Below are 55084 nucleotides of genomic sequence, written 5' to 3' on the forward strand. Positions count from 1 at the left end.
CACCTGGACGCTCGCCAACCGGCCGCTGGACCGCCCGCCGGGCCAGCGCTACGCCTACTCCAATTTCGGCTATTGCGTGGTGGGCCGGATCATCGAGAAGCTGACCGGCCAGCCCTACGCCGACTACGTCCGCGCCGAGGTGCTCGGCCTCTGCGGCGTCGCCGACATGTCGATCGCGGGCAATACCCGTGACCAGCGCCAGGCCGGCGAAGTCGCCTATTATGGCCAGGGCGAGAGCCCCTACGACATGAACGTCAGGCGGATGGATTCTCACGGCGGCTGGATCGCGACGCCCGCCGACCTCGTGCGGTTCCTGATGCATATCGACGGCTACGCGAGGCCAGCGGACATCCTGCGGCCGCGGACGATCCAGACCATGACCACCGCCCCCGCCGTCAGCCCGGATTATGCCAAGGGCTTTTGCGTCAACAAATTCGGCAATTGGTGGCACAATGGCAGCCTGCCGGGCACGAGCACGATTGCCGTGCGCACCCACGGCGGCTTCTGTTGGGCCGCCTTCACCAACACAAGACGCAGGAATTCCGACATGGATGGCGATCTCGACAATCTCAACTGGAACATGGCGCGCCAGGTCGCCGAATGGCGGGTGGCCTGAGCCATGTTCCGGGAAGGCGGATGCCTGTGCGGCGCGGTGCGGTTCAAGGCGGAGGGCGAGCCGCTCAATGTCCGCATCTGCCACTGCCGCCTTTGCCAGAAGGCGATGGGCTCGCCCTTCTTCGCCCGCGCTCAGTTCGATCAGAAGGACCTGACGGTCGAGGGCGACACCGGGCGCTATGCGTCCTCGGAGAACATCGATCGCGTCTTCTGCAAGCGCTGCGGCACGCGGCTGTTTTCCTGGCGGCGTAACGGCACGCTGGCCGGCGTCGCGCTGGCGACCTTCGACGACCGCAACGCCTTCGCGCCGACCGAGCACATCTGGGTGTCGGAAAAGATCGCCTGGCTGAACCTCGACGACGGCCTGCCGCAATATCCGACGATCCCGGCGTGACGTCAGGATCGGCTTGAGGCGGACGCGCTGGCGGCCTGAATACGCTGGGCCGTGGTCGTGGCGATCCAGATCCCGGCAAAGACCGCGACAATGCCCGCCACGAGATTCCAGCGTAGCGGCTCGTGCAGCAGGTAAGCACCGACCAGCGACGCCGTGATCGGATTGACCGTCACCGAGATTGCCACGCGCGTCGGCGTCGTTCGCTCGAGCGCGAACGCCCAGAGATAGAACGTCAGCGCGGCGCCGAAGGCGCCGAGATAGGAAGCCGCCAGCCATTGCGGCGTGCCGAAGCCTGCGACCGGAGCGAAGCTGCCGCGCAGGCAAGAGAGCAGAATGAGGCAGGCCGCGCCTGCAGCCATGCTCATCGTCGTGAAGCCGATCGGACTGGAGCGCCGGATCAGCGGCTTTGACCAGATGCCGTACAGCGCCATGCACAGTGCAGCGGCGACCATCAGCAGATCGCCGCGCCAGGCGCCCGATGGCGCCGAGGTGAGATCAGTGAGCAGCGCGACGGCAACACCTGACGTCGCGACCACAACACCAACCGATTTGCGCCAGGTCAGGGCTTCGCTGCCGAGCGCCGCGCCGATCAGCAGCGTCAGCAGGGGAAGCGTCGACAAGGCGAGCGCCCCGCGCGCCGCGGTCGTGAAGATGAGGGACGCATTGAACAGGATTGGAAACAGCGCAAAGAACAGAAAGCCGAGCCCGGCCGCGGCAGCCCAGTCCCCTCGCCGCGGCCAGCGATCGCCGCGAACGATGGTCAGAGGCAACAGCAGCAGAAAGCCGATGCCGAACCGGAACGAGCCGATCGCAAGCGGATCGATCGCATTGACGAGATAGCGCGTGGCGCCGATCGAGGTGCCGCCCAGCGCACTCGACAGCACCGCGGCCAAAACGCCGGAGATCTCGCCCATGTCCCTTCCCATTCACGACTTTGCAAACAGCATACGAGGCGCGCCGAAACAGGGAATGGAATTTCCGTCATGCTGGGATAACGTTTCGTCATGACCGCCCCCGATCTCGATCCCGACCTCCTGAAAGCATTTCTCGCCGTCGCCGAGCATCGCTCGTTCACGCGTGCCGCGGCGATGCTCAACCGGACCCAATCGGCCGTGAGCGTGCAGATCAGGCGTCTGGAGGAGCGGCTCGGCACAAAACTGTTTCACCGCACGAGGGCCGGCGTCGCGCCGACCTCGGCCGGTGAAGAGCTGCGCGGATATGCGGCGCGCATTCTCGCGCTCAGCGACGAAGCGGTCGGCGCGCTCCGCGAGCGCAGCATCGAGGGCGTGGTCCGGCTTGGCGTGATGGACGACTATGGCACCATCGTCATTCCGCCGTTGCTGGCGAGCTTTGCCAAGAGCCATCCACAGATCCGCGTCGAGATCGAGACCGGACTGACCGCGACGATGCCGGCCCGGCTCGGCGAGACTTACGACCTTGTCATCGCCATGCATCCGCAAGGCCGCGGCGGCGGCGAGCTGCTACGACGCGAGCAGGCGGTCTGGGCGGCCGCCGCGTCATATCCGACCAAGGCGCAGGATCCGCTGCCGGTCGCGCTCTACCCGCCGGGATGCCTGTTCCGGCAATGGGCCGCGGAGGCCCTCGACGCCGCCGGCCGGCCCTGGCGCCTCGCCTTCGTCAGCCGGACCCTGGCGGCGGTCGAAGCGATCGCGGCGGAGGGGCTGGCGGTGACCGTGGTGAAGGCCGGCACCCTGCCTGCCCTCCTTCATCCCCTCTGCGAGCGCGACGGCCTGCCGCCGCTGCCCGCGGCCGACATCCGTCTTCACCGTGCGCGCAACCTGTCGCGCGGCGGGACGCTGCTGGCGGATCATTTGCAGTGGAAGATTTCAGAATCGACCACCATATGTTGACGTGACGCGTCGCTGCACCGCCGGGTTGGCCGGATCGGCTGCAAGCCGCAAGGCACAACCGGGACAGACGAGCCGTGAACATTTCTCTCTATGATCTTTCGGTCTGGGTGCTGCCGCTGGTGATTGCCATCACCTTCCACGAGGCCGCACATGGCTTCGTGGCGCACCGTCTCGGCGACGATACTGCCTGGCAGCTCGGTCGCGTCAGCTTCAACCCGCTCCGGCATATCGATCCGTTCGGCACCCTGATCCTGCCGGCGATGCTGCTGTTTGCACATTCGCCGTTCCTGTTCGGCTATGCCAAGCCGGTGCCGGTGAATTTCCGCAAGCTCAACAATCCCAAACTGGACATGGTCTGGGTGGCGCTGGCGGGCCCCGCCACCAACATCCTGCTTGCGCTCGTTGCGGCCCTCGCCTTCCATGCCCTGCCCTGGGTGCCTGCCAGTTCAGCGAAATGGGTGGTCGATAATCTGCAGAACGCGCTCGTGATCAACGTGGTGCTAGCCGTCTTCAACATGATGCCGATCCCGCCGCTCGATGGCGGACGGGTCGCGGTCGGGCTGTTGCCGCGGCCGCTCGCCTTGCCCCTTGCGCGGCTCGAGCCGTTCGGCATGCTGATCCTGATCGGATTGCTGATCCTGCTACCGCTGGCGGGTTCCCAGTTCGGTCTAAATCTTGATGTTATTTCAGCAATACTGCGAACGTTGACCGGTTATGTGATTCAGACTGTTCTCTTGCTGACCGGCAACGCGTAGTTGAATTAAGACATCTGAAGACGAGCCGAAGGGCCAGAGGCCAACTTGGTCAAAGCTGCCGATATGCTGATCGCGCGACGAGCCGATACCCGCGCCCGCGCCGATTTCGCGACCTGGAAAATGATGGCCAAGCTGAACGGGTTGTCGGCCCTGCCTCCGGACGCGCAAGGCTTCCTCGCGACCTACAAGAACCTTCTGGACCAAATGAGCGAGGCGGAGGCGACCGAAGCCACGATCGCCGCGGTCTACAAGGCCTATTATGCCGAAATGGGAGGCGCCGGAACCGCACCCGACGTCCGCCCGCGCACGGCCGAGCCGGTCACGGATAACGTCACCGCTTTCCGCCGTCCGTCCCCGAAGCCGAAGAAGGCCGGCCGCTTCGGGGCGACGGCGTTCAGTGGAACCCAGAAGCGGCCGCTCCCGGTCGCCCTGATCTTCGCCTGCCTGGTCGTGGTTTATGTCGCGATCCGGTATTACTGGCGCTGACAGTCCCCGAGCTATTTCGGCTTCCTGAAGTTCACAGGCAGGCTGAAGGCGAACTGATCGTCCGTGAGTTCGGCCGGCGGAACCGGCACGGGATCCGAGCGGCGCACCATGGATACGGCCTCGTTATCGAAAACGGAGTCGCCCGAGGACTGGGTCACATCGACCGAGACGACGTTGCCGCGGCGGTTCAAGACGAGGCTGAGTACGACGGACGCCGTCTTGCTCTTCTCCTTGGGATAGCGCTTGTGAAGCTCGAAATAGGCGCTGATCCTCTTGCCCCACTCAGCCGTCAGCTTGCGAATGTCTTTGCCGATGCCCCGGTTGGGCGCAGCAGCCTTCTCGTCCTCGCGCGCGTTCTCGTCTAACGCCTGCTTCGCAGACTCCATGGCATTCGGCGTTTCCTCGACGGCCTGGGTTTCGACCTTGGCCACCTTCGTGGTTTCCTCAACCGGCTTCTTGGAGTCGTTCTCGGTGACGATCCGGTCCGGGTCTTCGGCTTCCTGAGGCCGATCCTTCGGTAGATCGGTCTCCTTCACCTCGGCCTGCTGCTCCATTTGCTGCGGCTGGAACTGCGAGGCCTCACTATCCGGGCCTGGCGGCAGATCCGTTTCCGGAAGCTTCGGTGAGGTCATTTCGACGGCGTATTCCGCACCGTTGGCGCCAAGGCCATCGTCTCCTTCGTCGGCCCGCAGGTTCGCCAGCGCCAGCGCGGCGCCGCCAAGGTGCAGGGCGAGCGCTGCCACCGCAGCCAGAATCCACAGCCGCCGGGATGGTTTTGCCTCGATTACAGGATCAGACATCGCGCTGCCATCAGGGCTGGGACGCCCCTTGCGACGGCGCAGCCGCCGCAGGAGCCGCTTCGAGCGCCACCAGCTTGACCCGAGAATAGCCGCCGGCACGCAGGATTTCCATCACGCCCATTAACTCGCCATAAGGCACCGCACGGTCGGCGCGCAGGAACACATATTTGTCCTTGCTCATGTCGGCCATCCCATCGAGAGAGCCAATCAGCTCCGTTCGCTTGACCGGATTCTCCCCGATCGCCAGCGTCAGATCTGGCTTGATGCTCACATAGGTCGGCTTGTCCGGTTTCTTCTGCGGCGTCGCGCTCGACGTCGGCAGGTCGACCGGCAGGTCGACGGTCGAGAGCGGTGCGGCGACCATGAAGATGATCAGCAGCACCAGCATGACGTCGATGAACGGCGTGACGTTGATGTCATGCGTCTCGGAGAAATCGTCGTCATCGACGTCGTTGTCTGCGATCGAAGCGCCCATCGTTCACTCCGCCGCGCGAGAATGCATGGCGCCGTGCGTGCGATCGAGATCGCGCGAGAGCAGCCGGGCCGAGGCGCCGGAGGCGCGGCTGACGAGCTCGAGATAGCTCTTCGTCACGCGCGAGAAGTGGTTGTAGATGATCACCGCCGGGATCGCTGCGACGAGGCCGATCGCGGTGGCCAGCAGTGCTTCGGCGATGCCGGGCGCAACGACGGCAAGGTTCGTCGTCTGCGACTTCGAGATGCCGATGAAGCTGTTCATGATGCCCCAGACCGTGCCGAACAGGCCGACGAAGGGCGACGTGGAGCCGATGGTCGCGAGCACGCCCATGCCGATGCGGATGCGCCGTTGTTCCGCGCGTACGATCTCGGCGAAGCTCGAGGCGGCACGCTCCTTGATGCCGGTGTCGCTGGAAAGACCGGCCGACATCCGCGCCTCGCGCAAGGCCGCCGCCAGGAAGGACGGCAGGATCCCCTGCTTGGTGCCGAGCGCCATCTGCGCTTCAGCCAGCGACCGCGCTTCCGCGACCTTTTTCAGCGCCGAACGAAGCTTGGCTGATGCGACCGACAGTTCTATCGACTTGGCGATGAAGACTGTCCAGGTCACGAGCGAGGCAAAGGCAAGCCCGATCATCACCGCCTTCACGATGATGTCCGCCGACATGAACATCACCCAGGGCGACAGTTCCTTCATGGCGGGCGCAATGGCCGACTTCAACGAACGGCCGCCCGCGTCGGCCTGTGCCGCATCAGGTGCCGGGGTCGTCGATGCGCCGCCTGCCGGGGCCGCAGCGGCATCGGTGGAGGACGCGCCAGGCGCGACTGCGGCAGGCGTCGAGTTGGCAGGCGTCGGAGCAGCAGGCGTCGAAGCCGCCGGTGCAACCGCCGATGGCACTGCCGGCGTAACCGCGCTCGGCTGCGGTGCCGCGGGAGCCGGGCTAGCCGCGGGCCGCTGAGCCGCCGCCGTCGGCGGGGTTTGTTGCTGGGCAGAAACAGGGAGTGCGAGCGAGGTGGCCGCCAGCATCACGGCTGCGGCAAGGCTTGCTCTGAGAATCTTCGTGTTCATACTTCTGCCCAGTAGCGAATGAGGTTGTGATAGATACCCGTCAATTTGACCGTTTCGGGATCGTCGCTCCCGAGCCGTTCCACCAGCGCCTGGATGGCGGTGTCGAGGTCAAAGATCATGCTGCGGGCGTGATCATCCCGTATCATGCTCTGCAGCCAGAAGAAAGACGCCACCCGTGCCCCCCGGGTCACCGGCGTGACGAGATGGAGGCTGGTCGAGGGATACAGCACGCAGTCGCCGGCCGGCAACTTGACTTCATGCGAGCCGTAGGTGTCCTCGATCACAAGTTCGCCACCGTCGTACTCCTCCGGCTCGGCCAGGAACAGCGTAACCGACAGATCGGTGCGGATGCGAAGGCCGGTCAGACGATCGCCGCGGATCGCGTTGTCGACGTGCAGTCCGAAATGGTGGCCGCTGCTCGCCGCATAGCGGTTGAACAGCGGCGGGAATATATGCAGCGGGATCGCGGCGGCGAGGAACCGCGGGTGCGACGTCAGCGCCGAAATGATGCGGTTGCCGAGCTTGCGCGCGACCTCGCTGTCCGGCGGCAACTGCTCGTTGCGCTTGACCATTGCTGACTGCGCGCCCGCGGTGGAACGGCCGTCTTCCCATTCGCTGGCGTCCATGATGCGGCGGAAATCCGCCACATCGTCCTTGCTCAGGACGCCTTCTATGCATGTCAGCATGGCACCTCGTTGTTACTCCATCAGTAGCGCGCCGAGATCACCAGGTAGGCGGCGCGTCCCGGTGCCTCCAGCACGAATGGCGCAGCGCTCTGGTACAGCGCATCGTAGTAGCGCGTGTCGAAGATGTTGTTGACGAACAGCTTGACCTGCCAGTTCTTGTTGATCTTGGCTTCCGCGAACATGTCGAACCGCCAGTAGCTCGGGATCGACGTGCCCTGGTTGGCCGCGAGGAACGTGCCACCGTAGATCTTCGAGCGGTAGACCGCCTGACCACCCAGTTCCCACGTGTCGTTCAGCTGATATTTGCTGAGCAAGCTGAAGGATTGGTGAGCAATGTTCGCAAGCGGCAAGCCGACGTTCGACTTGTACAGGGTTGTGTTCGCCGGCGGGATCAGCGACTGGGTGACCTCGGACTGCATCAACACAAGGCCGCCGAAGACGCTCCATTGCGGCGTGATTTTGCCGCCAACGCCGAGGTCGATGCCTCTGATGCGATAAGCCGCACCCGCGCTGATGCAGGAGACGTTCCCCGTTGTAGCAGTGTAAGGACATGCCGCAGTCGCAGTTGCGGCCGAGGTGATGTTGCGTGACTCGCGAGCATTCTCTTTCTCGGTCTGGAAGAGCGCGGCCGTCAGCAGCAGGTGCCTGTCAAAGAGCTCCCACTTCGTACCGAGCTCAATCGCCTTGTTCTTTTCCGGACCGAAGATTTGCGGAACGTTGCCATTGAGCACGGGCGCAAGGCCGCCGTATTGAACGCTCGTACCGTCAAATTCGGCTCCGACCGGGTTCGACGAGGTCGCGTAGGCCGCATAAACGCTTCCATTCGGCAATGGCTTCAGCGTGACGCCGAGATTGAAATTCGGCATCCCGTAGTCCTGCTGTTGCTGGCCAAAGACGCCCGAGACTCCGTTCACGGTGCCGAAACCGTTCACTTTGATGTTGTAATCGTCGTAACGGACGCCGCCGTTAAGGATCAGCAGGTCGTTATAATTGGCCGTATCCAGCGCGTAGACACTCTTGGTGTCGATCCGGATGTTTGTTGGCTTACCGGTAAGACCGCCGGGGATTCCGAACGGAAGGTTCGTGTATTGCGGATTGAACACGCTCACGCCCGACAGTGAGCTACCGGTGAAGCCGCCGGGCAGCGCTTCCGACGCAAGACCAGTATAACTGTCGATAGACGACGTTTCGTGGTCGTACTCAAAGCCGGCAAGCGCCGTATGCTTGAACCCTACGCCGTCATTGAACTTGTATGTCGCCTCCGTCTGGTTGGCGATTACGTCGGTGGCCTGATAGCGGCTCTGTGGATTTGCGGTAAGCGTCGAGGCCGAAAGCGGGTTGGCGATAACCGGCGATTCCGGCAGCGTCCCGATGTAGTTTTGCGTGGAGTGAGAATCCCGGAACCTGTTGGCGATCAACAGATCAGGCGTGACCTGCACTTCGGCATTGAGCGAGCCGATGTCCTGGCCGATCCGATAGAAGTCGCGGTTGACGAAGCCATACCAGTTGTTGCGGTTCGAGCCGAAATCCGGGAAAGGCCCGCCGGCGGTGCTGGCAGTGCTCGGCCGGTAGTAAGGCACGCCGAAATCGGGAAGGCCGGTCAGCTCGGTATGGATGTAGCCTGCGGTGATTTTGACCGCATCCACTGGCTTCCAGGTGGTGGCGACGAATGCACCGTCGCGATTGTCCTTCACATAGCTGCGTCCGGCGACATCGGCATCCTGGAACAAGCCGCCCGCACGCACCGCCCAGGTCGGATTGATCACCTGGTTGACGTCGCGCACCACACGCTTGGTCTGGTCGCTGCCAAACGTGGTGTCCATGTTGTAGAAGCTGCCGGCGGTCGTCGCCTGCTTGGTCACGATGTTGATCGCACCGCCGGCGGTGCCGCGGCCGGCGAAGGACGACGCCGGACCGCGCAGGATCTCGACCTGCTCGGTGAAGAAGTTCTCGCGCACGCTGACGCCGGAATCGCGAACGCCGTCGATGAAGACGTCGTTGCGGGCGTCGAAGCCGCGGATGAAGAAGCGGTCACCGAAGGCGTTGCCGCCCTCGCCCGTACCGAGCGTCACGCCGGCCGTGCTGAGAATGGCCTGCTTCAACGTCGTGGCGTTCTTGTCCTCCAGGACGTCCTTTGTGAGCACCGTGATCGATTTTGGTGTGTTGAGGATCGGTTCAGGAAATTTACCCGACGCCTGCACGCGGTTGGCCATGTAGGGCGCTGCCGGATTTGCGTATGGATCAGCATCTGGCGCAACAGCATTTGCGGATGGCACCTGAGCCGTCTGAGCCGCCTGCTGGCGCTGCGCCGCGCGCCGCAGCGCGGTGCGCGCGCGAACCTGCTCGGGCGACGGCTTGGAGGCTGCCGGACGCGGACGCTCCTTGGGCGCATCGACCGTCACGGGTGGCAGGTTCGACTGCTGCGCCTGCGCCCCGCTCGAGACGGACGCGACTGCAATCAAGCTTGCAACGGCGGACACCGTCTTGCCGGCTGCAGCGTCGAAATTGCCATTCAGTGATTGCCGTGCCGCGATCGAACGCAACGACCGCGGGGCCTTTGCCGTGCCCATCCTACGCCCCACTTTGTTTCTGCAATGTGTCGCGTTGCGACAACGCGACGCACCGTAGGTATCGAGCAGGGCAAACTGGGTCAACGCGATCACGGCCGTGACATCTTTGAATCGGTCCAGATCAAAACGATTCTAAACTCCAGTTTGAAGCGGTTCTAAACTGAAGTTTGTAAGCGTTCTAAACTGGCCCTCGAATTCTCCGTCGAGGCGCGAATTTCGCGCCCCGATCGATTGCTGGGACAGTGGGACGGCTGCCGCCGGCAGACATCCCGATTTGAATTGGCGCAATCAGAACTTCGCCGTCGTCACGAGGTAGAATGCGCGTCCCGGCGCGACCGCCACGAACGGCACGGCGCTACGATAGAGCGTGTCGTAGTAGAGCTTGTTGGTCAGGTTCTGCGCATAGAACTTCATGGTCCAGTTCGCATCGATCTTCTTCTCGACGAACGCGTCGAAGCGCCAATAGCTCGGCAGCTCGTTGCCGGTATTGGCCGCGAACGTGCCACCATAGACCTTCGAGCGGTACACCGCCTGCCCGCCGAGCTCCCAGCCGCCATCGAACTTGTACTTGGTCAGCATGCTGAACGACTGGTGCGCAACGTTCGCAAGCTGCAGGCCAATGTTGGAGGCGATGTTGCTCTGCGTGACCTTCGACTGCATCAACACCAGGCCGCCGAAGATGCTCCAGCGGTCGGTGATCTTGCCTTCCGCCTCGATGTCGATGCCCTGGATGCGGTAGGCAGCGTTCGAGGTGAGGAGCCCCGCGGCATTCGTCTCGCGCGCATTGTCCTTCGTCGTCTGGAACAGCGCGGCGCTGACCAGCAGGTGGCGATCCGCCAGCTCCCACTTGGTGCCGAGTTCGGCCGCCTTGTTGCGCTCGGGCCCAAGCAGAATAGCCGTGTTGGCCGGAACGCCACCGTAATCGGTGCCGGTCGCGTCAAGCTCCGACCCGAACGGATTGGCCGAGGTCGCATAGGCCGCATAGATGCTGCCGATCGACATCGGCTTGTAGACCACGCCGACGTTATAATTGACGAGATCAGCGTTGAGCTTCAGATAATTCGAGTTGGTCGACGAGCTCATGTTATAGCCGTCATAGCGAACGCCGCCGTTCACGATGATCGTGTCCTGCCAGTTCGCGGTGTCCATGACGTAAACGCTGTTGGTGTTGACACCATAGCGCGTCGGGTTTCCAACCAGCGACGGCGTGCCGAAGGGAAGGTAGGTGTACTGCGGGGAGTAGAGATTGACCCCTGACACGGCGCCGTTGCTCGTGAAGGCGCTGCCGGCCAGCTCCGATGCGAGTCCGGCGTAACGGTCGATCGAGATGTTCTCGTTCGAATATTCGACTCCGAACACCGCAGTGTGCTTGACCCCACCAGTGTCGAGCTTGAACGTGGCCTCGTTCTGGTTGGCCCACACGTCCACGTTCTGGTAGCGGCTCTGCGCGCTCGCCGTCGTTGTCCAGAGCAACGGATTGAGGCTGGTCGTAATCGGGTTCTGCGGCAGCGTGCCAATATAGTTCAGCAGCGAATGCCCGCCGCGCACCTTGCTGCTCAGCGTGATGGCCTCGTTGACCCTGTACTCGATCGTGCCGGTGCCGAAATCCTGCCGCGCGGTCTGGAAGTCGCGGTTGAGAAAGCCGTACCAGTTTCCACGCGGGATTCCCGCCGACGTCACCGGCACGTTGCCCTGCTTGTAGTAGGGCACACCGAAATCCGGGTAGCCGCTGAGGTCGGTATGGACGTAGTTCGTCGTGATCTTGAGGTCGGTGGTCGGGGTGTACTTGGTCGAGACGAAAGTACCCCAGCGATTGTCGGTCACGTAGTTGCGGCCGGCGACGTTGGCGTCCTGGAAAAGGCCGCCGGTGCGCACCGAGAAGGTCGGATCGATGACCTGGTTGACGTCGAGCGTGACGCGCTTGGTCATGTCGGTGCCGAACTCGGTATCCATCCGCTTGAAGTTGACGTCGCCGGCCTGCTTCGTGACGATGTTGATGGCGCCGCCAGCGGTGCCGCGGCCGGCGTAGGAGGATGCCGGCCCGCGCAAAATCTCGATCTGCTCGGTGAAGAAATTCTCGCGGATCGAAACGGCGGGATCGCGGATGCCGTCGATGAAGACGTCGTTGCGCGCGTCGAAGCCGCGGATGAAGAAGCGGTCGCCGAAGGCGTTGCCGCCCTCGCCCGATCCCAGCGTCACGCCGGCAGTCGAGCGCCCGATCTCCTTCAGCGTCGTGGCGTTCTTGTCCTCGAGCACCTCCTTGCTGAGCACGGTGATGGTCTTCGGCGTGTTCAGCAAAGGCTCGGGAAACTTGCCGGAGGCCTGAACGTGGTCGACCTTGTAGGGCGCGGCCGGATCGGCGTAGGGATCGCGGTCTGCAGCGCCGGCGGCATCCTGAGAAACCGGTGCGGCTTGCTGAGCCTGCTGACGCTGCGCGGCACGGCGAAGCGCGTTGCGCGCACGGACCTGCTCCGGTGTCGGCTTCGAGGCCGCAGGCCGTGGACGCTCGACCGGCGCGTCGACCGTCACGGGCGGCAGATTCGACTGCTGTGCCTGCGCATTCCCCGAGAACGATGCCACCGCAATCAAGCCGGCAACGGCCGAAACTGCCTTACCGGAATTCCCATCGAGCTTCTCATCAATCGAATTTCTTCCCGCGACCGAACGCAACGATCGCGGCGCCACCGCCAGCCCCATTCCCACGCACCCCATCTCGCATTCGTCGATGCGCGACATGCGCGACGAACGATGGGGCGGTGCTATCGACCGAGGAAAATCAGGTCAACGCGACGTGGCCGCGAGAGCACTTGAATCCGTCCAGTTCAAAGCAATTCTAAAATCCGACTCTGAAATCGCTCTAAACTCGCGCGACATATTGATGCAGCAAGCCCGTGCAGCACTTGCTTTCATGCGCGATGTTTTGCAGCGATCAATCGCTGCTCGGCGGCTTCATCAGCGAGAACAATTCATCGACCGTCCGCTGCGCGGCCGCGCGCACGCGATCGGTGTTGTCCATGCCGGCGATGTTGACGCCGTTGACGACCGCTTTGATCTCGTCACGGAAGTCGGTGAGGAATCGCAAGGGATCGCGCTGCTCGTTGGCGACGCGCGCGATCAGGCCCGTGATCAGAATCTGACACGCGATCATCTTGCCGTTCAGCTCGTCCATCCTGCGCTCCCGTTGTGGCGCCGCTGATATGAACGAGACCGATTTTCCTGACAACCAAATCGCCGCAGGAGCGATTTAGAACCGTTCTCGCGACGGCGATGCCGACGACCTGACCTGGGCGGCTTTCATTCACTCGCGCGCCGCGCGATGGCATGCGCGGGCATTTCAGAATGTCTGCACGCAGACCGTTTGCGAAGGGAAAAAGCAGCACTTGCACGCTGTCGCGCCAGCCCGCCCCAACCTGGTGCAAAGCTTTCCAATTGTTTAGGATTCTCAACCCATAGTGCTGTTTACACTGGAACTTGGCGTGTATTATACAAGCGCGCTGGAACCCTTCGATTGCCCCAAACTTCGTTGGTTGGGGGACGTAAGCCGATACGCACTAATATGAAAAAGTCACGGCCGATCCTGTGGATTCTGATCATCGCGGCCGTGGGCTCCGCGGGCTTTTACGGGTGGCAGCGATACTCAGCCGCTGAGGCCGGCAAAGCCCAGACCGCGCAGAAAGGCGCGCCGCGGGTGGCCGCAGTTCCCGTGAGCATTGCGCCAGTCCAGAAGACTGATTTCCCGGTCTATCTGACCGGCCTCGGCACGGTTCAGGGCTTCAACACCGTACAGGTCCGGACTCGCGTGGATGGGCAGATCGACAAGATCGCCTTCACCGAAGGCCAGATCGTCCATCAGGGTGATCTCCTGGTCGAAATCGATCCCCGCCCATTCCAGGCCGCACTCGACCAGGCCAAAGCCAAAAAGCAGCAGGACGAGGCCAATCTCGCCAACGCCAATCTCGACCTTCAGCGCTTCACCAGGCTCGGCGAATTCGCGACGCGGCAGCAGACCGACACCCAGCGCTCCACAGTCGCCCAGCTCACCGCCCAGATCGCCGCCGACGAAGCCGCGATCTCCAACGCCCAGACCCAGCTCGACTACACCCAGGTCAAGGCGCCGATCACCGGCGTCGCCGGCCTGCGCCTGGTCGACATCGGCAACATCGTCAACGCCGTCACGCAGACAGGAATCGTCACGGTCACGCAGATCGAACCGATCACGGTGATCTTCACGGCGCCGGAGGATCAGCTCCCCTACATCAGCGAGGGCCAGAAGGCCGGCGCACTCAAGGTGATCGCGTTCACCACCGACGGCAAGAAGACGCTCGCGGAAGGCAAGCTCGCCGTCATCAACAACCAGGTCGACACGACCAGCGGAACTATTCGCCTCAAGGCGGTGTTCGATAACAAGGACCACGCACTATGGCCGGGCCAGTCGGTTTCGACGCGGCTCCTGGTGCGGACCCTCAAGGACGCGACGGTGGTTCCCGATGACGCGGTCCAGCATTCGACGAACGGCCTGTACGCCTATACCGTCAATCAGGACAACAAGGCCGAAGTGCACAAGATCAAGGTCAGCTATTCCATCGACGGGCGTTCGGTCGTCGATGAAGGGCTCACGCCGGGTCAGCAGGTGATCACCGGCGGTCAGTTCAAGGTCCAGCCCGGAAGCCTCGTCACCACCAGCGTGGCGAGCTCGGATCCGGGCCAGAACCAGAGTAATAAGGTACGGCAGGAATGAACGCGGGCGGGATTTCGGCACCTTTCATCCGTTATCCCATCGGCACCTCGCTGCTGATGGCCGGCATTCTCTTTGTCGGCCTCGTCGCGTACCCCCTGCTGCCGGTCGCGCCGCTGCCGCAGGTGGACTTCCCGACCATTCAGATCACCGCGAACCTGCCGGGCGGCAGCCCGGAGACCATGGCCTCGTCGGTGGCGCAGCCGCTGGAACGGCAATTCGCCCAGATTCCTGGCATCGCCCAGATGACCTCGACGAGCTATCTGGGCACGGCGTCGGTCACCATCCAGTTCGATCTCAACCGCAACATCGACGGCGCGGCGAACGACGTGCAGGGCGCGATCAACGCGGCCAGCGGCCAGTTGCCGAAGAATCTGCCCTCGCCGCCGACCTATCGTAAGGTCAACCCGGCGGACGCGCCGATCCTGCTTCTGTCGGCGACATCAGATACGCTGCCGCTCACCTCCGTCAGCGATGCGGTCGACGCCCAGCTCGCCCAGCAGATCAGCCAGCTTTCCGGCGTGGCGCAGGTCTTCATCGGCGGCCAGCAGAAACCGTCCGTCCGCGTTCAGATCGACCCGGCGAAACTCGTCGCCAAGGGCCTGTCGCTGGAAGACGTGCGCAGCCAGATCGCGATCAGCACGGTCGACAGCCCCAAGGGCAACATCGACGGCGAAAGGCGCGCCTACACGATCTACGCCAACGATCAGCTCACCCAGTCCAAGGACTGGAACGACATCATCATCGCCTACCGCAATGGCGGCCCCTTGCGGATCCGCGACATCGGCCAGGCCGTGACCGGCCCCGAGGACGCCAAGCAGGCGGCCTGGGCCAACGGCAAGCGCGGCGTGTTCCTGGTGGTGTTCAAGCAGCCGGGCGCCAACGTCATCGAAACCGTCGACCGGATCAAGGCGACCCTGCCCCGGCTCGTTGCGGCGATTCCGCCTGCGATCAAGATCGAGGTCATCAGCGATCGCACCACGACCATCCGCGCCGCGGTCGAGGACGTCCAGTTCACGCTGCTTCTGACCATTGCACTCGTGGTCATGGTCATCTTCATCTTCCTGCGCAGCTTCTGGGCAACCGTGATTCCCACCGTCACGGTTCCGCTCGCGCTTCTGGGCGCCTGCGCCCTGATGTGGGTGTTCGGCTATTCGCTCGACAATCTGTCGCTGATGGCGCTGACGATCGCGGTCGGCTTCGTCGTCGACGACGCCATCGTGATGCTCGAGAACATCACCCGCTACATCGAGGAAGGCGAATCGCCGCTCGCCGCCGCCTACAAGGGTTCCAAGGAAATCGGCTTCACCATCGTGTCGATCAGCATCTCGCTGGTCGCGGTGCTGATCCCGCTGCTGCTGATGGGCGGCATCATCGGACGCCTGTTCCGCGAGTTCGCGGTCGTGCTGGCGATGACGATCTTCGTCTCGATGTTCGTGTCGCTGACGCTGACGCCGATGATGGCCTCGCGCTTCCTGCGCGCGCATGGCGAGGTGACCCACGGCAAGTTCTACCAGTGGAGCGAGCGCGCCTTCGACGCGATGCTGCGCGGCTACGAATACATCCTCGATCATGCCCTGAGCTGGCGGCGCACCACGCTCGCGATCTTCTTCGCCACCCTCGCTTTGTCGGTCTACCTGTTCATCCAGATCCCGAAGGGCTTCTTCCCGCAGCAGGACGTCGGCCTCATCACCGCGACCTCGGAAGCGTCCCAGGACATTTCGTTCGCCGAGATGCAGCGGCGGCAAGTCGAACTCGGCAAGCTCGTGATGAACGATCCGGCCGTCGCGTCGGTGGCGATGAACATCGGCGGCAGTGGCCGCGCGGGCAACAACGGCAACATGTTCATCACGCTGAAGCCGCGAAACGACCGCGATGCATCGGCGCAGGAGATCATCGCGCGGCTGCGTCCCAAGCTCGAGAAGGTATCCGGCGCCCGCCTCTACATGCAGGCGGCCCAGGACGTCCGGCTCGGCGGCCGGCCGACGCGCACGCAGTTTGAATTCACGTTGCAGGATGCCGATCTCGGCGAGCTCAACGAATGGGCACCGAAGATCCTCGCCAAGATGCAGACGCTGCCGGAGCTGCGCGATGTCGCGACCGACCAGCAGACGCAGGGCACCACCGTCCAGCTCAAGATCAACCGCGACACCGCCTCGCGCTACGGCATACAGCCGCAGCTGATCGACGACACGCTCTATGACGCGTTCGGCCAGCGCCAGGTCGCCCAGTACTTCACCCAGCTCAACAGCTATCACGTGATCCTGGAAATCCTGCCGGAGATGCAGGGCAATCTGGACTCGCTGAACAAGCTCTATCTGAAATCGCCGCTGACCGGCGAGCAGGTGCCGCTGTCGACGTTTGCGACCTGGACCACCGATCCGGTCCGCCCGCTCTCGATCAGCCATCAGGGCCAGTTCCCGGCGATCACGATCAGCTTCAACCTCGCGCAGGGCGTCGCGCTCGGCCAGGCCACGGAAGCCGTGCAGAAGGCGATGGCCGATCTCGGCGCGCCGGCGACGCTCAATTCGAGCTTCCAGGGTACGGCGCAGGCGTTCCAGCAATCGCTCGGCACCGTGCCGCTGCTGATCCTCGCGGCGCTGGTCGTGGTCTACCTGATCCTCGGCATCCTCTACGAGAGCTACATCCATCCGATCACGATTCTGTCGACCCTGCCCTCGGCCGGCGTCGGCGCTCTCGCGATCCTGATGGCGGCCGGCTTCGACTTCAGCCTGATCGCGCTGATCGGCATCATCCTGCTGATCGGCATCGTGAAGAAGAACGGCATCATGATGGTCGACTTCGCCATCGCCGCCGAACGCGACGAGCACAAGACGCCGGAGGAATCGATCCGTCAGGCCGCGCTTCTGCGCTTCCGCCCGATCATGATGACGACAATGGCCGCGCTGCTCGGCGGCGTGCCGCTGATGCTCGGCCACGGCACCGGCGCCGAGATCCGCCAGCCGCTCGGCTACGCCATGGTCGGCGGCCTGATCGTCAGCCAGGCGCTGACCCTGTTCACCACGCCGGTCGTCTATCTCTATCTCGACAAGTTCTCCAACCTGTTCTCGAGCTGGGGCCGTTCGGGCGACGGCGAGGGGGACGAGGCGGCCGAGCGCGGCACCGTCAAGGAAGCTGCCGAGTAGCCTTGCGCCGCGCGCCTCGCAACGGTACAGCGAGGCTCCCGTTCCCGCCAACGCGATATTTCATGCCCATGCAATTCAAGCTTGTTGCCGTCGCCGCCGCTGCCCTGTTGTCGATGGGCGCCGCATCCGCTCAGCAAGCCGCCAAGAAGAACGCGGCTCAGCCCGCACCGGCCGCGACACCGTCTCCATCCCCGCAACAGCAGGGCGACGCGCAAGCCGGCAACGCACAACAGCCCGGCTGGATCGCGCGCTGCACCAGCCCGAGCCGCGACGCCCCGCTCGAATGCGCGATCGAGCAGAACGCGGTCCTGACCAAGACCGGGCAGACCGTCGTGCTGATCAACATCCGCGTTGCCCCCGACACCCGCACGCCGGTGGCGCTGCTCCAGTTGCCGCTCGGCCTCAACCTTCCCGTCGGCGCCAAGCTCCAGATCGACGAGGGCAAGACGGTCGACCTCCAGATCCAGACCTGCGAGAACCGCGGCTGCTACGCCTCGACGCCGATCGCTCCCGATCTGCTTGCGATGCTGAAATCGGGCAAGCAGCTGAAGGTCTCCTTCCAGAACATGGCCAAGGAAACCATCACGATCCCGATGCCGCTCAACGATTTCGCGGCAGCCTACGACAAGATCAAGTAGTCCGCGCGCGCCGATTGCCATTGCTGGGCGGCTTCCCGAGCCGCGGAGGCTGGCCTACTCTGCAGCAATAGTCGGATCTTCGCATCAGCGGTGGAGCATGACGCGCACGAAGTCGGGTCTCAATCGGATTCGTCTCCTGACCATCCTGTTCGCAACGGTTCACGTAGCCGCTGGCGCAGAGGCTCCGTCGCAGCCACGGCCGCTGTTGCTGCTGCTCCAGGCGGAAATCGGTCAGCCCACGCCCAGATAGGCCTTCTGCACCTGCGGATCCTCGGCCAGTGCCGCGGCCGTGCCCGACAGTACGCTCTTGCCGACCTGGAGTACCGTCGCGAAGTCCGAGACTTCGAGCGCGAGCTCGATCGACTGCTCCGCAAGCAGGATGGTCAGGCCCTCGCGATGCAGCCGGCCAAAGGTCTCGTACATGGACTCGACCACCGCCGGCGCAAGGCCGAGCGACGGTTCGTCGAGCATCAGGAGTTTCGGATCGCACATCAGCGCTCGGCCGACCGCGAGCATCTGCCGCTCGCCGCCGGACATGGTGCCGGCGCGCTGGTTGCGACGCTCCTTCAGCCGCGGAAAGATCTCGTAGACGCGTTCGAGCAGCGCGGCCTTGCGCGACTTGTCGTGCAGCGGGGTTGCTCCGAGCAAGAGATTGTTCTCGACGCTCTGCTGCACGAACAGCCGCCAGCCCTCCGGCGACAGCGCTAGCCCCTTGCGCACGATCGCAAAGGCGTTTCGCCCTGCAATGTCCTCGCCGCGAAAGCTGATCGAGCCGGAATGCACCGGAATGAGGCCGGCGACCGCGTTCAGCGTCGTGCTCTTGCCGCCTCCGTTGGAGCCGAGCAGCGCGACCACGCTGCCCTCGGGCACCTCCAGCGACACGTCGGACACGCCGATCAGGTCGCCGTAACGCACCTCCAGATGCTCGATCCTGAGCAAAGGTCCGCTCATGTGATCGGCCCGCCCATCAGCTCGATCGGCGTATGCCCCGCGGCCGCCTTGGCCGCGCGGGTGCCGAGATAGGCTGCGATCACGGCCGGATTGGACGTGACCTCGAGCGGCGAGCCGCGGGCAATCTCCTTGCCCTGGTGGAACACCATCACGCGGCTTGCGAGCGACATGATCACTTCCATGATGTGCTCGACGATGACGAGCGTGATGCCGGAGCGGTGGATGTCGCGCACGAGATCGATGGCGCGCTTCACCTCGTGCGCGTTGAGGCCCGCCATGGCTTCGTCGAGCAACAGCACCTTCGGCTCGGTCGCAAGCGCCCGCGCAATCTCCAGCCGCTTGCGGCCGGGCGTGCCGAGCGAGCGCGCCGGCGAATCCGCAAGCCTGCTCATCCCGACGCGCTCCAGCACGGCGCGTGCTTTCGTCTCGGCTTCTGCACGATGCGACGACCGCAGGAACGCGCCGATCATGACGTTCTCGAGCACGGTCATGCCTTCAAAAGTCTGCGGCACCTGGAAGGTGCGCGCGAGCCCGAGCTCAGCGCGGAGCTCCGGCGTAAAGTCCGTAATGTCGCGCCCCTCGAACAGTACGCGGCCGGAGGAGGTCTTGAGGTCGCCGGTGAGGCAATTGAAGAAGGTGGATTTTCCTGCACCGTTCGGGCCGATCAGTCCGAGAATGTCGCCCTGCTCCAGCGTCACGGACGCATCGTCCACCGCCTTGAAGCTGCCGAACGCTTTCGTGATGCCGCGTGCCTCAAGGAGCATGGCCCGCCCCCTTGTCAACGTTTGGCTTGGCGCGCCGCTTGAACAGGCTGAGGATACCGCCGGGCTGGAAGCGCGCGATCAACACAATGATCGCGCCATAGACCACGAAAGTCAGCCCGGCGCCCTTGCCGCCGAGCCAGCTGTTGGAAATCTCCTCAAGCGGCACCAGGATCGCGGCGCCGACCAGCGGCCCGAACAGGAGCCCTGCTCCGCCCAGCGCCGCCATGATCAGGATCTTGACCGAGATCAGGATACCGAGACCCGACTCCGGATCGACGAAGCCGAACATCATCGCATAGAGCGCGCCGGCGACGCTCGTCAGAGCCGCACTCAGCATGAAGGCATAGAGCTTGGTGCGGCTCGCGGGTGCGCCGAGCGAGCGCGCGGCGCGCTCGGAATCCTTGATCGCGCGCAGGTAGAAGCCCATCCGGCTATTGGCCATCCACCACGTGATCAGCAACGTGATCGCGAGAATGACGAGGAAGAGATAATAGTACGGCAGCGACGAGAGGAACGAGAGATCGAAGATGTTGCGCGGCACGGTTGGGCCAGAGAGGCCGACGGCTGCGCCGAGATAGTCGGTGTTGGTGACGATCAGCCGCATCGTCTCGGCGACCGCGATCGTCGCCATGCTGAAATAATGGCCGGATAGGCGCAGCGTCGGCACGCCGATGACCGCGGCGAGCCCGGCCGCCAGCACGATGCCGCCGGGAATGCCGAACAACGGCGACAGGCCGAACTTGGCGTAGGCCCCCATCGCGGCATAGGCGCCGCAGCCGAAGAACACGACGTGTCCGACAGAGATCTGGCCGGCATAGCCGCCGACAATGTTCCAGGCCGACGCCGCGATCGCATAGAGCAGCACCAGCGCGCCGAGGCGCTGCTGGAACGGCGAGGACAGGAGCAGCGGATAGGCGATCGCAACCGCTGCGACGACCGAGAGCCAGAGCAGGCGCCGCATCACATCTTCCCCATCAAACCCTGCGGCCGGAACCAGAGGAAGAACAGGAACAGGACATAGACGACGATATCCTTGTAGACGGCGCCGATCAGGTAGCCGGACAGCGACTCGATCACGCCGATCAGAAGCCCTGCGACGAGTGCGCCCGGCACGCTGCCGAAGCCGCCGAGCGACACCGTGACGAAGGCGACGATGGCGAGCGTCTCACCGACGGTCGGAACGATGTAGAAGAAATTCGCGATCAGCGCTCCGGCAAGGCCGGTGGCACCGGCTGCGATCGCCCAGGCGATCGCCTGCATGGTGTCGGGCCGGATGCCCATGAGCTGGGCCGCGGTCGCATCCTCCGCCACCGCCAGCATCTTCGAGCCGAGCGAGGTGCGCGTCAGCAACAGATGCAGGCCGAACGTCACCAGCAGCGCGACGACGCCGGCGAGCAACCGCGAGGCCTCGATGCGCAGGCCCGCGACCGCAAAGGTGCCGCCGACGATGTCCTGCGGCATCGACAGGAAGTTGGCGCCGAACCACCAGAACACGGAATAGCGCAGCAGCAGCGCAAGCCCGAAGGTGCCGAGGATTTGCGCCAGCATCGGCCCCTTCATGATGTCGCGGATCAGGCCGAAATAGACGATGACGCCGAGGGTCGCTAGCACCAGCGTGGCGAGCGGCGCGCCGAGGATCGGCCCTCCGCCCATCAGGGTATAAACGACATAGGCGACGTACATGCCGAGCATGACGAAATCGCCATGCGCGAAATTGACGATGTTCATCATGCCCCACACCAGGGTGAGGCCGGAGGAAAACAGGGCGTAGACGGCGCCAAGCAGAAGCCCGCCGACGATCACCTGCACGAGAACAAAGGACATGAGCTAACGTTGCTCTGATCGAATCCCAAGAGGAAGGGCGGACCGAAGGCCCGCCCTCAGAGATCACCAGCCCTTGTAGGGCAGCATCGGTGCCTTTGCGGCATTGGCCTTCGGCCATACCGCGACGTAGTTCTCACCGTCCTGAAGCTGGATGATGAGGCCGGAGGCGAGAACGTTCTGGCCCTTGTCGTCGAACTTCACGCCCTTGTAGCCCATCATCAACTGGTCAGGCTTGAGATCGGTCGCCTTCAGCGCGGCCTGGACCTTTGCGGGGTCGGTCGAGCCCGCACGGTCGATCGCGTCGACAAGCACGAAAAAGCCCTGCATCTGACGGCCGACTGTGTCGTCCATCTCCTCGCCGCTCTTCTTCTTGTACATGTCGGCGATGATGGCCGATGGCGAGCCGGAAGGACCGACTGCCCAGGACGAGCGGTTGAAGACGCCTTGCGAGATCTTGCCGACCGCCTTGATGAAGGACGGATCGGAATAGCCGGCGTCGTCGGCGAGCAGCACCGGCGGCTTGTAGTCGAGCGACTGCATGGTCTTGGCGAACAGGATCGCATCCGACGTGTAGCTGATCATGATGATCACGTCGGGCTTCTTGTCCTTGAGCTGCAGCACCTGGCCCTGCAGGTCCGTTGCATTCACGGGGTAAGCGACATCGAGCGCGATCGGCTGTCCCTTCTCCTTGAACGCCGCGCTGATCGTGTTCGCGACCGAGGTGCCGTATTCGGTGTTGTCGTGAACCACCGCGACGTTGTCGGTCTTGCCGCCCTGCGCCTTGAGGTCGGCGAGGAAGTCGACATAGATCTTGGCGAAATCGGTCGCGATCGGCGTGGTACGGAAAAACCATTTGAAGCCGCGCTCGGTGAGGTTGGCGGCGACCGACTCCGAGTTCAGATAGGGGATGCCGTATTTCTCGGCGATCGCGCTCGAGGTCAGCGTGATGCCGGACTGATAGGCGCCGAACACGGCCGCGACCTTGTCTTCCGTGATCAGCCGCAGCGCCTGGTTCTGCCCCGTGGCCGGGTTGCCCTGGTTGTCCGCAAAGATGGCCTCGACCTTGGCGCCGCCGAGGCCGGCAAGGCCGGCGTTCTTCGCCAGCGGCAGATTGCCGAGCTCGGGATGCGCATTGTTGATGATGTCCATGGCGACCTCGATCGCCGCCTTGGCATGCGCGCCGATCGAGGCGGTGCCGCCGGACATCGGCATGATCACGCCGATCTTGACGACCTTGTCTTCGGCCCGCGCGCCTGCAGCGAGCGCAAGGGACATTGCGGCTGCGCAAAGCAGCCCGGTGACGTGCTTCAATGTCATGAAATCAGACCTCCCAAAGGGTTTTCCCCGACCAAGGTTTTTTCGGAAGCTTCGGCGAGGTGCCTGCTTCCGTTTGATTATTTCTGGCAAGCGGAGGATGGCATGCCAGCCAGGAACCGGCAAGGTGAAACGGGCTGCCACGATGCTGCACATGGAAGCAGCGATAGCGTCGAGGCGCGAGCGTCGTTCAATCGGGCGTCGTTCATTGCAGGCGCGACAACCGGTGCTGCAACTTCGGTGTCGTTGCCGCGACATGACTGCGCGTGAGGGATTGTGCAGGCGTAGGTGGGTTAGCCGCAGGCGTAACCCACCGCTTTCGATCCCGCGACGAGACAAGTGGTGGGTTACGCTGCGCTAACCCACCCTACGATTCCAACACCGTCAGCCGACGACGTCGCGCGCCTCGAGCAGCGTTTCAAAGCCGCCATAGATCATCCGCTTGCCGTCGAAGGGCATGTCGGCACCCTTCAGCCGCGGATCCGCCATCACCTTCGCGTTGACGGCGTCGCGATGCTGCCGGTCGCGATAGACGATCCAGGAGAACACTACGATTTCGTCCTCCTTCGCGATCACCGCGCGCGGAAAGGACGTCAGTTCGCCATAGGGCACGTCATCGCCGATGCTTTCGACATAGTCGAGCGCACCGTGTTCCATCCAGACAGCGCAGGCGGTTCGCGCCAGCGCCTTGTAGGCATCGACCTTTTCCTTCGGCACGGCCAGCACGAAACCATCGACATAGGGCATCACGGATCTCCTTGGGTGACGTTGAGCCCATAGGACGATGCTGGCGACGTCGATCCGACGCGCGCTGACCGTTTCGAGATGAGGCAAACCGTCGCGAGCGAGCGCCGGAACGGCGAGCGGGCGGCGCGAAGGCGCCGTGGATGGGCACGAGCAAGTCGTCGGGAATACGCCTTTTTCAGAGGCGCGGCTGGCTGGGGAACCTGGATTCGAACCAAGACAAACAGAGTCAGAGTCTGTTGTGCTACCGTTACACCATTCCCCAACGGAATAGCCGAACAAATTCAATATGTTACTGAATTGTTCGACTGTCGCCGGAAGCGCGTCTCGCGCAAATCACGGCTCAGGCGTGGGAGGGTTTCTACCCGCTCGGCTTTGGGCTGGCAAGCGCCGTAGTGGATGGCGTTTTTCCGGGCCACAGGGGCGCCCGGGTGCAGGCGCACGCTCCGAAATGTCACGTTTCCCTTACGATATTTCGCGCGGCGGCTTCCAATCGGGCCGGGGATCGCAGGTCTCGTCCAGCCTCTGGACATGATATCCGATGGGAAGAATCCGGCCGCCCTCCTCCTCGTCTGCAACGGGCACGTCGGTCACAAGCCCCTCGATCAGGGCCGCCTCCCACACCTCCTTCTCGGTGGGGAATGGATCGCCGATCTGCCTGTCACCTTCGAAGAGCGCGTACATCGGCTCCACCCGGATTCACCTTGCGGCTGGCTTCGCTGCATGAGCACCGAGCGATGCTCGTCAGTCTCTACCGCAACGTCGCCGCCTCGGAGACATTCCTTCCCCAAGCGCGGCCACCGCCATCGATATCGGCTCGCCGCATGACGGCGAACTTTGTCTATGGAATATGGCCGGCGGCCTGCTGACGGGCGATCTCGGGCGGCAGGTCGAATTGCGCGATCCGCGTGTCCAGGCGCCACAGCTCGATGCGGTGGAGCAGCACAAGCGCGGCGGCCTTGCGCTTGGCTTCCTCGTCGTCGCCGCAGACGAGGTTGACGCAGCCGAAGACGTGACCGTCCGGGTCGATCTGGAAGGCGCGGTAGTGCTTGATGCTCTGCATCGTCATCCCCCCCGTCTTCTGAATCCGGGTGCACTCAGCCACTCCGTCAGGTTCGAGGTCACTTCGTTCTGCTTGGCACGTCGCAGCAGCAACTCGCGATCCTTGCCCGCAGGCATGCGGCGCGCGAGCTCGCGCGCCTTTTCAGCCGAGGACAGCAAGCGCTCCTGGAGCGATTGCGTCTGTTTCGTACGATTGCGTTTGGCGGTCATCTCTTCCACGGGTGAATTCGGAAAAGAAGGAAATTGACCCCGGCGGGAGGTTGGCGCCGGGGCCACAGGCTGTCGGGCGAGACGGCCCACACCGACAGTTGCTGCTAGCTTCCGGTGCAAATGCGGGTTCCGGCATTTCAATAGGTTAACGCCGTGCGATTTTGCGCTGTGGCATGTGCCGGATAATCAATTGGTGATCAGGAATTGAATACGTTCTCGCGGCGCAATACGCCCCTCTTGGGCCGGAGTGAGGCGAAACTACGGCGAACCCGAATTTCGATAAAACAGAATATTTTGGCGACCAGGCGTTGACCGACAGTTTGGGTGTTTCGCCCGACGGGCAGCGCAAAACATTGTTGACGCGTCGGGTGGGTTAGCCGAAGGCGTAACCCACCGCTGTCTGTTTGCCCGGATACAGAAGAGGTGGGTTACGCTGCGCTAACCCACCCTTACGGACTACCACCCCGGAACCGAATTGCTGATTCCTTTGTTCATGAAGGATTTGAAGGAGGACCATCATGGCTAAAGAAGCATGGAAACGGGCGGGCTCGCCGATCGGAAGAAAAGGACCACGCAAGGCCAATCCATCGTACAAGCGTCGCACACGTCAACCCTGGTCACGTGCCGATGTGAGCAAGTTGAAACAGCTTGCGAAGGGAAACACACCGACCGGCGTGATGAGCATCAAGCTTCAACGCCCCGTCGCAGCCATCCGCAGCAAAGCCCACCGCGAAGGCATTTCGCTGCGGCCCATCAACCGCTCGCCCTACAATCGACGAAGCAAAGCGGCAAAGCGTCGTTGATCACAGCACTGCCGGGTGACAACCGGACGCAACGGAGATGATGAACGGGGTGCTTATTTTTCCGGTTTCTGCCCACGACATCAACGCATCGGCACGCGCTGACATCTGACCCGTTCCCGGCGAGCGCAGCCTGCACTCTCGTGACTCAATATCGGAAATGTGTGGTGGTGGTCATGCAGCGAGCTCTGGTCTCGGGCAAGAACCTGCGGGGCGGCTCGCTGAGGCAAAAGGCTCGCGGGAGGAGTCGGTAAGCGGTTTTTCCAGCACCTTCATGCTACGTTCGACCGGCCTGAGGCGATCTCACAGAAACATGGAGACAACAGCCAGCAGACCGAGACCGGCCAGCAGCCAAACCAGCGATTGGACTATCCACGGCCGCGTCATGGTGCGCCCCGTTCGGATTTCGTGCCCCGTGACAGGCAACTCCCGAACGGGGAGCGTTCGTTGAGCTAGATCAAAAGCCGAACGCGAGGGCCGCGACGGCGCCGACGGTGAAAGCACCGGCCGCGACTGCAATCGCCAAGATGACTCGTTCACGTCCCATACCTCGAAAATTAACATAGGATAGGTTCGCTCAGCTATGCAGTTAGTGCCAATATCTCCCGACTAGAAAAGGCAAGAGTATTGCCGTTACCACGTCTCTTCCTTCGGGAACGGCTCTTGGGTCTTGCGGCCCAGGAAGGTGTCGGGCGAAGCCGCGTTGAGAACCTTGCGCGCCTCATTCACGATCTGGCGCAAGAATTCGACACGCTCCGGCTCATCGTTGGAAGGGCGGTAGACCCACGGTCGATACTGCATGCTGGCGCTCCCTGTTTTGCAGGCGGGAGAACGAAACCGTCCTCTCAGGGGCGCCTACGGGCAGAGCCTTTTGCCGGTCATGCAGGTAAACGTTCCCAGGCGGCGTTGGTTCGGAGCTAAATTCACAGGGACTGGCGAACGACCGCGTGTGCCGTGAGGGGGCTTCGCTGAAGCCCGCTAGCCCTCCCAGCCCTGACCGCCTCTCCTGTTAGCCACGCCGATAAAGTTGCAGATAGCTCGGCGAATACAGCGCCGCGTCCTTGAGGGCGTCGAGGTCGCTGACGGTCAGGGTGCGCTCCCGCAGCACGATCAGGCCGGTCGCCCGCAGCTCCTGTAGAGTGCGGTTCAGATGGACGACGGAAAGGCCGGTGGCATCAGCGAGATCCATCTGCGTCACCGGCATGAGGCAGGAATTACCGTCGATCATCCCGACCGGACGAAGCCGTTCGAAGATTTCGCAGAACAGATGCGCTACGCGCTCCAGTGCCACGCGGCGGCCGAGGTTGATGGCCCATTCGCGCTGGATCGCGTTGCTGAGAAGGGTCTCGCACCAGAACGCTTCCGCGAGCGAGCCGTCGCTCGCCACCAGGCTCTCGAACCGCGCGCGCTTGATTTCGCTGTAGACGACCGGCGTCATCGTCGCGATGGAATGATCCATCACCGACAGCAGGAACGCATGCGCGTCACAGGTCTCGCCTGGAAAAACGAAATTGACGATCTGACGCCGGCCGTCCTCGAGCGTCTTGTAGCGGCTGAGCCAGCCCGACAGCACGATGCGGACGCTGTCGACAGGGTCCCCCTCGGAGATCAGGTCTTCGCCGGACCCGGCGCGTTGCATCCCTTCGAGGATGGCCTGCTCGAGCGCGGCGGAAGCCTCCGCCGACAACGGCCGAAGCGCATTCAGCCGGCGGATGGCCGGCTCCGTCAGGCTTCGATCGAGCATCGACACGGGCATCAACTGGCCACCGCCGGCGTGTGGAACGTACGCTTGCTCAGGGGGATGATGATCGTGCATTTCAGTCCGGATGGATCGAAGGACATCGTCGTCTGCCCCTTGAACTCGAACGCCAGCGTACGCTCCAGAAGTTCAGTGCCAAAGCCCTTCCGCGGTGGCGGCGCGGCCTGCGGCCCGCCCCGCTCGCGCCATTCGAACACGAGTTCGGCCGGGTCGACGCTCTCGTTGAGGCGCCAGGAAATCTCGACGCGCCCGCTGGGCTGGCTCAAAGCGCCGTATTTCAGCGCATTGGTCGCGAGCTCGTGAATGGCGAGCGCAAAGGTTTCCGCCGCCTTCGGCTGAAAGCGCACGCGCGGGCCGGAGACACGCACCTGCTCGCCTTCCCTCGCATTGTAGGCCAGGAGCTCCTCGACGACGAGATATTCGAGATCGATGCCGCCCTCGGGATCGCGCGTCACCAAGGCCTGGGTACGTGCGAACGCGTTGAGGCGGCCGTCGAGATGGGAGGCAAATTCCTCGACGGTGGCGCTCGAATCCGCCGTGCGGCGGGCGATCGAGCGCACCACGCCGAGCGTGTTGCGGACGCGATGCTGAAGCTCGGCCAGTAGCAGGCGCTGCCGCTCCTCGGCGCGGGTGACCGCGGTGACGTCGATGAAGGTGATGACCACACCGGCGATGAAATTGTCGATGCTGCGATAGGGCAGGATGCGCACGATGTAGCGCGTGCCGCTGTCCGGCGCGCTCAGCTCGCGCTCGGCGCTCGCAAGGGTGCGCAGCACGCGGCGGACGTCGTCATAGAGCTCCTCGATCGGGATGCGCGCCTTGATGTGGGCGACGGGACGGCCGACGTCGGTTTCGACGAGATGCAGGACCTGCGTGATCGCCGGCGTGAAGTTCATCACCCGCAACTCGTTGTCGAGGAACACGGTCGCGATCTGCGTGCTCTCGAGGAAGTTCTTCAGGTCGCTGGTGGCACGCGTCAATTCCTGCACGCGGTGCGCCAGCTCGCCGTTGACGGTGGTCAGCTCCTCGTTGACCGACTGCAATTCCTCGCGCGAGGTCTCGAGCTCCTCATTGGCCGATTGCAGCTCCTCATTGAGCGACTGGTATTCCTCGTTGGAGGATTTCAGCTCCTCGTTGGTGCTCTCCAGCTCCTCGATGGTCGCCTGCAGGCGCTCCCGCGTCGCGCGCAGCTCGCTTTCGAGACGCTCGACATGCTCGGTGCGCACCAGCGCATTGGGGTTGCTCTGGTTGGCGTCGATGACGCGGACCGGGCCGTCCTTGAACAGGACAACGAAATTGCGGTGGCCCCCGGCGCCCTCCTGGATCGGCTCGACCGTGATGTCGACGAGGATGCGGTGGCCGTTCAGCCCGAGCTGCACCTGCTCGGCATGCGCGGGCTCGTTGGTCTCCGCCGCGCGGCTCAGCGCGGTGCGCAATTCAAGCCTGAGATCGCGGTGCACGAGCTGGAGCAGGTCGAGCGTGGCGGTGCCCGCCGTCGGCTCGATGTAGCGCCCGGTGCGCCCGGAGAAGTGCAGGATCTGGAAATTGTCGTCGGTGATGACGTAGGCCGGCGCATAGCGCTCCGCGATGCGCTGCGCGCGCCGCTCCAGGCCGACGTCGGGACCGAACGAGCGGACCGGCGGCACCTCGACCGGCGCCCTGCCCGCCGCGGTCGTGATCGGAAATTCCGGCGGCAGCCGCGTCCCCGTCTCCAGCTTCTTGAATATGCGGGCGCGGCGGTCGACCGGCGAGAACAGCTTTGGATGCCGCGTCACGTTCTCGGAATTGCCGAGGAACAGGAAGCGGTCCGCCAGCAGCGCGAAATGGAACAGCGGGATCACGCGGTTCTGCAGTTCGGCGTTGAGATAGATCAGGAGATTGCGGCAGGAGACGAGATCGAGCTTGGAGAACGGCGCGTCCTTGATGACGTTGTGCTGCGAGAAGATGCACATCTCGCGCAACTCCTTCACCACGCAATAGGTGTCTCCCTCGCGCACGAACCAGCGCGCCAGGCGCTCGCTGGTCATGTCCGTCTCGATGTTGGTGCGATAGCGGCCGACCCGCGCGGTCGCCAGCGCGCGTCCGTCGATGTCGGTCGCGAAGATCTGCACCTGCGGCGGGGACTCCAGCCGCGCCATGTGCTCGCGCAGGAGGATGCCGATCGAATAGGCTTCCTCGCCGGTGGCGCAGCCGAGCACCCAGATGCGAACCTGCTGGCCCGCGCCTTTGCCCTCGAAGATCTTCGGGATGATCTGGTTCTCCAGCACCTCGAACTCGCGCTTATCGCGGAAGAACTCGGTGACGCCGATCAGGAGATCGTTGAAGAGATGCTGCGCCTCGTCCTTGTCGTTGCGCAAGAAGTCGACATAGGCCGGGATCTCGTCGATCTGGATCACCTGCATGCGCCGCTGCACGCGGCGCAGGAAGGTATTCTGCTTGTAGCCGTGGAAATCGTTGCCGGTCTTGTTGCGCAGGATGTCGGCGATCCGCGACAGCGAGGTTGCGGCTGCAGCCAGCACCTCGTCGAAGCCCTGCTTCTCCTCCAGGCGCCGCAAATGACGGGCATAGACCTGGATGTGCTCGGGGATATCTTCCGGCGGCAGCACGTAATCGGCGATGGCGGCGGGCGTGTTGCCGTCGAGCAGATGATCGGCCTCATGGCTCACGATCTTCTCAGCGATCGCGAGGCCGCCATGATCTTTGAGCGTCGCGGTGCCCAGCGTGCCGTCGTCGCCCGTGCCGGCGAGGATCACGCCAATGGATTGCTCGGCGCGCTCTTCGGCCAGGGACACAAGGAAGCTATCGATCGTGGCCCGCTCGCCGGGCGCCTGCTCGGCCTTGCGGATCGCAAACCGGTCGCCCTGGATGGTAGTGATCATCGCCTGCGGGCAAAGATAAATCGTGCCGCCCTCGATCGCCTGAGCATCGCCGATATCGGCGACCCTGATGCCGTTCGCCGTCTGGACGATCTCGCGCAACCGGGGTCCGTCGAAGGCCTCGTGATGCTGAAGCGCCAGCACAATGGCCTGATCGGCCCCGACGGTCAGCTTGGCAAAGAAGCGCTCGATGCTGTCCAGCGCACCGGGCGATGCGCCCACCCCGATGATCAGCGGGGTCTTGATCTGGCGTTCTCCCTCGACCGGCCGGTCGCCGACTTCATTCATGGTTTGGTGGCTTTCACTGGCTGGCGGGAGCAACGGGCGCCCGCTACCTGCAAATAGCAGAAATTGATCTTATCCCAACACATCCAAGGCGGAAATGTGATGCGCTCCGTTCCATCCGGCGGTGCGAGCGTTGTCAGCCCTCGCCGGAAGGTCCATACTCGTCCGGTTCCGCAGGAGCCCGCGATGCCGATATCTGAAGAACTCGCGGTCCTGATCAAGCGGGCCGAGGGAGCCACGGCGACCGCCCGACGGCTGCTCGACGAGAACGACCGCTGGCGCCGCAGCGTCGAGCGGCAGCTCGACTATATGTACGAGCTCGGCGCGGAATTCAGGCGGCCGTCCGTCAGACGTCCCACGGCGATGCCGGATCGACCTGCTGCCGGAGATAGGTGACGCGCTGCTCGATCAGGGTGCGGTGACGCTCCCACTCGACCAGGGTCTGCTTGAGCAGATCGACCAGCCGCTCCGCCTGGCGTATGTCATGGCCGCCGGCCTCAAGGTCACGCACCCGCTCCTCCTGGTCGCGGATTCGCTGCCAGCCTTCCTCGATATCCCGATCCGCCTTGATGAGAAGGCGCCGCTCGGCATTGAGCTGCTCGGTACGTTCGGCAAGGGAGAGGACCATGGCGGTGCCTTCAGGCCTCCTTGCGAACCGGAGGATCGAGCGAGTGTAGCACGACGCGCCGGATCATGTCGGCATATTCGCGATACTCGGCGGCCCGTATCTCGTACATTTCGGCGACCGCAGACCGGCCGCCGCGCCGGCCGTCCGTGGCCATGCGCTGCACCAGCTCCGCCCTCTCTTCGATGATGCGCAGCGCGACGCGCAAAGCTTCGTCGACGCGGCCCTCCTGCTCCTTGGCAAGCGCATCGGCGGTGTAGGCGTGACCGACCTGACAGCGGAAGCGCATCGGGCGCTGCTCCTTGACCTCGGACAAGACGCCGCCACAGGCCGGACAGGTCAGCGCGACGGGATCGGCCAGCGAAATAAGGTTGTCGCTGCCGATCCGGTCGCCGGCCGCAATCTCGACCTCGAGCCTGATCTCCGGCGGGATCGGGAGCGCCGCGCCAGGAGCCTCCCTGACGAGTTCAGATAGCACGTCGCCCATGCTGGCGCCGGGAACACAGAGATCGATGGTGGTCGCCAGCAAAGCGCGTCGCGGCATTTCGTCCGCGATGGCTTCCGAGGGATCCTGCACCACCGTCATACCGCCGCAGCGCTTGATGGCATTGAGACCGGCTGCGCCGTCGGACAACAGGCCGCTCAGGACAACGCCGATCACGCGCGGACCGTGATGCAGCGCGGCCGAGCGAAACAGCGCATCGATTGCCGGCCGCACCATGTTCTCGCGCGGACCGCGCCCGAGGAACATGCGATCGTCCGACAGCAGCAAATGATGGTCCGGCGCTGCCAGATAGATCTGGCCGGGTTCGATCTTCATGCCGTCTTCGGCCTGCAGGACCGGAAGCCTGCTAGCGCTGCTGGCCACCGTCGAGAGGATACCGATGCCTTGAGCCGGTATGTGCAGGACGATGAATATGGCGGCTGGCAGGCCGGCCGGCAGACGGNGTGGCTCCCGCCGAGCCCCCGATGACGATGATGTCGCGGTTGCTCATGGAACCCACCTTCGCTTGCATCGTTTGCACCAAGGCGGGCGTCCGCTTTATGTTCCTAACTGTTGGAGGCCCCTCGGAGGGATCATGTCCGTTTCGCCCACGCTGCCTCGTCAACGCGCGCTGCTGACGGGTCGCCGCATTCTCGTGGTCGAGGACGAATATTTCCTCGCCGACGACATCGGCAAAACGCTCCGCGCGCTAGGCGCTGAGGTTGCCGGCCCCGTCGGCCATATCGAGGATGCGGTCGGGATTCTTCACGGCGGTGGCATTCTGGATGCCGCCGTGCTTGACGTGAACATTCGCTCCGAGCTGATCTTTCCCCTTGCCCGTGAGCTCAGGGCGCGCAAGGTGCCCTTCGTGTTCACCACGGGGTACGACAGGATCAGCATCGGGCCGGAATTCCAGGACGTGCCGCTCTGGGAGAAGCCGATCGATATCGTCGCAATGGCCCAGAATCTGGCTGCGATCATCGGCGATTGGCAGACATGACGCCCAACCACGCGTCGCCCGCGAACCGCTCATTGGAATCTGAAGGGACGTTGGATGATCTACTCACCGAATTCCGCACTCGACGCGCGGATCCTGAACAACTCGCGCGAACTGGTACGCGAAGCCTTGGCGCTGCTGCGCGGCAGCGATCACCTCGTGAGTCCGCTACGCCTGCGCGAGGAGCTCACGCGTCGCGAAAGCCCGCACAACGAAGGTCAACCGTCCGGACATAATGCCTGAACGCAGGCTCACGACAAATTGACGGTCAGAACAGATGCTCGAAGGCCAGCCAAGCGCTCAGCGCCAGACAGAGAATGGCCCCGGCATAAGGCAGCGCGATGCGCAAGATGATCTCCCCAGATGATCTCCCCGCCGTCAGCTCAGCATCATCCAGACAATTGCCACCGTCATCACGAGAAAACCCGTGATTGCCGTCGCGACAAATGCCTGCTCGATGCGGTCCATCGCCATCGCAGCCCCCTTTTTCCAGCCCGGACAGTCTGACCACCCGAGGTGCCGCGCGCATTAGGCTATGTGAATCGCCGCCGCTGCTTTTTGGTACACGTACCCTGGATGCGCCGCGACGGGACGAACGGGAACTCACCGGGCGGGAGAAGGTTGATGTTCTCGCGATCTCTTCAAACCAGGGGAGCGGTCCGTGCAAAGATTTTCAGTCTTCGCTTGCTTGATCATCGTGATGAGTGCGTTCGCCGGAGCGACGCCTGCGCATGCCCGAATATATCCCTGGTGCATCCAGGGCAAAGGCGTGGGCTTTCCCGGCGACTGTAGCTTTAGCACGCGCGCCCAATGCCTGGCATCGGCGTCTGGACGCAGGGTCAGCTGCGGCCTGAATCCGCGCGCGGCATACGGTCAGCAGCGCCATCGCCGGTAGCGCAGACGGTAGCACGCGTTCTACTCGCGCCCCGCTTGCGCCGCGACCGCCAGCACCACGACGTTCGCCAACCTGCGGCGGCCGCAGGCGATCCGCCTTGCAGCTCAGATGGCGGCTGGGAGCTCAGAGCAAGAATCCCTTCATGGCGCCGAGAAACTGTCGCGGCGATTGAAGCTGTGGCACGTGCGCGCAGCCTGGAATGATCTTGAGTTCGGCGTGCGGCAGTCCCGCGGCCAACTCATGCGACATCCGCGGAGGCGTCGCCTCGTCGTGTTCACCGACAAGGACGAGAACCGGGACTTTCACTCCGGCAAGCTCAGTGCGGAGGTCCAGGCTTGCCAACGCATCGCATGCGGCGCGAAACACGTCTGGATTCGTCCGCAGAAAGGCTTCACGACGCCCCCGCATCAGCTCCGGATGCAGCTCCTGAAAGTCGGGCGCGAACAGGCGCCGCATCGCGACGTCAGTGATCGCCTCCACCCCCTTCTCCCGAGACACCCTCGCCATGTTGCGAAACGCCTCGCGGCCAGGCTCAGAGAACGCCGCGCCGCAATCGGCGAGAATGAGCTTGCTGGCGATCTCCGGGTGGCGGATCGCCATCTGCAAAGCGACGAACCCGCCATAGCCGTTGCCGAGCACGATCGTCGGCGCGCCGTCCGCAGCATCTTTCACCGCCTCTGCCATCCGGTCCGCGACCGCGACAAGTCCGCCCTCCACTGCGCGCGAACGGCCAAACCCCGGTAGCTCAGGCACGATGGTCTGAAACGATCCCTCGAGCTCCGGGACGATCGCGTCGAAACTCGCGCGATCCGACAACAGCGAGTGGAACAGGAAAAGCGGCGGCCCCTCGCCGGATTGCGATGCGTTGACGGTCCCGTTGGCAAGAAGCCTGTCCATGTCCGGTCTTTCCTAGACTGCGTCGGTCGGATCACGCGCAACTGCGTGCCTGAAAGCCCGATTGATAAATCAAATTTCCCCGATTTCAAGCATTTGGCCTTGACGTGATATATCAGGATGATGAAATTACGGGCCACGGAGGCCCCTTGCTCATGCTTTTGCGCGAAAATATCTATGAGCGTCTTAGAACTGATATTTTAGCTTGTCGCTTTGCGCCGGGCGATGAAATGCGAGAGCAGGAACTGGCAGAGCGCTATGAAGTGAGCCGGCAGCCGGTTCGCGATGCGCTCTTGAGGCTGCAGCGCGAGCACCTCGTGACGGTGCAGCCGCGCCAGGGCTATCGGGTCACCCCGATCTCGCTCTCCGACGCCCGCGACCTGCTGCGCTTCCGCCTCGCGCTGGAGCCGGCCTGCGTCGCCGAGGCGATCGAGAGCGCTCCCGATAGCGTCCTGAAATCGCTCGACGAATTCCGCCACTTCTCTGGCAACCACGAAGATTTCATCGCCTACAACCGCGGTTTCCACACCGCACTGGCAAATGCGTCCGGCAATCGCCGCATGGCGGCGGCGCTGTGCGACCTGATTGGCCAAGCCGACCGGCTGGTCCGCGTCAGCGTGTCCAATCTCAGAGGGCACGACCCGGCGAAGCTCGTCGCCGAGCATGTCGCCCTGATCGACGCCATGCAGCAGCGCGAGGCGCGGACCGCGGCGCGCATCATCAAGGCCCACATCGCGGCCACCGAGAAACGTGTCCTGCCGGCGCTCAAGCGCAACGCCGTCATCGTTGAAGAGAGGTCATCATGAACGTTCCGTCGAAGCCCGCGTCGATCGACGCCGAAATCCACGGCAATTTCATCGATGGGCGCGAAGTCGAAGCCGGCAACGGCGCGATGCTGGACGTCCGCAATCCCGCAACCGGCGACGTGATCGCCCGAATTCCCAATTCGACCGCCGAAGACATCGACCACGCGATGAAGAGCGCGCGTGCCGCATTCGAAGGCAAGGCATGGGGCGGCATGGATACGCGCGCGCGTGCCAGACTGGTCAACAGGCTGGCCGATGCCTTCGAGGCCAATCTTGACAGCCTGTACCGGCTGGAAACCCTCAACAACGGTCGCCCGATCAACGAGACCCGCGCCCAGCTCTCCCGCCTGCCCGATTTCTTCCGCTACTTTGCCGGCCTCGCGCTATCGCGTCGCGACTCCGTGATCCCGGTCGAAGGGGCGTATCTGAACTACACGCTCCGCACCCCGATCGGCATCGTCGCCAACTGCACGCCGTTCAATCACCCCCTGATGATCCTGTGCAAGTCGCTCGCCGTGGTGCTGGCGACCGGATGCGTCACCGTGGTCAAGCCGTCGGAATACACCCCGCTGACGACCCTGAGGCTCGCGCAGATCTTTACTGAAGCCGGCCTGCCGCCCGGCGTCTTCAATATCGTGCTGGGACTCGGCCAGAGCGCTGGCAAGGTGCTGGCCGAGCATGGCGACATCAACAAGCTGGTCCTGACCGGCGGCACCGAGGCAGGTCGCATCGCCGGCAGCGCGGCCGCGAAGGTGTTTGCCCATCAGACCATGGAGCTCGGCGGCAAGACGCCGGTGATGGTATTCGACGATTTCGACGTCGATCGCGCCGTCAACTACGCCGCGTTTGGGGCTTTCATCGGCGCCGGTCAAACCTGCGTCTGCGCCTCGCGCCATATCGTTCAGGCCTCGATCTACGACGAATTCGTCGAAAAACTGAAGGCGAAGACCCGCACGATCCGCATCGGCGATCCCTTTGATCCGAACACGCAACTGGGTCCGGTGATCTCGGCCCGGCAGCGCGATCGCGTTCTCACTTACGCGCGCTACGGTCACGAGGATGGCGCACGGCTCGTCACGGGGGGCGTCGCCGCGAAGGTGCCGGGCCATGACAATGGCTATTTCGTCGAGCCGACGGTTTTCGCCGACGTCAAATCCGACATGCGCATCTTCCAGGAGGAAGTGTTCGGGCCGTTCACCTCGGTGACACCATTCAAGGACGAGGCCGATGCGTTGCGACTTGCCAACGACTCGCCCTTCGGCCTCGCCGCTGCGATCCGTACCCGCGACGTCGCCCGCGCTCATCGTGTCGCTGCAGCCGTCAAGGCCGGCATCGTCTGGATCAACGACCACCACCGGCTCGACCCGGCCTCTCCCTGGGGCGGCGTCGACGACTCCGGCATCGGCCGCGAATGCGGCACCGAGAGCTTCGACGACCACTTCAACACCAAGAGCGTGATGGTCGCGACCCATGAGCCGCCGTTCGACTGGTATCGCGACACGGCCAGCCAGAAGCGACTGAACTAGCAGAAATTGCGAGCGGCAGACCGCCCATAGAAGGCGGGCCGCATCAACCGGGATAACAGTCAAGGGAGAGCGCAAATGTCGACATCAGTGAATGCAGGCAGCCGTCTGGATCGGCTTCCGATCGGGCCGTTCCATCGCCGCATCATGCTGTTGATCGGCATCGGAATGTTCTTCGACGGTTTCGACATCTATATCGCCGGGACCGTGCTCAGCGTGACGCTGAAAACGGGCTTTTCGACACTCTCCCAGAACGCGGCTTTCATCTCGGCGACCTTCGTCGGCATGATGCTGGGATCGTTCGGCACCGGTTTCCTCGGCGACCGTTACGGGCGCCGCTTTACGTATCAATTCAATTTGCTGCTTTTCGGCATCGCCTCCCTTGCTGCGGCGTTCGCGCCGAACATGGCCTTCCTCATCGCCTGCCGCTTCGCGATGGGCGTCGGGCTCGGTGCGGAGAATGTCGTCGGCTATTCGACGATGACTGAGTTCGTTCCTGCTCGCACGCGCGGCAAATGGCTCGGCTTCACGACCGTGTGCGTCGTGACGGGCCTTCCCGTGGCGCTGCTGGTTGCATCCGTGCTGGTGCCTCAATTCGGCTGGCGCTCGATGTTCGTGCTCGGCGGCATCGGCGCGCTCATCGTGTGGTACATGCGCAAGTCGCTGCCGGAATCCCCGCGCTGGCTGGAGGCCGTGGGGCGCACCAGCGAGGCCGAAGCGCTCATGCAGGCGATCGAGAAGGAGGCGGCGCAGGGACAGCCCTTGCCTGCTCCCGCGTCCATCACAGCAGCTCCGGTCGCTGCCGATCTCGGCACGCTGTTCACCGCACCTCTGCTGTCGCGAATGATCGTCGGCTCTGTCTGCCTGATCACGATCAACACCCTGCTCTACGGCTTCGTCACCTGGCTGCCCGTGTTCTTCGTCAAGCAAGGCCTCTCGATCGCGACATCGTTCGGCTATTCGCTGCTGATGGCGCTCGGTGCGCCCATCGGCTCGGCCGTCGGCGCACTGACTGCCGACCGCTGGGGCCGCAAGCCGACCATCATCGGCGCGTCCCTGATTTCGGTGGCGCTCGGAATTCTCTATCCGATGATCTCGGATCCGATCCTGCTACCGGCCGTGGGCTTCGCGTTGACGGTGCCGATCTACGTCCTGGTCGCCCTTCTGTTCGGCATCTACATCCCCGAGCTGTTTCCGACCGAGGTCCGCCTGCGTGCATCCGGCATCGTCAATACTCTTGGGCGCGGCGCCACCATCGTCACACCGTTCCTCGTGGTGTCACTGTTCGAATCGCGCGGCGTGGCAGGTGTCATGGCGCTGATGATCGGGCTGCTCATGCTGCAGATCATCACGGTTTGGGCGCTCGGCATCGAGCCTCGGCATCGCAGTCTCGAGGAGCTCAAGGCCGAAGAATCCGCTTCGCCAGTCCTGAGCGAAGCTTCCTAAGTCCTCGGTCGTTGCTCAGCTCTTATCGCACCGCGGACGCTCCGATGCCTGCATCGGGACGTCTGTTCTGCGCGGCCGGCGCACTCGTGCAATTCTGGCTTCACAGCCGCATCGAACTTCGGGACGCAGTCGAGATCGGCGGCGCCGATATGCCGGACGACGATCAATTCATCGAAAGCACAATGAAGCTTATCGGCGGCGCGAGGTGACCCGCGCCAGTGGCTCGAGCCCGAAGGTCCGCCTAACTTCCGCACTTTCTGGCGAGCAAGAATGACCATTCCCGCTCCCCGTTTGAGGCTGCGACTGATCGAGGAGGACCCGCCAATGACAAGCCGGCTGCCGCTTCAGCTCACTTCGATTGCCGTCACCCTGGTGAATCTCGCCATCCTTCTGGCAATTGTCGGCGTATTCGTGGCGCGGGAGCGCGCTGTCGCCGCTCCGTCCGCGGCGCCCGATGGTATCCTTCGCGGCCGAGGTCTGCAGATCGTGGACGAGCAGGGCAAGATCCGAGCGAGCATCTCGATCCATCCGGCCACGACGCAACCGGATGGCTCGACCTATCCCGAGACGGTGTTGCTCCGGTTGATCACGTCGCAAGGACGGCCAGTGGTGAAGATCGCCTCAAGCGAGGACGGCAGCGGTATCGCGCTCTCCGCGGCGGAGGGACTCGCCTATGTGCAGCTTCAGACGCGCGGCGGCAATCCGAGGGCCGTCATCGTCGATGGCGCCGGCAAGGAAATCTCGAAGTTACCCTAGGTGGTGAACGTCAGAAATATCCCGCGAAGTCCAACTTGACGTTGCAAGGCCAGAAGTGACCGCCTACTCTGGGCAAGATCAAAATTTGCGGTGCATGCATGTGGCAAGCTATCCAATATGTGGGAAGCGGGCTCAGTTTGATTGCGTTCATAGTCGCGGCACTGCTTATCGGGCCAAACTGCAGCAACGCGCCCAGATCATCTCGAGCGCTCCCGAAAAGGACAAAATTGACGCCATAGCTGCGACGGCGGAGCTATTTCGACTCGAACTTTCCGGGCTTACCAACATTCAAAAACAGAAACTCGCTCTTGCAACGATTGAAGCTCGTTCGAAGCGGGATGCTCTTATCGCAAGGGTAGCTTTGATTGTCGCAGTTATCCTTGGGATAGTTGCAGTTGTGTCAATAGTGTTGGGATCTTCGAAGACCCCGTCGCCCGATCTGAAAAGTAAACTGATAGGAAGCTATCAGGTAAAGCTCGGAAAGAACGGTGGATGCAATGGGGGCAAACCTTATACTTTTCCCAGAGAACTAGCCAAAATTTACACCGATGGCTCCAATCTGATTGCGCAAAATGAGTGCGGACAGTCTTCACCAATTCAAGTTTCTGGATGGGGCGATACCATTTATTTCTACGGCGAAAGCGCTCGCGTAACACAGGCGGCGCCGAACCTCCCTGTGACGATCACTGATGATGCCCAGAACGTTTGGGAGAAGCTGCCTTAAGGTGCGCCGAACTATCGGGTCACGAAGCACCGCGTCGGAGCATTACCCCCTCCCCGACTGCGCCTCCACCGCCTGCACCGCGACGGTCGCCACTTGCCGCAGCGCCTCGCGGTCGGCGCCTGAAGACGCCATCACGCCCATGCCGACGGAGACGGCCGAGACATAGCGCGCGAGCGCGGCAGGATCGGAGGTCTGTTTGAGATCGCCTTCGGCCTTGGCGCGGATGAAGCGGTCGCGGAGCTGATCTTCATTCTGGGCGCGGCGCGCGGCGAGCTCGAAGGGGACGTTTTCGGAGCCGCTGCCGCAGGCGATGCCGCCCTGCACGAGCAGACAGCCGGGCGGATTGGCGGGATCGGTTTGCTTGTCGGCGATGCCCATCAGCATCCGTTCGGCGACTTCGCGGGCGGTCGGTGCGGCCACCACCTCCTCCATCCAGGCGCCGCGCAGCTTGGTGTAGCGGTCGAGCGCGGCCTTCAAGAGCCCTTCCTTGTTGCCGAAACAGGCATAGAGGCTCGGCGGATTGATGCCCATGGCCTCGGTGAGCTGGGCAATGGTGGCGCCCTCATAGCCATGGCGCCAAAACACTTCCATCGCCTGGTCCAACGCCGTCTCGGCGTCGAATTCACGGGGGCGTCCCATGCCCATGTGCCTATCTCCTCGGAATTCGCGTTCTACCTGAGGCTTAACGCCAAATCCTATCTATTTGTTCTAGCTTTCTTTTTTCTTGCGTCTTCCAGCTTTCGCATTGTTCGGCTACGATTTTCGTAGTGAATGGTACATAAGTATCTTGCGCTGCGGCGTCCAGCTCCACATCTGTAGTGAACACTACATATCTGGAGCGCGCAAATGCCCCCCTCCCCGAATACCCGTACCGGTCGTTTCCGACGCCTTCTTGGCGGCGTTGCCATCGTCGGCGCCCTTGCGGCGGCCGGTTCGATCGCAACCGGCCGCTATTTTCATGCGGCACAGGCGACCTCCGCGGCCGCCGCGGCTGAGCAAGCCGTGTCCGTCACCGTCGCCATGATCGAGCCGCGGCAGACCGTGCTGTGGGACGATTTCTCCGGACGGCTTGAAGCAATCAATCGCGTCGAGCTCCGCCCGCGCGTCGCCGGCGCGATCCTTGCGACCAACTTCACCGAAGGCGCGCTGGTGAAGGCCGGCGACGTCTTGTTCAAGATCGATCCGGCGCCCTACGCGGCCGAGGTCGATAAGGCCGCAGCACAGCTCGAGGCGGCCAAGGCGCGCGTGGTCTTCACCACCAGCGAGGTCGAGCGCGGCGCGCAGCTCGTCGGCAACGCCGTCGTCACGCGGCGTGATTTTGACCAGCGCGAGAACGCCAATCGCGAAGCCATTGCGAACGTGAAGGCGGCCGAAGCGACGCTCCAGACCGCAAAACTCAATCTCGACTACACCGAGGTCCGCGCGCCGGTCGACGGCCGCGTCGGCAAGATCGAGGTCACCGTCGGCAATCTCGTCGCCGCCGGAACCGCCTCCCCGGTCCTGACCTCGCTGGTCTCGGTCAATCCGATCTACGCCTCCTTCGATGCGGACGAAGAGGTCGTGCTGCGCGCGCTCAACTCGATCGCCGATGCCTCCGGCAAGCGCGGCAATCTCGACCAGATCCCGGTTGAGATGACGACCTCCGGCGGGCTCTCGGCAAAGGGCCACATCCAGCTCATCGACAACCAGGTCAACGGCCAGAGCGGCACCATCCGCGTCCGCGCGGTGTTCCGCAACGACGATGGCCGCCTCATCCCCGGCCAGTTCGCGCGCGTGCGCATGGGCCAGCCGAAGCAGCAGACGCTGGTCATGATCGACGAGCGCGCGATCGGCACCGACCAGGACAAGAAGTTCGTGATGGCGGTCGGTGACGACAGCCGCGCGGTCTACCGGCCGATCACGCTCGGCGGCGCGGTCGACGGCCTTCGCATCGTCACCTCGGGCCTGAAGCCCGGTGAGCGCATTGTCGTCAACGGGCTGCAGCGCGTGCGTCCCGGCGCCCTCCTCAAGACGGAGGTTGCCGCGATGGGCGCGCGCGGGCCGCAGCAGGCTTCCAACCACAGCAACCAGGACGTCGTGCAGCGCTAGTTACGTCATTCCACATTGCGCAATTGCGCAATGGGGGCGCGCGTGGCGCGACCCCGGAATCTCGAAGTTTTAGACTCCGAAGACGCCACTTCTGGATTCCGGGTTCGCGGGCTTCGCCCGCGCCCCGGAATGACGGGAGAGCTGTCTCTCGCGCAGGGGCAAAGCCATGAATCTCTCGAAATTCTTCATTGATCGTCCGATTTTTGCCGGCGTGCTCTCGGTCCTGATCTTCCTCGCCGGCCTGATCTCGCTGTTCGCGATGCCGATCTCGGAATATCCGGATGTCGTGCCGCCGTCGGTCGTGGTGCGCGCGACGTATCCCGGCGCCAATCCCAAGGTGATCGCGGAGACGGTGGCAACGCCGATCGAGGAGCAGATCAACGGCGTCGAGAACATGCTCTACATGTCGAGCCAGGCGACCACCGACGGCGCGATGACGCTGACGGTGACGTTCCGGCTCGGCACCGATCCGGACAAGGCGACGCAGCTCGTGCAGAACCGCGTGCAGCAGGCCGAGCCGCGCCTGCCGGCCGTCGTGCGCCAGCTCGGCATCATCACCAAGAAATCCTCGCCTGACCTCACCATGGTCGTGCACCTCTTGTCGCCGAACAACCGCTACGACATGACGTATTTGCGCAACTACGCGGTGCTCAACGTCAAGGATCGGCTGGCGCGGATCGACGGCGTCGGCGACGTACAGCTCTACGGCGCCGGCGACTATTCGATGCGGGTCTGGGTCGATCCGCAGAAGGCCGCCGAGCATGGGCTCACTGCGAGCGACATCGTCAAGGCGATCCAGGCGCAGAACGTCGAGGCCGCCGCCGGCGTGGTCGGCTCCTCGCCGAGCGTCAAGGGCATCGACCTTCAACTGTCAGTCAACGCCGAAGGGCGCCTCGCCAGCGAGGAGCAGTTCGCCGACATCGTGGTCAAGACCGGCTCGCATGGCGAGGTCGTGCGGCTGCGCGACGTCGCACGCATCGAGCTCGGGGCCTCCGAATACGGCCTGCGCTCGCTGCTCGACAACAAGCAGGCGGTGGCGATCCCGATCTTCCAGGCGCCCGGCTCCAACGCGCTCCAGATTTCCGACCACGTTCGCGCCACAATGGCCGAGATCAAGAAGAACATGCCGGAGGGCGTGACCTACCAGATCGTCTACGACCCCACCCAGTTCGTGCGCTCCTCGATCGAGGCGGTGATCCACACGCTGCTGGAGGCGATCGCGCTGGTGGTTCTGGTCGTGATCCTGTTCCTGCAGACCTGGCGTGCCTCGATCATTCCGCTGCTGGCTGTTCCCGTGTCGATCGTCGGCACGTTTGCGGTGATGCACGTGTTCGGCTTCTCCATCAACGCGCTCAGCCTGTTTGGCCTGGTGCTCGCGATCGGCATCGTCGTCGACGACGCCATCGTGGTGGTCGAGAACGTCGAGCGCAACATCGAGGCCGGGCTGTCGCCGCGCGATGCCACCTACCAGGCGATGCGCGAGGTCTCCGGCCCGATCATCGCGATCGCGCTGGTCCTGATCGCGGTGTTCGTGCCGCTCGCCTTCATCTCCGGCCTTACCGGACAGTTCTACAAGCAGTTCGCGCTGACGATCGCGATCTCGACCGTGATCTCCGCTGTGAACTCGCTGACGTTATCGCCGGCGCTGTCGGCGCTGCTGCTCAAGGGGCATAACGAACCGAAGGACCGGCTGACGCTCATCCTCGAAAAGGGTCTCGGCTGGTTCTTCCGCGGCTTCAACCGCGCCTTCACCCGCTCCTCGGAGAATTACAGCGGCACCGTCACCAAGGTGATCTTCGGCAAGGCCGCGGTGATGGGCCTTTATGTTCTGCTGGTCGGCCTGACCGCCCTGCTCTTCCAGCAGGTGCCGAGCGGTTTCGTGCCCGGCCAGGACAAGCAGTACCTCGTCGGTTTCGCGCGCCTGCCCGACGGTGCCACGCTCGACCGCACCGAAGAGGTGATCCGCAAGATGAGCGACATCGCGCTGACCCAGCCCGGCGTCGGGAGCTCGGTCGCGTTTCCGGGCCTGTCAATCTCCGGCTTCACCAACTCGTCCAATGCCGGCATCGTGTTCTCGACGCTAAAGCCGTTCGACGAGCGCAAGGATCCTTCGCTCAGCGGTCCCGCGATCGCGGCCGAGTTGAACAAGAAGTATGCCGGCATCCAGGAAGCCTTCATCGCCATGTTCCCGCCGCCGCCGGTCAACGGTCTCGGCACCATCGGCGGCTTCAAGCTCCAGATCGAGGACCGCGCCGGTCTCGGCTATGAGGCGCTGAACGATGCGACCAAGGCGTTCATGGCGGCGATGCAGAAGGCGCCGGAGATCGCCGGCGTCTTCTCGAGCTTCCAGGTCAACGTGCCGCAGCTCTTCGCCGACATCGACCGCACCAAGGCGCTTCAGCTCGGGGTCCCCGTCACGGAGGTGTTCAACACGCTGCAGATTTATCTCGGCTCCTACTACGTCAACGACTTCAACAAGTTCGGCCGGACTTACTCCGTCTATGTCCAGGCCGACGCGCCGTTCCGCGCGCGTGCCGACGACATCAGGCAGCTGAAGGTGCGGTCGTCCTCCGGAGACATGGTGCCGCTGTCGGCGCTGCTCAAAGTTCGCCAGAGCGCGGGTCCGGAGCGCGCAATCCGCTACAACGGCTTCCTGTCGTCCGACATCAACGCGGCGGCAGCGCCCGGCTATTCCTCCGGCCAGGCGCAGGAAGCAGCGACCCGGATCGCGGCGGAAGTGCTGCCGCCCGGCTTTGCCTTCGAATGGACCGACCTGACCTATCAGGAGTTCATCGCCGGCAATTCCGGCATCTGGGTGTTCCCGCTGGCGATCCTGCTGGTGTTCCTGGTGCTGGCGGCGCTCTATGAGAGCCTGACGCTGCCGCTCTCGATCATCATGATCGTGCCGATGGGCCTGCTCGCCGCCATGTTCGGCGTCTGGATCTCCAAGGGTGATAACAACGTCTTCACCCAGATCGGCCTGATCGTGCTGGTCGGCCTGTCAGCCAAGAACGCGATCCTGATCGTCGAATTCGCGCGTGAACTCGAATTCGCAGGACGCTCGCCGATCCGCGCCGCCATCGAGGCGAGCCGCTTGCGTCTTCGTCCGATCCTGATGACGTCGATGGCGTTCATCATGGGCGTCTTGCCGCTGGTGCTTTCGACCGGCGCCGGCTCCGAGATGCGACGCGCCATGGGCGTTGCCGTGTTCTCCGGCATGATCGGCGTCACCGTGTTCGGCCTGTTCCTGACGCCGGTGTTCTACGTACTGCTTCGCACCGTCACCGGCATGAAGCCGCTCGTGCATCACACCAGCGACACCAGCGCGGCGCCGGTCCAAGGGCTCGGGCACTAGAGGCCGCCAGGTTCAACGAAAGCCCCGTCGCGGCACGAGCGCGGCGGGGCGACGGCGATCGCATCGCGGTCGATTTACTTCCTGTTCTCCTCACAGAACTTCAGCGCGGCCAGCGCTTCGCCGGCGCGGGGGATCTGCATTTCGATGCTGTCGTCGTCATCATCCTCGAAATCGAGCGAGATGCGCTTCGCCTTCGACAGCCGGTCCATGATCGACTGATCGAATTCGAAGATGCCGCGCACGGTGGTCTTGTCCATGACCTCCCACTTCGCCTTCTTCATGATGGCGGCGTCATCCGTGCTGAAATCCGCCTTCAGTATCTCGCCGACCTTGTCCCATTCCCAGCCGTCGTAGATCATCACGATGACGATGGCCTTGTCGGAATAAGTGATCACGATCACGTAGTCGCGGTTCTCGTCTTCCTTGTCCTTGTAGCCGCGGCTCGCATTGCAATGCGTATCCTGGGTGCGCTTCTCGATCGTCCAGTCCCCGACCTTGCTTTGCTGCGCAAGCGCCGGCCCGCCGAAGACACCAGCGAGCAGCCCGGCGGCCAGAAGGAGTCGTTTCATGTCGGCCTCCAGCGTGTCCCCCGGGCAAGCTGACCACCTCTGCGGGAGAGCCGCAAGGGCCTGCCGCCAACGCGGCCGATGGTGGCGGGCTGGCGCCCTTACCCCCGCCGCGGCACGATCGCGATCGGGATGAAGGTGTAAACCTCCTCGCCGTTCTGGTTGAACATGGTCCATCTCACCAGCGCGATGCCCTGAGGCTTGGATTTCGACGGCGTCAGGCTGAGCACCTCGCCTTCGAGGTGCAGGCGGTCATCGGGCCGCACAGGCAGCGTCCAGCGCAGGCCGTCGACGCCGGCGCCGATCAGCGGATGCGGGCCGAACGGGCGGGCCTGGATCGCGAGGTTCATGGCAATGGCCGCGGTGTGCCATCCTGACGCAGCGAGGCCCTTGAACAGCGTCGCCTTGGCAGCCTCATGATCCAGGTGCATCGGCTGCGGATCGAACTCGGCTGCAAAGCGCTTGATGTCGGCCTCGGTGACCTGGATTTCAGGGGACTTGAAACGCATTCCGACGGTGAGATCGTCAAACCATTCGACCGACGCCATTATTTCGCCTCGCAAGGTGATGTGCCGCTGGAGCCGGCGCGGCTAAATGGATGGACCAATTGCACGATGTAGCGGGCCTGCGGCTGACAAACCAGCCCGCGGTTCCCCACGAAACCCCTTTCCCGAATGCACGAAACACGCCTGAAACAGATGGCCGGTTATGTAGCCGTCAAAATCATACAGGGACGGCCATCATGAAATTCTTCCTAGACCTGATCCGGGATTATTCGTGCTGCCAACATCTCGTCGCCCTGCCGCACGGGGAGGACGAGCTATGATCGAGCTGATCTCGGCCGTGCTCGCACTCTGCAGCGTCGTCGTGTTTGCGGCGCATGCAGTTGATGCCTATCGCACGACGCACTCCTGACAGACTTGCTCAAACCGAATTCTCTTCACCCCTCCCCGCTGGGGAGAGGTGAATATCGGGGTGTCTCCTCACACCCTAAAACGGCCGCCGGTAGAAATGCTCTGAATGGGTTGCCGGCGGAAACCGGTTGGCGAGCGCCAAGGCCGCTCTTTCGTCGGTCTCGAGCGCGATCTTCTGCGCCAGCATCACGTCGCCCGGCACCAGGAAGCCTGACGGGACGAAGCACCATCCCATCGTCGCAATCCCGGCATCGTTGACCTCGTGGACGTTGGCGGCGGTCCCATAGTGAATGCGATACCGCTTGCCGGTATCGCTGCCGACCACATCGAAATACCGGTACTGCTCGAATTGCGCACGCTGCGCCGGCGACAGCCATTCGGACAGCAGCCGCCGACCGCGGGCATCCGGCGTGTTCTCGCCGAAGAAGCGCCGGTACAGCTCCCGCAATGCATGCAAGCGCGCTCGCGCCGGCGCGCCGAGCCTGAATACCGAGATCATGAGCTGTTCAGATCAGCCGCCGACAAGGCGGGGATAGAACAGCGTTTCCTCCGCGGTCGGATCGAATGACCTGATCCGGGTCACTTCGCCGGGCGCGGTTCTGACGGCCGCGGTAAAGCCTAACCCGGTCAGCTCCCGGAAGCGTCGTTCGGCCCGTGCCAGCGCTTCGGCATTCTCGGGATCAAACTCGTGGCGCGTATCGCCGCTATGATCCATTACGATCTGGGTTGCCATGTTGAGCTCCTCGTGCCCGGCCCCTGCCCCCGATCAAAGCAAACCTCGTACCATCAGTTCCCGTCAAGGCGACAACTTTCTCGCCCTCGGCCGGGGCACTTCTCCGTGAAGCGCCTCAACGCGCCGCAGCCGTCCCGCCTCCCTCGTCGATCTGCCGCCCCATCAGCGCGATCGCCTTCTGGTAAACGCCTGCGGCATTCCACGCCTCGATCGCGGCGAAATTCGGCTCGCCAGGCTGGTAGCCGGCGCCGGCGCGCCAGCCATGGGCCTTGAGGAAATTCGCGGTCGAGTTCAGCGCGTTGGCCGCGACGTCGAGATTGCCAGTGCCATAGGCCAGGATGTTCTTGGGCATGAACTGGGTTTGGCCGACCTCGCCATGCATGGAGCCGCGGGTTGATCCCGACAGCGCGCCGCGGTCGATCAGCTTCAGCGCCGCGTAGAGCTGGTCGGTGAAGAATTCGGGACGGCGGCAATCATAGGCCAGTGTCGCGATCGACGACAGCATGTTCTGGTTGCCGCGCTGGCTGCCGAATCCGGTCTCCATGCCCCAGATCGCGATCAGCGGCCCCGGCGGGACGCCGTAGCGCTGCTGGATCGAGGCGAACAGCGCGGCCTGCGACTGCTTCAGCGACCGGCCGCGCGCCACGATGGTGGTGGCGCCGCGCTTGGCAAGAAACTGGTTAAGCGACAGCGAAAAGCTGCGCTGGCCACGGTCCGCCGCAATGGTGCCGCTGGCGTAGTTGGCCTGCATCAGCGCAGAGATGGCGGTGGGCCCGATGCCCTTGCCGCGGGCCTCCTCGCTGAATTCGCGCTTCCAGGCCTCGAAGCCGCCAGGCCCGTTGCCGCATTGCGCGGCCTCGGCCGCGGACATCAGACAGAGGAACAGCGCGGTAGCGCCGATCATCGCCGTCGCAACTGTCCTGCCCTTGGTCATTCCGCATTCCTCTTCCCTGGATGCGCGACCGGCTCGCGCGGGGGCATGATCCTACGTCGATGGCCGTCGCTCAAGCCCCAGCGGGCGCAATCGGTGCCGGCAAAGCTCTTGACACCCGGCAATCTCCTAATTTCCGCCGTCGTCGTGACCAAGCAGGAAATCCACCATGATGCTCTGGTGCTGCTGGTACATGTCGGCACCGGTCGCGGTGACGCAGCCGAGCTTACGGGCTTCCGCAATGAAGGGCGAGACTTCTGGCTTGGTGATGACGCAGCCGCAATAGGCCGACGGCGCAAGCCGCGTGGCGTCGACCGGCAGCGGGTCGCCACCGAGAGGAAGTCTGCGAGGTCGTGAGGCGTGACCTGAACGGGAACGAGGACGCCGTCATGGCCGCGCGCAGCGAAGGCGGCCGTCATGCCGGCAGGCGAACGCACCTGGGCGATGGGGTCGCCGACGATGACATAGAGCCGCGTTGCGCCGCTGAGTGTCGAGATCATCTGGTTCAAGCCAGAGCCGCTAATTCCAACCCGTCAAGCCGGCCATCCGCCCGCCACCGTTCCAGCAGCCGCAGGAACGCCACCGGGCCGCGCCAGTATTGGCTGTTCCTTGCCGCGATCGGATCGAACACGCCTTCATTGTTGTAATAGCCCGGGGTGCATTCGGCGAGATAAGTCTGCCGGCCGAGTGCGGCTTTGACGACCTCGTCGACCCAGGCGTTTTCGGCCTCAAGCGTCGGCTCCAGGGTTCGGGCATTGCGCTTGCGCGCCTCCGCGATCACATAAGCGATGTGGCGCGACTGCTCGTCGATGATGTGCGGAAAGTTGGCGCTCTGGCCGGCCTGCACCGTGACGATCAGGAAGCAGTTGGGAAAGCCGCGGCTGTAGAAGCCGTGCAGCGTCTTGACGCCGTCTTGCCAGCGCTCGGTCAGGCTCATGCCACCGCGGCCATAGACCTCGAAGCCCATGCGCCGGGCATAGTTGGTACCGACCTCGAAGCCACTGGCATAGATCAGGCAATCGAGCTCATAGGCCTTGCCGTCGACGATGACAGCGTTCTCGGTAATGCGCTCGACGCCCCTGCCCTTGGTGTCGACGAGTTGCACGTTGGGGCGATTGAAGGTGTCGAGATATTCATCGTGGAAGCACGGTCGCTTGCAGAACGCCTTGTACCAGGGCTTGAGCGCCGCCGCGGTCGCCTCGTCCTTCACCACCGCATCGACGCGGGCGCGGATTTCTTCCATCTTCCCGTAATCGGCCTGCTCGATCACCTTGAGCGCCTGTTCCATCGAGGTGACCGGCTCGGGCTGGCGGCGCGGCGCGAGCAAAATCTCGCCGAGCAGTCCGGTCCAGCCGTCCTGCACCAGATCCTCCTCGAACGGCTCGCCCGAGATCACCGCGGTGAAATTGTCCATGCGCTCGCGCTGCCAGCCTGGCGTCAGGCTCTTCGCCCAGGCCTCGTCCGTCGGCCGGTCGTCGCGCACGCCGATCGCGGACGGCGTGCGCTGGAAGACGTAGAGCTCCTTCGCGGAACGGCCGAGATGCGGCACGCATTGCACGCCGGTGGCGCCGGTGCCGATGATGCCGACGCGCTTGTCGGCAAGACCGGTGAGACCGCCTTCGGCGTTGCCGCCGGTATAGGCATAATCCCAGCGGCTGGTGTGGAAGCTGTGGCCTTTGAACGTCTCGATGCCGGGGATGCCCGGCAGCTTCGGCCGGCTCAGCGGACCTCCGGCGAGAATGACGAAGCGCGCGCGGATGCGATCGCCGCGATCGGTCTCGACCAGCCAGCGCGCATCGTCTTCCTGCCATTCCATCCGCGAGATGACGGTCTGAAACAGCGCGCGCTCGTAAAGGCCGAAGTGACGGCCGATGCGGCGGGAGTGCTCGTAGATCTCCCGCGCACGCGCATATTTGCGCACCGGCATGTAGCCGGTCTCCTCCAGGAGCGGCAGATAGATGTAGCTCTCGGTATCGCAGGCCGCACCCGGATAGCGATTCCAGTACCAGGTGCCGCCGAAATCCGCGGCCTTTTCCACGATCCGGAAATCGTCGATGCCGGCTTCGCGCAGGCGCGCGCCGCACAACAGGCCGCCGAAGCCGCCGCCGACGATGACCACGTCGGTCTGTTCGCTGACGGTCTTACGCGCAAAGCCGGGATCGGCCCAGGGATCGTCGAGGTAGCGCGCAAAGCCGCCGGTCACCTCGACATATTGCGCCTTGCCCTCGGCGCGCAGACGGAGGTCGCGCTCGTCGCGATAGCGCGCACGCAATGCGGAGATATCGATCGTAGGTGTGCCGGCTGCGCCGGTCTTGTGTTTTTCCGCTGACATTCATTTCCTCCACGGCGGATGCTGCCTCGCCGATCGTTCGCATCAATTAGCCCCGAAAAAGTGACGCATGCAATCACGTCCGCTGTTTTTTGCGTGAACGGTGCGTGACGTTCCGCTAGCTTGCAGGCAAATCACAAGCGCGCGCCGCGCAACGACGTGGCGATCCGGAGGAGACAATGCAGGGATTGATGATGGACATGCCGCTCCTGATCAGCGGTCTGATCCAGTATGCGGCCGACTATCACGGCGAAGCGGAGATCGTCGCGCGCGAGATCGAGGGCGATATCCACCGTTACAGCTATGCGGACGCCCATCCGCGCATCAAGCGCATGGCGCTGGCCTTGAAGCGGCTCGGCATGAACCCTGGCGACCGCGTCGGCACGCTCGCCTGGAATACCTACCGCCATTTCGAAATGTTCTACGCCGCGCCAGGCATGGGCTATGTGCTGCATACCGTCAATCCGCGGCTATTTCCCGAACAGCTCGTCTACATCATCAACCACGCCGAAGACCGGCTGCTGTTCATCGATCGCGCCACGCTACCGATCGTCGAGGCGATCGCGCCGCAGCTCAAGACGATCGAGGCCTACGTCGTGATGTCCTCGCGCGAGCGCATGCCGGAGACGAAGCTTTCAAACGTCCATTGCTACGAGGAGCTTCTGGACAAGGAGAGCGAGGACGGTTTCGCCTGGCCGCTGTTCGACGAAAAGTCCGCCTCCACCATCTGCTACACCTCGGGTACGACAGGCAATCCCAAGGGCGTGATCTATTCGCACCGCGCCGCGATCCTGCAGACCATGACCTGCTGCAACTTCGACTTCCTGCCGGGACATGTCGAAGGCGTGCGCGAGGTGATGATGCCGATGGCGCCGCTATTTCACGGCAATGGCTGGAACATGCCGTTCACCGCACCCTACACCGGCTCGAAGCTGGTGCTGCCCGGCCGCAACTACGAGCCCGACAAGCTCTATGAGCTGCTGGAAGGCGAGAAGGTGACGCTGTCGGCGGGCGTGCCGAGCTTCTGGCTGATCCTGCTCGACTGGCTTGGCCGGACCGGCAACAAATTCTCGACACTGCGTGCAACGTTATCATCGGGTTCGGCGCCGCCGCGCGCCATGGTCGAGAAGCTCAAGCGCGAATACAATGTCGACTACATCCAGGCCTGGGGCATGACCGAGGCCCTGGGCTGCTCGATGCCTGGCTTGCGGCCCGGCTCGGAGCATCTCAGTGAGAAGGAGAGGTTCGACCGGCGCGTCGTATCGGGCCGCGCCTGCTTCGGCACCGCTTTACGCATCGTCGATGACGGCGGCAACGAGCTGCCGCGCGACGGCAAGACTGTCGGCCACTTACACGCCCGCGGGCCATGGGTCGCCTCAGGCTACATGAAGCTCGACGAAGGCCTCGACCCCGACGGCTGGCTGATCACCGGCGACATGGCCGTGATCGACGCCCAGGGCCACGTCACGCTGACGGACCGCTCCAAGGACGTGATCAAGTCCGGCGGCGAATGGATCTCCTCGATCCAGCTTGAGGACATCGCGCTGTCCCATCCCGAGGTGCTGCAAGCCGCCGTGGTCGCCATCGTGCACGAGAAATGGCAGGAGCGCCCCCTGCTCCTGGTCGTCCGCAAGCAGGGCTCGACCCTCGACGGCAAGACGCTGCTCGACCACATGCGCCCCAGGGTCGCGAGCTGGTGGATGCCGGACGCGGTCGAATTCCTGGACCAGTTCCCGATGACCGGTACCGGCAAGGTGCTCAAATCGGCGCTGCGCGAAAAATTCAGGGAGTATCGCGTGGCATAGGTCGCCCCACGATCGCGCGCGTTCTGTGCGCGATTGTCTTCATCATTTGGTAGATTCGGCAGGGATATATCACGGGCCTCGCTAATCCCAGGGATCGAGGACACCATGGCGTTTTCAGGATTGGGCCTGCATCTCGGCAACCTATCGCGCCTGTCGAATGCGCCGACGCGCTCGATCAGCCCTGAGAATTTTACGGGCGACAAGGGCAAGGGCGGCATGTCCGTCGACGGTCCGGCGGCACGCCAGGCGCGCGACCTCGGACAAGGCTGGAAGGTATCGCCCTATGTCGTCATCGAACCGGGCGCGACCTTCACGCTCGCCGACATCCAGGGCCAAGGCGCGATCCAGCAGATCTGGATGACGCTGGCACGCGGGCGGCTCCGCCATTCGATCCTGCGAATCTACTGGGATGACCAGGAGCAGCCGAGCGTCGAGTGCCCGGCCGGCGATTTCTTCGCCTGTGGATGGGAGGAGTTCGCGCAGGTGTCCTCCCTCGCGGTGTGCGTCAATCCCGGCCGCGCGTTCAACTGCTACTGGGAGATGCCGTTCCGCAAGCGCGCGCGCTTCACGCTGGAGAACCGCAGCGAGGAGCAGCTGACCGTCTACTACCAGATCAACTATACGCTGACCGAGGTGCCCGAGGATTGCGCCTATTTCCATGCGCAGTTCCGGCGCACCAATCCAATGCCGTACAAGGAGGTGTATGCCATCCTCGATGGCATCAGCGGCAGCGGCCACTATGTCGGCACCTACATGGCCTGGGGCGTCCACAACAACGGCTGGTGGGGCGAAGGCGAGATCAAGTTCTTCATCGACGGCGACGGCGAATTCCCGACGATCTGCGGCACCGGCACCGAGGACTATTTTTGCGGTGCCTATAATTTCGATCCCTATGTGGCACATTCCGGCCAGGGCCCGGCGCAGCAATCGCGCTACCAGGAGTTCACCACGCCCTACACCGGCCTGCCGCAGGTGATCCGCCCTGATGGCGTCTACAAATCGCAGCAGCGGTTCGGCATGTATCGTTGGCACATCCCCGACCCCATCCGCTTCCGCTCCGATCTGCGCGTGACAATCCAGGCGCTGGGCTGGTTTGCGGGCACCAAGGAGCCGAAATATCTTCCATTGCAGGACGACATCGCCTCGGTCGCGTTCTGGTACCAGACGCTGCCGACGGCGCCGTTCCCGAAGCTGCCTGACCCGGACCATCTCGAAATCGGCTAGACCGCCGTCCATCGATCAAGGAGACCCAGATGCTCTATCCGATGTCGCCAAAAGTCGTCGAGCTCAAGCGCAAGCTCGAAAGCTTCATGGACCGGCACATCTATCCGAACGAGGAACGATTCTATCGCGAAGCGGAGGAGCTCGGGCCGTGGAAGGTCTATCCCGTCGTCGAGGAGCTGAAGCCGCTCGCGCGCGCCGAGGGCCTCTGGAACCTGTTCCTGCCGGAGTCCAACCACGGCGCGGGCCTCACCAATCTCGAATATGCCCCGCTCTGCGAGGTGATGGGCCGCTCGCATCTCGCACCCGAGGTGTTCAACTGCTCGGCGCCAGATACCGGCAACATGGAGGTGCTGCAGCGCTACGGCACGGAGAAGGACAAGGAGCGCTGGCTGAAGCCGCTGCTATCAGGTGAAATCCGCTCCTGCTTCGCCATGACCGAGCCGGCGGTCGCATCGTCAGATGCGACCAACATCGAGAGCTCGATCGTGCGCGACGGCGATCACTACGTGATCAACGGCCGCAAATGGTACACGACCAATGCGACCGACCCGCGCTGCAAGATCTGCATCTTCATGGGCAAGACCGATCCGGACAATCCGGACCGCCACAAGCAGCAATCCATGATCCTGGTGCCGATGGACACGCCGGGCATCGAGGTGAAGCGTCCCCTCCCCGTATTCGGCTTCTACGGCGTGCCCGACCGCGCCTCGGAGGTCGTCTTCACCAATGTGCGCGTGCCGAAGGAGAACATGCTGCTCGGCGAAGGCCGCGGCTTCGAGATCGCGCAGGGTCGTCTCGGGCCCGGCCGCATCCACCATTGCATGCGCCTGATCGGCCTTGCCGAACGCACGTTGGAGAAGATGTGCCGGCGCGTGCGCAGCCGCGTCGCCTTCGGCAAGCCGGTCTCCGAGCAGACGGTGACGCAGGAGCGCATCGCGGAGGCCCGTATCATGATCGAGCAGGCGCGGCTGCTGACGCTGAACGCCGCCTCCGCGATGGACACCGTCGGCAACAAGGTGGCGAGGACCGAGATCGCGATGATCAAGGTCGCCGTGCCCAACATGGCCTGCCAGATCATCGACTGGGCGATCCAGGCCCATGGCGGCGGCGGCACGTCGAACGATTTTGGATTGACTCAGGCCTACGCCACCGCGCGCCTGCTCC

General features: G+C 63.7%; 55 protein-coding genes and 1 tRNA gene (2 of these 56 cut by a window edge). 25 read left to right on the forward strand and 31 right to left on the reverse strand.

Going from position 1 to position 55084, the window contains the following annotated elements; translation table 11 throughout:
* On the forward strand, positions 1–616 hold the 3' portion of the coding sequence (locus tag AYJ54_RS17055; RefSeq protein WP_063700293.1) for a serine hydrolase domain-containing protein. 542 nt of this gene lie to the left of the window's left edge; only the last 616 of its 1158 coding nucleotides appear in the window; its start codon lies beyond the left edge, outside the window; it ends in the stop codon at positions 614–616.
* 3 nt (positions 617–619) lie between these two features.
* Positions 620–1009: a GFA family protein gene (locus tag AYJ54_RS17060; RefSeq protein WP_063700296.1), complete on the forward strand. Its 390-nt coding sequence runs from the start codon at positions 620–622 to the stop codon at positions 1007–1009.
* A gap of 2 nt (positions 1010–1011) precedes the next feature.
* On the opposite strand, the gene AYJ54_RS17065 is transcribed toward AYJ54_RS17060, so the two are convergent.
* The gene (locus AYJ54_RS17065) at positions 1012–1923 is read right to left on the reverse strand and encodes a DMT family transporter (protein ID WP_063700298.1); all 912 of its coding nucleotides are present in this window, start codon (positions 1921–1923) and stop codon (positions 1012–1014) included.
* Between the two features lie 90 nt (positions 1924–2013).
* On the opposite strand from AYJ54_RS17065, the gene AYJ54_RS17070 reads away from it, so the two are divergent.
* The 3 genes from AYJ54_RS17070 to AYJ54_RS17080 all read left to right on the forward strand — a co-directional run bounded on the left by AYJ54_RS17070 (position 2014) and on the right by AYJ54_RS17080 (position 4121).
* Positions 2014–2880 (forward strand): LysR family transcriptional regulator, encoded by an 867-nt coding sequence (locus AYJ54_RS17070; RefSeq protein WP_063700300.1) that lies wholly within the window; start codon positions 2014–2016, stop codon positions 2878–2880.
* Positions 2881–2954: 74 nt separating this feature from the next.
* The gene (locus AYJ54_RS17075) at positions 2955–3635 is read left to right on the forward strand and encodes a site-2 protease family protein (protein ID WP_063700302.1); all 681 of its coding nucleotides are present in this window, start codon (positions 2955–2957) and stop codon (positions 3633–3635) included.
* A gap of 63 nt (positions 3636–3698) precedes the next feature.
* On the forward strand, positions 3699–4121 hold the full coding sequence (locus AYJ54_RS17080; protein WP_063700304.1) for a hypothetical protein: 423 nt from the start codon (positions 3699–3701) through the stop codon (positions 4119–4121).
* 11 nt (positions 4122–4132) lie between these two features.
* Here AYJ54_RS17080 and AYJ54_RS17085 read toward each other — a convergent pair whose 3' ends face one another.
* From AYJ54_RS17085 to AYJ54_RS17115, 7 genes are all read right to left on the reverse strand, one after another.
* A complete protein-coding gene (locus AYJ54_RS17085; RefSeq protein WP_063700306.1) occupies positions 4133–4921 on the reverse strand; it encodes an energy transducer TonB in 789 nt (262 codons plus the stop codon).
* Between the two features lie 10 nt (positions 4922–4931).
* Positions 4932–5396 carry a TonB system transport protein ExbD gene (gene exbD, locus AYJ54_RS17090; RefSeq protein ID WP_063700308.1) on the reverse strand — a complete coding sequence of 155 codons (465 nt, stop codon included), beginning with the start codon at positions 5394–5396 and terminating at the stop codon, positions 4932–4934.
* Positions 5397–5399: 3 nt separating this feature from the next.
* Positions 5400–6461 (reverse strand): tonB-system energizer ExbB, encoded by a 1062-nt coding sequence (exbB, locus tag AYJ54_RS17095; RefSeq protein ID WP_063700310.1) that lies wholly within the window; start codon positions 6459–6461, stop codon positions 5400–5402.
* Complete coding sequence (locus AYJ54_RS17100; RefSeq protein WP_063700312.1) at positions 6458–7147, reverse strand: Fe2+-dependent dioxygenase; 690 nt, start codon at positions 7145–7147, stop codon at positions 6458–6460. The genes exbB and AYJ54_RS17100 overlap by 4 nt, the downstream gene beginning before the upstream one ends.
* 20 nt (positions 7148–7167) lie before the next feature.
* Positions 7168–9717 (reverse strand): TonB-dependent receptor, encoded by a 2550-nt coding sequence (locus tag AYJ54_RS17105; RefSeq protein WP_063700314.1) that lies wholly within the window; start codon positions 9715–9717, stop codon positions 7168–7170.
* 288 nt (positions 9718–10005) lie between these two features.
* The gene (locus tag AYJ54_RS17110) at positions 10006–12414 is read right to left on the reverse strand and encodes a TonB-dependent receptor (RefSeq protein ID WP_063700316.1); all 2409 of its coding nucleotides are present in this window, start codon (positions 12412–12414) and stop codon (positions 10006–10008) included.
* 232 nt (positions 12415–12646) lie between these two features.
* Positions 12647–12886, reverse strand: a complete 240-nt coding sequence (locus AYJ54_RS17115) for a hypothetical protein (RefSeq protein WP_063679898.1) — start codon at positions 12884–12886, stop codon at positions 12647–12649.
* 387 nt (positions 12887–13273) lie between these two features.
* Between AYJ54_RS17115 and AYJ54_RS17120 the strand changes: the two genes are divergently transcribed.
* The 3 genes from AYJ54_RS17120 to AYJ54_RS17130 all read left to right on the forward strand — a co-directional run bounded on the left by AYJ54_RS17120 (position 13274) and on the right by AYJ54_RS17130 (position 18236).
* Positions 13274–14455 (forward strand): efflux RND transporter periplasmic adaptor subunit, encoded by a 1182-nt coding sequence (locus AYJ54_RS17120; RefSeq protein ID WP_063700318.1) that lies wholly within the window; start codon positions 13274–13276, stop codon positions 14453–14455.
* Complete coding sequence (locus AYJ54_RS17125; protein WP_063700323.1) at positions 14452–17598, forward strand: multidrug efflux RND transporter permease subunit; 3147 nt, start codon at positions 14452–14454, stop codon at positions 17596–17598. Before AYJ54_RS17120 ends, AYJ54_RS17125 begins: the two co-directional genes overlap by 4 nt.
* Positions 17599–17660: 62 nt before the next feature.
* The gene (locus AYJ54_RS17130; protein WP_063700324.1) at positions 17661–18236 is read left to right on the forward strand and encodes an invasion associated locus B family protein; all 576 of its coding nucleotides are present in this window, start codon (positions 17661–17663) and stop codon (positions 18234–18236) included.
* A gap of 231 nt (positions 18237–18467) precedes the next feature.
* On the opposite strand, the gene AYJ54_RS17135 is transcribed toward AYJ54_RS17130, so the two are convergent.
* The 10 genes from AYJ54_RS17135 to AYJ54_RS17180 all read right to left on the reverse strand — a co-directional run bounded on the left by AYJ54_RS17135 (position 18468) and on the right by AYJ54_RS17180 (position 25105).
* Positions 18468–19187 carry an ABC transporter ATP-binding protein gene (locus AYJ54_RS17135; protein ID WP_063700325.1) on the reverse strand — a complete coding sequence of 240 codons (720 nt, stop codon included), beginning with the start codon at positions 19185–19187 and terminating at the stop codon, positions 18468–18470.
* The gene (locus tag AYJ54_RS17140; RefSeq protein WP_063700328.1) at positions 19184–19951 is read right to left on the reverse strand and encodes an ABC transporter ATP-binding protein; all 768 of its coding nucleotides are present in this window, start codon (positions 19949–19951) and stop codon (positions 19184–19186) included. The genes AYJ54_RS17135 and AYJ54_RS17140 overlap by 4 nt, the downstream gene beginning before the upstream one ends.
* Positions 19941–20912 (reverse strand): branched-chain amino acid ABC transporter permease, encoded by a 972-nt coding sequence (locus AYJ54_RS17145; protein ID WP_063700330.1) that lies wholly within the window; start codon positions 20910–20912, stop codon positions 19941–19943. Before AYJ54_RS17145 ends, AYJ54_RS17140 begins: the two co-directional genes overlap by 11 nt.
* On the reverse strand, positions 20912–21775 hold the full coding sequence (locus AYJ54_RS17150; protein ID WP_063700332.1) for a branched-chain amino acid ABC transporter permease: 864 nt from the start codon (positions 21773–21775) through the stop codon (positions 20912–20914). The genes AYJ54_RS17145 and AYJ54_RS17150 overlap by 1 nt, the downstream gene beginning before the upstream one ends.
* A gap of 63 nt (positions 21776–21838) precedes the next feature.
* A complete protein-coding gene (locus AYJ54_RS17155; RefSeq protein ID WP_063700334.1) occupies positions 21839–23092 on the reverse strand; it encodes an ABC transporter substrate-binding protein in 1254 nt (417 codons plus the stop codon).
* A 381-nt stretch (positions 23093–23473) separates the two neighbouring features.
* Positions 23474–23836, reverse strand: a complete 363-nt coding sequence (locus AYJ54_RS17160) for a DUF1428 domain-containing protein (RefSeq protein ID WP_063700336.1) — start codon at positions 23834–23836, stop codon at positions 23474–23476.
* A 188-nt stretch (positions 23837–24024) separates the two neighbouring features.
* Positions 24025–24098 (reverse strand) — tRNA-Gln (locus tag AYJ54_RS17165).
* Positions 24099–24298: 200 nt separating this feature from the next.
* Positions 24299–24517 (reverse strand): hypothetical protein, encoded by a 219-nt coding sequence (locus AYJ54_RS17170; RefSeq protein WP_063700338.1) that lies wholly within the window; start codon positions 24515–24517, stop codon positions 24299–24301.
* 157 nt (positions 24518–24674) lie between these two features.
* The gene (locus tag AYJ54_RS17175) at positions 24675–24902 is read right to left on the reverse strand and encodes a hypothetical protein (RefSeq protein WP_245329047.1); all 228 of its coding nucleotides are present in this window, start codon (positions 24900–24902) and stop codon (positions 24675–24677) included.
* A complete protein-coding gene (locus AYJ54_RS17180; protein WP_063700340.1) occupies positions 24899–25105 on the reverse strand; it encodes a hypothetical protein in 207 nt (68 codons plus the stop codon). Before AYJ54_RS17180 ends, AYJ54_RS17175 begins: the two co-directional genes overlap by 4 nt.
* Before the next feature lie 518 nt (positions 25106–25623).
* Here AYJ54_RS17180 and AYJ54_RS17185 point away from each other — a divergent pair.
* Positions 25624–25908: a hypothetical protein gene (locus tag AYJ54_RS17185; RefSeq protein WP_063700342.1), complete on the forward strand. Its 285-nt coding sequence runs from the start codon at positions 25624–25626 to the stop codon at positions 25906–25908.
* Positions 25909–26538: 630 nt separating this feature from the next.
* Here AYJ54_RS17185 and AYJ54_RS50735 read toward each other — a convergent pair.
* The 3 genes from AYJ54_RS50735 to AYJ54_RS17195 all read right to left on the reverse strand — a co-directional run bounded on the left by AYJ54_RS50735 (position 26539) and on the right by AYJ54_RS17195 (position 30828).
* Entirely contained in the window at positions 26539–26706 is a 168-nt protein-coding gene (locus AYJ54_RS50735) for a hypothetical protein (RefSeq protein ID WP_161491873.1), read from the reverse strand.
* A gap of 208 nt (positions 26707–26914) precedes the next feature.
* Positions 26915–27661, reverse strand: a complete 747-nt coding sequence (locus tag AYJ54_RS17190) for a Crp/Fnr family transcriptional regulator (RefSeq protein WP_063700344.1) — start codon at positions 27659–27661, stop codon at positions 26915–26917.
* Positions 27661–30828 carry a CheR family methyltransferase gene (locus tag AYJ54_RS17195; protein ID WP_063700346.1) on the reverse strand — a complete coding sequence of 1056 codons (3168 nt, stop codon included), beginning with the start codon at positions 30826–30828 and terminating at the stop codon, positions 27661–27663. Before AYJ54_RS17195 ends, AYJ54_RS17190 begins: the two co-directional genes overlap by 1 nt.
* 183 nt (positions 30829–31011) lie before the next feature.
* Here AYJ54_RS17195 and AYJ54_RS49380 point away from each other — a divergent pair, with 183 nt between their 5' ends.
* Positions 31012–31221, forward strand: a complete 210-nt coding sequence (locus AYJ54_RS49380; protein WP_136623747.1) for a hypothetical protein — start codon at positions 31012–31014, stop codon at positions 31219–31221.
* Here the strand turns inward: AYJ54_RS49380 and AYJ54_RS17200 are convergent.
* A complete protein-coding gene (locus AYJ54_RS17200) occupies positions 31172–31453 on the reverse strand; it encodes a hypothetical protein (RefSeq protein WP_063700348.1) in 282 nt (93 codons plus the stop codon). The genes AYJ54_RS49380 and AYJ54_RS17200 overlap by 50 nt on opposite strands.
* Before the next feature lie 10 nt (positions 31454–31463).
* A partial coding sequence (locus AYJ54_RS17205; RefSeq protein WP_245329048.1) for a chemotaxis protein CheB occupies positions 31464–32397 on the reverse strand: 934 nt, incomplete at its 5' end.
* 132 nt (positions 32398–32529) lie between these two features.
* Between AYJ54_RS17205 and AYJ54_RS17210 the strand changes: the two genes are divergently transcribed.
* From AYJ54_RS17210 to AYJ54_RS47260, 3 genes are all read left to right on the forward strand, one after another.
* A complete protein-coding gene (locus AYJ54_RS17210; protein WP_063700350.1) occupies positions 32530–32934 on the forward strand; it encodes a response regulator in 405 nt (134 codons plus the stop codon).
* 54 nt (positions 32935–32988) lie between these two features.
* Positions 32989–33174, forward strand: coding sequence for a hypothetical protein (locus AYJ54_RS17215; protein WP_063700352.1), 186 nt, complete (start codon positions 32989–32991; stop codon positions 33172–33174).
* A gap of 418 nt (positions 33175–33592) precedes the next feature.
* The gene (locus tag AYJ54_RS47260; RefSeq protein ID WP_283808669.1) at positions 33593–33826 is read left to right on the forward strand and encodes a DUF3551 domain-containing protein; all 234 of its coding nucleotides are present in this window, start codon (positions 33593–33595) and stop codon (positions 33824–33826) included.
* 123 nt (positions 33827–33949) lie between these two features.
* Here AYJ54_RS47260 and AYJ54_RS17220 read toward each other — a convergent pair whose 3' ends face one another.
* The gene (locus tag AYJ54_RS17220; RefSeq protein WP_063700354.1) at positions 33950–34723 is read right to left on the reverse strand and encodes an alpha/beta fold hydrolase; all 774 of its coding nucleotides are present in this window, start codon (positions 34721–34723) and stop codon (positions 33950–33952) included.
* A gap of 152 nt (positions 34724–34875) precedes the next feature.
* On the opposite strand from AYJ54_RS17220, the gene AYJ54_RS17225 reads away from it, so the two are divergent.
* From AYJ54_RS17225 to AYJ54_RS49385, 6 genes are all read left to right on the forward strand, one after another.
* On the forward strand, positions 34876–35526 hold the full coding sequence (locus AYJ54_RS17225; RefSeq protein WP_063700357.1) for a GntR family transcriptional regulator: 651 nt from the start codon (positions 34876–34878) through the stop codon (positions 35524–35526).
* Positions 35523–37052: an aldehyde dehydrogenase gene (locus AYJ54_RS17230; protein WP_063700359.1), complete on the forward strand. Its 1530-nt coding sequence runs from the start codon at positions 35523–35525 to the stop codon at positions 37050–37052. The genes AYJ54_RS17225 and AYJ54_RS17230 overlap by 4 nt, the downstream gene beginning before the upstream one ends.
* 75 nt (positions 37053–37127) lie before the next feature.
* Positions 37128–38495: an MFS transporter gene (locus AYJ54_RS17235; protein ID WP_063700361.1), complete on the forward strand. Its 1368-nt coding sequence runs from the start codon at positions 37128–37130 to the stop codon at positions 38493–38495.
* A 44-nt stretch (positions 38496–38539) separates the two neighbouring features.
* Complete coding sequence (locus AYJ54_RS50740; RefSeq protein WP_161491874.1) at positions 38540–38704, forward strand: hypothetical protein; 165 nt, start codon at positions 38540–38542, stop codon at positions 38702–38704.
* 115 nt (positions 38705–38819) lie between these two features.
* Positions 38820–39251, forward strand: a complete 432-nt coding sequence (locus tag AYJ54_RS17240; protein ID WP_136623748.1) for a hypothetical protein — start codon at positions 38820–38822, stop codon at positions 39249–39251.
* A gap of 55 nt (positions 39252–39306) precedes the next feature.
* Positions 39307–39975 (forward strand): hypothetical protein, encoded by a 669-nt coding sequence (locus AYJ54_RS49385; protein ID WP_136623749.1) that lies wholly within the window; start codon positions 39307–39309, stop codon positions 39973–39975.
* Positions 39976–40017: 42 nt separating this feature from the next.
* Here AYJ54_RS49385 and AYJ54_RS17245 read toward each other — a convergent pair whose 3' ends face one another.
* Entirely contained in the window at positions 40018–40620 is a 603-nt protein-coding gene (locus tag AYJ54_RS17245) for a TetR/AcrR family transcriptional regulator (protein WP_063700364.1), read from the reverse strand.
* Between the two features lie 201 nt (positions 40621–40821).
* On the opposite strand from AYJ54_RS17245, the gene AYJ54_RS17250 reads away from it, so the two are divergent.
* Entirely contained in the window at positions 40822–42063 is a 1242-nt protein-coding gene (locus AYJ54_RS17250; protein ID WP_063700367.1) for an efflux RND transporter periplasmic adaptor subunit, read from the forward strand.
* 166 nt (positions 42064–42229) lie between these two features.
* On the forward strand, positions 42230–45418 hold the full coding sequence (locus AYJ54_RS17255; protein ID WP_063700369.1) for an efflux RND transporter permease subunit: 3189 nt from the start codon (positions 42230–42232) through the stop codon (positions 45416–45418).
* A gap of 74 nt (positions 45419–45492) precedes the next feature.
* Here AYJ54_RS17255 and AYJ54_RS17260 read toward each other — a convergent pair whose 3' ends face one another.
* From AYJ54_RS17260 to AYJ54_RS17280, 5 genes are all read right to left on the reverse strand, one after another.
* The gene (locus AYJ54_RS17260; RefSeq protein WP_063700372.1) at positions 45493–45987 is read right to left on the reverse strand and encodes a hypothetical protein; all 495 of its coding nucleotides are present in this window, start codon (positions 45985–45987) and stop codon (positions 45493–45495) included.
* Between the two features lie 98 nt (positions 45988–46085).
* The gene (locus AYJ54_RS17265; protein WP_063700375.1) at positions 46086–46532 is read right to left on the reverse strand and encodes a MaoC family dehydratase; all 447 of its coding nucleotides are present in this window, start codon (positions 46530–46532) and stop codon (positions 46086–46088) included.
* A 442-nt stretch (positions 46533–46974) separates the two neighbouring features.
* Complete coding sequence (locus AYJ54_RS17270; protein WP_063700377.1) at positions 46975–47397, reverse strand: hypothetical protein; 423 nt, start codon at positions 47395–47397, stop codon at positions 46975–46977.
* Positions 47398–47409: 12 nt separating this feature from the next.
* On the reverse strand, positions 47410–47631 hold the full coding sequence (locus AYJ54_RS17275; RefSeq protein ID WP_063700379.1) for a hypothetical protein: 222 nt from the start codon (positions 47629–47631) through the stop codon (positions 47410–47412).
* Positions 47632–47746: 115 nt separating this feature from the next.
* A complete protein-coding gene (locus tag AYJ54_RS17280; RefSeq protein WP_063700382.1) occupies positions 47747–48565 on the reverse strand; it encodes a lytic murein transglycosylase in 819 nt (272 codons plus the stop codon).
* A 45-nt stretch (positions 48566–48610) separates the two neighbouring features.
* Between AYJ54_RS17280 and AYJ54_RS53995 the strand changes: the two genes are divergently transcribed.
* On the forward strand, positions 48611–48919 hold the full coding sequence (locus AYJ54_RS53995; RefSeq protein ID WP_063700384.1) for a hypothetical protein: 309 nt from the start codon (positions 48611–48613) through the stop codon (positions 48917–48919).
* 148 nt (positions 48920–49067) lie between these two features.
* On the opposite strand, the gene AYJ54_RS17290 is transcribed toward AYJ54_RS53995, so the two are convergent.
* On the reverse strand, positions 49068–50894 hold the full coding sequence (locus tag AYJ54_RS17290) for a flavin-containing monooxygenase (protein WP_063700386.1): 1827 nt from the start codon (positions 50892–50894) through the stop codon (positions 49068–49070).
* A 176-nt stretch (positions 50895–51070) separates the two neighbouring features.
* Between AYJ54_RS17290 and AYJ54_RS17295 the strand changes: the two genes are divergently transcribed.
* The 3 genes from AYJ54_RS17295 to AYJ54_RS17305 all read left to right on the forward strand — a co-directional run.
* A complete protein-coding gene (locus tag AYJ54_RS17295; RefSeq protein WP_063700388.1) occupies positions 51071–52696 on the forward strand; it encodes a long-chain fatty acid--CoA ligase in 1626 nt (541 codons plus the stop codon).
* 105 nt (positions 52697–52801) lie between these two features.
* Positions 52802–53920: a glycoside hydrolase family 172 protein gene (locus tag AYJ54_RS17300; protein WP_063700390.1), complete on the forward strand. Its 1119-nt coding sequence runs from the start codon at positions 52802–52804 to the stop codon at positions 53918–53920.
* 29 nt (positions 53921–53949) lie between these two features.
* A protein-coding gene (locus AYJ54_RS17305; protein WP_063700392.1) for an acyl-CoA dehydrogenase family protein crosses the window boundary here: on the forward strand, positions 53950–55084 show its 5' portion. Its footprint extends 77 nt past the window's final position; 1135 of the gene's 1212 nt are visible here — the first part of the coding sequence; its start codon is at positions 53950–53952; the stop codon falls past the right edge of the window.

The sequence above is a fragment of the Bradyrhizobium centrolobii genome (genome assembly GCF_001641635.1).
GTDB lineage: Bacteria > Pseudomonadota > Alphaproteobacteria > Rhizobiales > Xanthobacteraceae > Bradyrhizobium > Bradyrhizobium centrolobii.

What these genes read in the sequence shown, in the direction of transcription:
- AYJ54_RS17260 (WP_063700372.1), bottom strand. Translation starts at nt 45,987, where the DNA reads ATGAAACGACTCCTTCTGGCCGCCGGGCTGCTCGCTGGTGTCTTCGGC.
- exbD (WP_063700308.1), bottom strand. Translation starts at nt 5,396, where the DNA reads ATGGGCGCTTCGATCGCAGACAACGACGTCGATGACGACGATTTCTCC.
- AYJ54_RS17065 (WP_063700298.1), bottom strand. Translation starts at nt 1,923, where the DNA reads ATGGGCGAGATCTCCGGCGTTTTGGCCGCGGTGCTGTCGAGTGCGCTG.
- AYJ54_RS17240 (WP_136623748.1), top strand. Translation starts at nt 38,820, where the DNA reads ATGACAAGCCGGCTGCCGCTTCAGCTCACTTCGATTGCCGTCACCCTG.
- AYJ54_RS17245 (WP_063700364.1), bottom strand. Translation starts at nt 40,620, where the DNA reads ATGGGCATGGGACGCCCCCGTGAATTCGACGCCGAGACGGCGTTGGAC.
- AYJ54_RS17150 (WP_063700332.1), bottom strand. Translation starts at nt 21,775, where the DNA reads ATGTCCTTTGTTCTCGTGCAGGTGATCGTCGGCGGGCTTCTGCTTGGC.
- AYJ54_RS17145 (WP_063700330.1), bottom strand. Translation starts at nt 20,912, where the DNA reads ATGCGGCGCCTGCTCTGGCTCTCGGTCGTCGCAGCGGTTGCGATCGCC.
- AYJ54_RS17280 (WP_063700382.1), bottom strand. Translation starts at nt 48,565, where the DNA reads ATGACCAAGGGCAGGACAGTTGCGACGGCGATGATCGGCGCTACCGCG.
- AYJ54_RS17300 (WP_063700390.1), top strand. Translation starts at nt 52,802, where the DNA reads ATGGCGTTTTCAGGATTGGGCCTGCATCTCGGCAACCTATCGCGCCTG.
- AYJ54_RS17255 (WP_063700369.1), top strand. Translation starts at nt 42,230, where the DNA reads ATGAATCTCTCGAAATTCTTCATTGATCGTCCGATTTTTGCCGGCGTG.
- AYJ54_RS17295 (WP_063700388.1), top strand. Translation starts at nt 51,071, where the DNA reads ATGCAGGGATTGATGATGGACATGCCGCTCCTGATCAGCGGTCTGATC.
- AYJ54_RS17230 (WP_063700359.1), top strand. Translation starts at nt 35,523, where the DNA reads ATGAACGTTCCGTCGAAGCCCGCGTCGATCGACGCCGAAATCCACGGC.
- AYJ54_RS17220 (WP_063700354.1), bottom strand. Translation starts at nt 34,723, where the DNA reads ATGGACAGGCTTCTTGCCAACGGGACCGTCAACGCATCGCAATCCGGC.
- AYJ54_RS17215 (WP_063700352.1), top strand. Translation starts at nt 32,989, where the DNA reads ATGATCTACTCACCGAATTCCGCACTCGACGCGCGGATCCTGAACAAC.
- AYJ54_RS17135 (WP_063700325.1), bottom strand. Translation starts at nt 19,187, where the DNA reads ATGAGCGGACCTTTGCTCAGGATCGAGCATCTGGAGGTGCGTTACGGC.
- AYJ54_RS17290 (WP_063700386.1), bottom strand. Translation starts at nt 50,894, where the DNA reads ATGTCAGCGGAAAAACACAAGACCGGCGCAGCCGGCACACCTACGATC.
- AYJ54_RS17175 (WP_245329047.1), bottom strand. Translation starts at nt 24,902, where the DNA reads ATGACGATGCAGAGCATCAAGCACTACCGCGCCTTCCAGATCGACCCG.
- AYJ54_RS17200 (WP_063700348.1), bottom strand. Translation starts at nt 31,453, where the DNA reads ATGGTCCTCTCCCTTGCCGAACGTACCGAGCAGCTCAATGCCGAGCGG.
- AYJ54_RS17275 (WP_063700379.1), bottom strand. Translation starts at nt 47,631, where the DNA reads ATGGCAACCCAGATCGTAATGGATCATAGCGGCGATACGCGCCACGAG.
- AYJ54_RS53995 (WP_063700384.1), top strand. Translation starts at nt 48,611, where the DNA reads ATGATCCTACGTCGATGGCCGTCGCTCAAGCCCCAGCGGGCGCAATCG.
- AYJ54_RS17265 (WP_063700375.1), bottom strand. Translation starts at nt 46,532, where the DNA reads ATGGCGTCGGTCGAATGGTTTGACGATCTCACCGTCGGAATGCGTTTC.
- AYJ54_RS17235 (WP_063700361.1), top strand. Translation starts at nt 37,128, where the DNA reads ATGTCGACATCAGTGAATGCAGGCAGCCGTCTGGATCGGCTTCCGATC.
- AYJ54_RS49380 (WP_136623747.1), top strand. Translation starts at nt 31,012, where the DNA reads ATGCCGATATCTGAAGAACTCGCGGTCCTGATCAAGCGGGCCGAGGGA.
- AYJ54_RS17195 (WP_063700346.1), bottom strand. Translation starts at nt 30,828, where the DNA reads ATGAATGAAGTCGGCGACCGGCCGGTCGAGGGAGAACGCCAGATCAAG.
- AYJ54_RS17140 (WP_063700328.1), bottom strand. Translation starts at nt 19,951, where the DNA reads ATGCTCCTTGAGGCACGCGGCATCACGAAAGCGTTCGGCAGCTTCAAG.
- AYJ54_RS17060 (WP_063700296.1), top strand. Translation starts at nt 620, where the DNA reads ATGTTCCGGGAAGGCGGATGCCTGTGCGGCGCGGTGCGGTTCAAGGCG.
- AYJ54_RS17070 (WP_063700300.1), top strand. Translation starts at nt 2,014, where the DNA reads ATGACCGCCCCCGATCTCGATCCCGACCTCCTGAAAGCATTTCTCGCC.
- AYJ54_RS17100 (WP_063700312.1), bottom strand. Translation starts at nt 7,147, where the DNA reads ATGCTGACATGCATAGAAGGCGTCCTGAGCAAGGACGATGTGGCGGAT.
- AYJ54_RS17085 (WP_063700306.1), bottom strand. Translation starts at nt 4,921, where the DNA reads ATGTCTGATCCTGTAATCGAGGCAAAACCATCCCGGCGGCTGTGGATT.
- AYJ54_RS17225 (WP_063700357.1), top strand. Translation starts at nt 34,876, where the DNA reads ATGCTTTTGCGCGAAAATATCTATGAGCGTCTTAGAACTGATATTTTA.
- AYJ54_RS17130 (WP_063700324.1), top strand. Translation starts at nt 17,661, where the DNA reads ATGCCCATGCAATTCAAGCTTGTTGCCGTCGCCGCCGCTGCCCTGTTG.
- AYJ54_RS17185 (WP_063700342.1), top strand. Translation starts at nt 25,624, where the DNA reads ATGGCTAAAGAAGCATGGAAACGGGCGGGCTCGCCGATCGGAAGAAAA.
- AYJ54_RS17080 (WP_063700304.1), top strand. Translation starts at nt 3,699, where the DNA reads ATGCTGATCGCGCGACGAGCCGATACCCGCGCCCGCGCCGATTTCGCG.
- AYJ54_RS17105 (WP_063700314.1), bottom strand. Translation starts at nt 9,717, where the DNA reads ATGGGCACGGCAAAGGCCCCGCGGTCGTTGCGTTCGATCGCGGCACGG.
- AYJ54_RS17270 (WP_063700377.1), bottom strand. Translation starts at nt 47,397, where the DNA reads ATGATCTCGGTATTCAGGCTCGGCGCGCCGGCGCGAGCGCGCTTGCAT.
- exbB (WP_063700310.1), bottom strand. Translation starts at nt 6,461, where the DNA reads ATGAACACGAAGATTCTCAGAGCAAGCCTTGCCGCAGCCGTGATGCTG.
- AYJ54_RS17110 (WP_063700316.1), bottom strand. Translation starts at nt 12,414, where the DNA reads ATGGGGCTGGCGGTGGCGCCGCGATCGTTGCGTTCGGTCGCGGGAAGA.
- AYJ54_RS17155 (WP_063700334.1), bottom strand. Translation starts at nt 23,092, where the DNA reads ATGACATTGAAGCACGTCACCGGGCTGCTTTGCGCAGCCGCAATGTCC.
- AYJ54_RS17120 (WP_063700318.1), top strand. Translation starts at nt 13,274, where the DNA reads ATGAAAAAGTCACGGCCGATCCTGTGGATTCTGATCATCGCGGCCGTG.
- AYJ54_RS17170 (WP_063700338.1), bottom strand. Translation starts at nt 24,517, where the DNA reads ATGTACGCGCTCTTCGAAGGTGACAGGCAGATCGGCGATCCATTCCCC.
- AYJ54_RS17115 (WP_063679898.1), bottom strand. Translation starts at nt 12,886, where the DNA reads ATGGACGAGCTGAACGGCAAGATGATCGCGTGTCAGATTCTGATCACG.
- AYJ54_RS17190 (WP_063700344.1), bottom strand. Translation starts at nt 27,661, where the DNA reads ATGCCCGTGTCGATGCTCGATCGAAGCCTGACGGAGCCGGCCATCCGC.
- AYJ54_RS50735 (WP_161491873.1), bottom strand. Translation starts at nt 26,706, where the DNA reads ATGCAGTATCGACCGTGGGTCTACCGCCCTTCCAACGATGAGCCGGAG.
- AYJ54_RS17125 (WP_063700323.1), top strand. Translation starts at nt 14,452, where the DNA reads ATGAACGCGGGCGGGATTTCGGCACCTTTCATCCGTTATCCCATCGGC.
- AYJ54_RS17210 (WP_063700350.1), top strand. Translation starts at nt 32,530, where the DNA reads ATGTCCGTTTCGCCCACGCTGCCTCGTCAACGCGCGCTGCTGACGGGT.
- AYJ54_RS17160 (WP_063700336.1), bottom strand. Translation starts at nt 23,836, where the DNA reads ATGCCCTATGTCGATGGTTTCGTGCTGGCCGTGCCGAAGGAAAAGGTC.
- AYJ54_RS17250 (WP_063700367.1), top strand. Translation starts at nt 40,822, where the DNA reads ATGCCCCCCTCCCCGAATACCCGTACCGGTCGTTTCCGACGCCTTCTT.
- AYJ54_RS17180 (WP_063700340.1), bottom strand. Translation starts at nt 25,105, where the DNA reads ATGACCGCCAAACGCAATCGTACGAAACAGACGCAATCGCTCCAGGAG.
- AYJ54_RS50740 (WP_161491874.1), top strand. Translation starts at nt 38,540, where the DNA reads ATGCCTGCATCGGGACGTCTGTTCTGCGCGGCCGGCGCACTCGTGCAA.